Here is a 55,264-nt window from a genome sequence, read left to right on the forward strand (position 1 = left end):
CGTCACGTCGGCCACGTTCGCCGCCGTGCATTCCACGTGGTGCACCAGACCGGACGCGTCATCCACGCCGATGTGCGCCTTCATCCCGAAGAACCACTGGTTGCCCTTCTTCGTCTGGTGCATCTCAGGGTCGCGCTCACGGCGGGCGTTCTTGGTCGAGCTGGGAGCAGCAATGAGCGTGGCATCCACGATGGTGCCGCTCTTGAGCATGAGGCCACGCTCGGTCAGGATGCGATTGACCGTCTCGAGGATACGCTGGCTCAGGCCGTGTTGCTCCAGCAGGTGGCGAAAGCGCAGGATGGTGCTCTCATCCGGCACGACATCCACCCCCAGGTCCAGACCAACAAAGCTCGCCAGCAGCGGCGTGTCGTACAAGGCTTCCTCCACCGCCGGGTCCGACAGACCAAACCACTGCTGCAAAAAATGAATCCTCAGCAGCTTCTCTACCGCAAAGGGTGGCCGCCCACCCTTGGGACCCGCCTTCGGCGCATACGGCTCGATGAGTGCGACCAACTCTGCCCACGGCACCACACGGTCCATCTGCTCCAAAAACGCACGCTTGCGGGTGCGCTTGGCGCGCAGCTCAAAGCCCGTATACATCGGCGCCTCCAGACTCATCTGCTTCATGTCGCTATTGTCCCATCCCGGCAGTCTGGCAGGAAGGTTTTGCAGACCTTCCCTAAGGGGGTCGCCAAGCCACGCCGCATGCGTGGACGGGCAGGCCTGTTGTGACAAGGAAACGGGCAGACGCAGAACTTTGCTCCGGCAAGCACGAAAAACCGGGGCAGGTCAAGCATGTCTGCTAGAATTCGCCTGCAAATTCAAAGGCTTACCATGCTCTATCCCGAATTGTTCAAGTCGTTGGAAGCGGTCCGCTGGAATATGGAAAAGGATATTCCGTGGGACCAGTTCGACGCGTCGCTGCTGACCGACGCGCAAGCGCAGACCATCAAGATGAACGCCATCACCGAGTGGTCTGCACTGCCCGCCACCGAGATGTTCCTGCGCGACAACCGCCACGACTCCGATTTCTCGGCGTTCATGAGCGTGTGGTTCTTTGAGGAGCAGAAGCACTCGCTGGTGCTGATGGAGTACCTGCGCCGCTTCCGCCCCGAACTCGTGCCGACCGAGGAAGAGCTGCACAACGTGCGCTTCGAATTCGACCCGGCCCCGCCGCTGGAAACGCTGATGTTGCACTTCTGCGGCGAGATCCGCCTGAACCACTGGTACCGCCGCGCGTCCGAATGGCACACCGAGCCGGTCATCAAGGCCATCTACAGGACGCTCTCGCAGGATGAGGCTCGCCACGGCGGCGCGTACCTGCGCTACATGAAGAAGTACCTCACGCAATTTGGCGACAACGCGCGCAGCGCATTCGCCAAGATCGGCGTGCTGATGGCCTCGGCCCGCCGCACGGAAAAGCCGCTGCACCCGACCAACCTGCACGTGAACAAGGCGCTGTTCCCGCAGGACACCGTGCAGTCGCGTCTGCCGAACCCCGACTGGCTGGAGCACTGGCTCGACGAGCAGATCAAGTTCGACGCCGGCTGGGAAAAGAAGGTCATCGAGCGCATCCTGCACAACATGGGCCTGCTGTTCGAGCGCACCTTCGAGACCGTGCAGGACCTGAACCGCTACCGCAAGGAACTGAACGCGCGCCTGCTCGGCTCGACCGAACAAGCGGCCTGATCCTTGCCATTGGCAGCCAGCGGCCCATCGATGCGATGGGCCGTTTTGTTTTCCTCTCCGATTTCGCTCTCGCCATGACCGCTCGCCAGCCCGCGCCCGCCTTCGAACAGAAGATCTGCGACCCCGCCGATGTGGAAGCTCGCGTGGCGGGGCTGCCGCGCCCGCTCGTGTTCACCAATGGCGTGTTCGACATCCTGCATCGCGGGCACGCGACGTATCTGGCGCAGGCGCGCGCCCTGGGAGCGTCGCTGGTGGTGGGCGTCAATACCGATGCGTCGGTGCGCATGCTCGGCAAGGGCGACGACCGCCCGCTCAACACGCAGGACGACCGCCTGGCCGTGCTGGCCGCACTCGAATCGGTGAGCCTGGTGGTGCTGTTTGCCGAGCGCACGCCGGTCGAGCTCATCCGCCGCGTACGCCCGGACATCTACGTCAAGGGCGGCGACTACGACATCGATGCGCTGGAAGAAACGCGCGTGGTACGCGGCTGGGGCGGGACGGCGCTGGCGATCCCGTTCGAGCATGATCGCTCCACGACGGCGCTGCTCAAGCGCGTGCGCGCAACGTCCTGAGCCCTCAGCGCGACGCCGTCACCGACGCGCAGGCGCGCAGGTCTTCGGCGCCCAGCGTCTTCTTCAGGTTCGCCAGCTCGGCCGCCACACTGGATGCGGCATCGGCGGTGGCCGTCACGCGCAGCGAGGCCGGTGCGCCAAGCCGCCGGGTTTGCGTCACCACCGCGGTGCGCACGTCCTTGGCGCGCAGTTCGTCCAGCAGTTGCTGCGCCCGCTCCCTGTCGCGGAACAGCCCCAGCGACACCACAAACGTATTGCCTTCCTGCACGATGGCGGAGTCCGTCACGTTGCGGCGCTTGAGCTCGGCGATCTTGCGCTCGGCGTCTTCGCGCGTGTCGCGCGCCGGCATGTGAACCCACCAGCGGTTGTCTTCCTGGCGCGTGATGCGCTCCACCTGCACGCCCGCCATTGGCCTGAGCTGATCGAGGCCGCGCGTGGCCTGTGCGTCGGTCAGGCCGATGAGTTCGGTGCAACTGCCGGCGGTGTCCGCAGCGGCCACGGCCGTACGTTCGATGCTGGCTTGTGCACCCGATGCGGCGGGTGCCGATGCCGCGGGCGCCGATTTGGGTACGCCTGACGACGATGCCGGTGCCGGCTCGAGAATGCGGATGTCTTCGGTGCGGATCTGGCGGCGCATGCGCTCGGGTTCGCGCTCGCTCTCGAACCAGGCCTGCGAGACGTCCGGCCCGAACACGCCGGTGTTGGCTGCCAGCAGAACGCCGTTGACGAGCAGCAGGAGCAGCAGGGCGAGGCGAAGCGTCATGGTGCGTACGGACGGGGATTCAGGCGGTGGTTCGGAATGCAGGAACACGGCGACGGCAACAACGGCAAGACAACGGGGACAGGGCGGCCGTTCATGCCAGCGTTGCCGCGCCCTCCCGGTTCGCGCGCGCCAGCACCTGCAGGCCAAGCAGCACGAGATTATCGTGCATCTGAAACGGCATGCGCAGATGCGGCGCCAGTGCGGCACGGGCGCCGCCGCTCAGCACGCAGCGTGCCGGGCCGGGGTACTGGACCTGCAGCGCCTGCCACGTCTGCGCGATCGCGCCCGCCTGCGCCGTCACGCAGCCCAGCGCGATGGCGTCCTGCGTGTTGTCGGCCCAGGGCGGCGCGACCACGTCGCTGGCGCTCAGATAGCCGACATCGACTTCCGGCAACTGCGCGGTATTGCGCGAGAGCGCGCGCATCATCAGGGTGAGGCCGGGCAAGATCAGGCCACCCGCAAACAGCCCGTCGGGCGTGACGACGTCGAGCGTGGTGGCGGTGCCGGCCGTGACCAGCAGCAAGGCTGTGTCGGGCCACAGGTGGCGCGCCCCGACCGCTCCCACCCAACGATCGGTGCCGAGTTGCGTGGGCTCGCGATAGCCGTTGCGCAAACCGGCGGCGGCATCCTCCGATGCGGCAATGCGTACGCGCGCGCCATCGAAGACGCGGGCGATGCGCGCCGTGAGCGCATCACGCAGCGCCGGGCCGGCCACGGCGCTGATCCATACCTCGGGCGGGGCGACTCCGGAGGTGTGGCAGTCGCGCCAATCCTCCACCAGTTCGGCCAGTTGATCGTGCGCACGCGCGCCGGCGTGCTGCCATGGCGTGCCGCCTGGCTCTTCGGGCAGCGCATCGACGCCGCTGGCGATCCACGCCCACTTGATGCGCGTGTTGCCCGCGTCGATCAGCAGCAACGGACGCGCGGCCGCAGGAGGCGTCTTCAGGCGCGTCATGGCTGCGCGTCCTCGGCGGCGCGCAGCGACACTTCGCCACTATGGATCCATTGCACCCGGCCGCCGGATTCGATGGCGAGCCGCCCATGCGCATCGATCCCATGTGCCACGCCTTCGAGCACGACGGCGCCGTCCTGCCACAGACGCACGCGCTGGCCGGCAAAGGCGTCGCGCGCAGCAAACGGCGCCACGAAGGGCGCCAGCCCCAGCGCGCCAAACCGCTGCAGGTGCTCACCCAGCGACGTGAGCAGCGCCGAGAACACCGCGTTCGGTTCGGGCGCGTCCACCAGTTCTTCGACGCCCGAAAGGCCCCGGCCCAGCTCGGTTTCCAGCACGTGTGGCCGCTCCAGGTTCAGGCCGATGCCGATGACGGCCCAGGTCTGGCCCGGCGAGCAGCGGACGGTCTCGACGAGGATGCCGGCCAGCTTGCGCCCGGCAATCTGCACGTCGTTGGGCCATTTGAGCGCGAGGGCCTGCGCGCTGCCGCCGTGGGCTTCGGCATATGCCGCCACGGCGTCGGCAACGGCCACGCCCACGGCCAGGCTCAGACCGCCGAGCTGCGCCGGCTCGCCGGCAAAGGCGCATGCGACGGAAAAGGTCAGGCCGTGGTTGCCGCTCCACGGACGGCCCTGGCGGCCGCGGCCGGCGGTCTGGTGCTGGGCTGCCAGCACGCGCGCGCCTGCGAGCGGCGCGAGCCCGGCCTGCGCCGCATGCCCGGGCCAGGCCGCATCGCGCACGGCGGCCATCAGGTCGGCGTTGGTCGAACCGGTGGAATCGACCACGTCGATGGGCCAGGCAGCCGCGGGCCCGGTGGGCCGGATGTGTTCGCGTGACAGGCGCCAGCGCGCAGAAGGTTCGGCAAGAGACATGAACAGAGCAGGCGATCAGGTTTTTGCGCAGGAATGCGGGCATTGTACGAGCGCGGCCTCCAAACCGGGGCCCAGCGCTTGCTACAGGCGGCGCGCACGCCGCACAGTGGCCCAGAGTGTGACAGTGCCGGGCGGCGCGTTGGCTACAATTCGACCGATACCCGGCATCACCGCTTACGGAGACCCGTTTGATCACCTGCCGTACACCTCAGATCGAGGTACGTGTCGTCGATGGCCGGTCCGTCGCCTTTCTGTCCGGCGACTGGACCACGCTTGCCCTGGCCGAGCGTGCCGGCGTGCGCGGTGCGCGCCAGCAGATCCGCGCCGGTTTGGACAACGCAAACGCCTGGTGCCTGACCGAGGTGGGCCGCATCGACCACTTTGGCGCCCAGTTGCTCTGGCGTGCCTGGGGCAACCGCTGGCCCGAGCATCTCGACGCCCGCCCCGACCAGCGGCGCATGATCGACCGCGTGGCCAAGCTCGACCCGGGCGGCTGGAAGAAGCGCCTGGCCCCGCGCATCAACCCGGTGGCGATCCTGGGCGCCGGCATGCTCGACTTCTTCAGCCACGCGCGCGACGGCATCGCCATGGTCGGTCAGCTGGTGTTCGATTTCGGCCGCTTGCTGCGGGCGCCGCATCGCGGCCCATGGCGGGAGATTTCCGCCAACATCTACAGCACCGGCTACAAGGCGCTGGGCATCACCGCGCTGGTCGGCTTCCTGATCGGCATCGTGCTGAGCTACCTGTCGGCCAACCAGCTGCGCGTGTTCGGGGCGAGCATCTTCATCGTCAACATCCTTGGGATGGCGATCATCCGCGAGCTTGGCCCGGTGCTGGCGGCCATCCTGGTGGCGGGACGGTCGGGCTCGGCCATCACGGCGCAGATCGGCGTGATGCGCGTGACCGAAGAGCTCGACGCGATGCGCGTGATGGGCATCTCGCATGGTTTTCGGCTCATCCTGCCCAAGGTGATCGCGCTGGCGATCGCCATGCCGCTGCTGGTGGCCTGGACGGACCTGCTGGCCCTGGGTGGCGGCATCCTGGCGGCCAGGTTCCAGCTCGACATCAGCCCCGCCTATTTCATTACGTCGCTGCCCGACGCGGTGCCGGTGGCGAACCTCTGGCTCGGCATCGGCAAGGGCGTGGTGTTCGGCATGCTGATCGCGCTGGTGGCGTGCCACTTCGGCCTGCGCATCGAGCCGAACACGCAGAGCCTGGGCGAGGGCACGACCACCTCGGTGGTGGTGTCGATCACGATCGTGATCCTGGCCGACGCCGTGTTCGCCATCCTCTTCAAGGACGTGGGCTTATGACGCGGCCACGCCATTCGCACGGCGAGCATGCCGGGGCGCCATCGCAGCCGATCACGCCGGCACGCGAACGCGTGATCGAGGTGCGCAACGTCACCAAGCGATACGGCAACGTCACGGTGCTCGACAACATCGACCTGGACGTCTTCCGCGGCGAGGTGCTCTCGATCGTGGGCGGCTCGGGCAGCGGCAAGACCACGCTGCTGCGCCAGGTCGTGGGGCTCGAGAAGCCGACTTCGGGCACGATCCACATCTTTGGCGAGGAGCTGACGTGCCAGGTCGGCAACGACCTGCAGTCGATGCGCAACCGCTGGGGCATGCAGTTCCAGCACGGCGCGCTGTTCTCTGCGCTGTCCGTGATCGACAACGTGGCCCTGCCGATGCGCGAGCTGCGTACGCTGCCCGATGCGTTCGTCACGCGCGTGGCGATGCTCAAGCTGCAGATGGTGGGGCTCAAGGCCAGCGACGCCGACAAGATGCCGTCGGACCTGTCGGGCGGCATGATCAAGCGCGTGGCGCTGGCGCGGGCGCTGTCGCTGGAGCCGGAGCTGGTGTTCCTTGACGAGCCGACTGCCGGGCTGGACCCGCGCGCCTCGGACGATTACGTGGCGCTCATCCGTGAGCTGCGTCGCGAGCTGGGGCTGACGGTGGTGATGGTCACGCACGACCTGGACACGCTGGTGGCGCTGTCCGACCGCATCGCGGTGCTGGCCGACCGCAAGGTGCTGGCCGCCCAGCCCATCGAGCAGATCATTCAGATCGACCATCCGTTCATCAAGGAGTACTTCCTGGGTGAGCGGGGCAAGCGGGCGCTGATGGCGCTGGGCCCGCAGATGACCGAAGCGGTGGCTGCCGCCACGCTTGCCGTGCAGGAGGATTGATGGAAAACAAAGCCCACGCATTTCTGGCCGGGCTGTTCACGATCGGGTTGGCGATCTTCGTGGCGCTGGCCGTGATGTGGTTCAACCGCGACCAGACCGTACGCGTGCCGTATGACCTGGTGACGCGCTCGACCGTCAACGGGCTGAACCCGCAGGCCGCGGTCAAGTATCGCGGCCTGGACGTCGGCAAGGTCGACACCATCCGGTTCGACGACAAGGTCCCCGGGCAGATCGTGGTGCGCGTGCTGGTCGACAAAGATGCGCCCATCACGACCACCACCTATGGCCGCCTGGCCTACCAGGGCGTGACGGGCCTGGCCTACGTGCAGCTCGATGACCGCGGCTACGACAACAGCGGCCACGCACCCAGCCCGACGCATCTGGCAACGTCTGACAAGAACCCCGCGCGCATCCGCATGGAAGCGGGCTTCCTCGATGAACTCGACAAGCGCGGCGACCAGATGCTCTCCAAGCTCGATCAGACGCTGAATTCGCTGTCGATCCTGTTCGACGATGAACATCGGCAGCAGATCACGGCGTCGCTGCAATCGTTCCAGTCCACCATGGACAGCTACAAGGCACTGGCCCAGCGGGCCGAGCCGACGGTGCGCAAGCTGCCGAAGATCGCCGACAACCTCGATGCCACGCTGCTGGCAACGCGCAGGCTGACCCAATCGCTCTCCGATCCGAATGGGCCGCTGATGGGCACGCTGGCCGGCGCGGGTGCGGATCTGTCGGCGGCCACGCAGTCGATGCAGTCTGCCGCCAACGTGCTGACCTACGAAACGCTGCCGCAGCTCAATGGTTTCGCGCGCGAAGCCCGTCAGGCCGTGCGCGGTTTCGATCATGCCGTGTCGGATTTCAATGCCCGGCCGCAAAGCGTGCTGTTCGGCCCTGCGCCCGGCGTGCCGGGGCCGGGTGAGACCGGCTTCACCGCACCGGCCGCCCGCGTTCCGGCCCAGCCCTGAGGAGTGTTCATGCTGACGTTGCCTGCTGTATTGCGCCGTGCGATGCCCGCGGCCGCCCTGATGGCGCTGTCGCTGCTTGGCGCGTGCTCCAGCACGCCCGCGGGCCCGACCGCCCTGTACGACTTCGGGCTCGCCCCCACCGCCTCGGCCGGTGCCCGCCTGCCGAACGCGCTGCGTGTGGCCGAGGTGGCCGGCCCCGGGTGGATGGACGGCAACGCCATCTACTACCGCCTGGCGTATGCCCAAAGCCAGCGCACCGATGCGTACGCCAACAGCCGCTGGCTGGAGTCGCCCGTGAACCTCTTCGACGCCCGCTTGCGCAACGCGGCGGCCGCACGCGGGCAGGTGGTCGGCTATCCGACGCCGGACGTGCCGACGCTGCGTGTCGAGCTGGTCGATTTTTCGCAAGTGTTCGATCGACCCGATGCGAGCCGTGGCGTGGTGCGTCTGCGGGCGACGGTGTCGCTGGCGCGCACGGTGATCGGCCAGCGCGTCGTCCAGGCCGAGGCACCCGCACCGAGCGCCAACGCCGCCGGCGGGGTGGCGGCGCTCACGCAGGCGTCCGACCAGGCCATCGGCGAAGTGCTCGACTGGGTGGCAGGTCTGCCGCTGCCGGCCGGTTCTTCGGCCGCTTCGGGCGGCATGGGCACGCACCGGCGCTAAGCTATCGGCCGGATGGGAACCCTCCGTGATGTGCGGTATCGGACGCTATCATGGGCGGCTTCTCCGGGGCACGTCCGCTTCTCTTCTCCAGACTGCAGCTTCCTTCGGTGACGGACCTCCACGCGCAACCTAACCCTCAGGCCCCGCATCGCCATTCGCCGCTCGCGCGGGCGGGGCTGGGATGGTTCGTGCTGCTGGTGGTCTACGCCAGCCTCTATCCGTTTGCCGGATGGACGGACACCGGCGTGTCGCCATTCGCCTTTCTCAGCGCGCCGCTGCCGCGCTACAACACGGGCTTCGACCTGCTCACCAACGTCTGGGGCTACATGCCGCTGGGCATGCTGACCGTGCTGGCGGTGCATCCGCGCATCACCGGCTGGCGGGCGGTGTTGCTGGCCCTGCTGGCGGGGCTGCTGCTGTCGGCCGCGATGGAGGCCATCCAGACGTATCTGCCCACGCGCATTTCGTCGAACGTCGATCTGGCGACCAACACGGTCGGCGCATGGCTGGGCGGCATGGTCATGGCGCCGTTCTCGGCGCGCCTGATCGACCGGGGCGGGCTGCGGCGCCTGCGCCGGCGCTGGTTTGAGCCGCACGCGACGTTGGCGATCCTGCTGCTGCTCGTGTGGCCGTTCGCGCAGATCTTCCCGCAGGAATTCCTGTTCAGCATGGGCGGCGTGATCCGCAGCATCCTGCTCGACCCGTCGCCGGATGGCTTCATGGTGAGCCTCGTCAACGGCTGGTTTCCCGAGCTCTTCGACTGGCAGGACAGGCTGCAGGCCCACCCGGAAGCCCTGCAGCGGCAGGAATTGCTGGAGGCGCTCATCACGGCGTGCAGCTGGATCGGCACGGGCCTGCTGGCGACGGTGGCCATGCGGCGCGATGCGCCCGTGCTCCGTCTGCTGGCGGCGCTGCTGGGCGCGGCGCTCCTGGTGAAGGCGGGGGCGACCGTGCTCCAGTTCCCGCTGGGCGGGGCCTGGGATTGGCTCTCGTCCGGCGCGCGCTTCGGGCTGGTCGTGGGCTCACTCGTGCTGGTGCTGCTGGTGCGCCTGCCGCGCTGGCTGCGCGGCGCGCTCGCCATGACGCTGCTGATCGCTCTGATTATCCTGTCCAACGTTCTGCCGCCGAGCCCGTATTCGTGGGTCTCCGCGCAGGCGTGGCGGCTCGGGCGCTTCGTCCATTTCAACAGCCTGTCGCAGTGGATCGGCTGGCTGTGGCCGTTCCTGGGGCTCGGCTATCTTGCATGGCGCGCCGAGCAGGCGCAGATCGAGCGGCGTGCCAGTCGGCGTCCCGACTGAGCACTCACTCGTTCGGACGGCGCCTTGGCCGCCGTCATGCAGCCGACACGATTCCTTTCTACCTTAGCGCCTGTTGAGCGACGGGCGTGCGCTGCATGCGCAGACCGTCCCGTGTCATCAGGAGGTCATCCGTGTCTGCCAGCCGCGTTGCCGATCGCCCGTTGCGCCGCACCGCATGCCTGACGGCTGCGGCGCTTGCGCTGAGCGGCTGCGATGCCGATCCGCACGTGCCGGCCATCGTGCGCGCACCGGCCCCAGCGCCGGCACCGCCTGCCGCTTCGGCGCAGGCCATGGCTGCACCGAATGGCCTGGCACCGCCCGTCCTGCACACCGTCGACTGAACGTCGTCCGCGCATTCAGCCGCCGCTGCACCGTGTTGTTCCCCCAACCCCCCCAGCACAGACACCAGGTAGAGAACATGACCTCCAAGAGCCGCCGTGGTTTTCTCCGCTCCGCCGCCCAACTCGCTGCCGCGTCCGCTGCGATGGGAGCCGTACCGCAGGGCATCCGCCAGGCGCTGGCGATACCGGCCCACAACGCGCATCGCAGCATCCAGGACGTGCAGCACATCGTGATCCTGATGCAGGAGAATCGCTCGTTCGACCACTACTTCGGCACGCTGCGCGGCGTGCGCGGGTACGGCGATACGCGCACGATCACGCTGCCCAGCGGCAAGAGCGTATGGCATCAGCCGCTGGCCGGCGGGGCGGGCGAGGTCCTGCCGTTCCGGCCGGGCGCGCCGGATCTCGGCATGCAGTTCCTGCAGGACCTGCCGCACGGCTGGAACGACACGCACGGCGCGGTCAACGGCGGCCGCTACGACGGCTGGGTGCCGCACAAGGGCACGACGACGATGGCGTATCTCACGCGCCAGGACATCCCGTTCCACTACGCGCTGGCCGACGCCTTCACTATCTGCGACGCCTACCACTGCTCCACGCCCACCTCGACCGACCCGAACCGCTACTACATGTGGACGGGCTACGTCGGCAACGACGGCGCGGGCGGCGGCCCCGTGATCGACAACGCGGAAGTCGGCTACGGCTGGTCGACGTATCCGGAGGTGCTCGAAGCTGCCGGCATCTCGTGGAAGATCTACCAGGACATCGGCACGGGTCTCGACGCAGCGGGCTCGTGGGGCTGGACGAGCGACCCCTACATCGGCAACTACGGCGACAACTCGCTGCTGTACTTCAAGCAATACCAGAACGCGCAGCCCGGCAACCCGCTGTACGACAAGGCCCGCACCGGCACCAACGTGTCGGCCGGCGACGGCTACTTCGACATCCTCAAGCGCGACGTGCAGAACGGCACGCTGCCGCAAGTCTCGTGGATTGCCGCGCCGGAGGCGTTCTCCGAGCACCCGAACTGGCCGGCCAACTACGGCGCGTGGTACATCGATCAGGTCCTGCAGATCCTGACGTCCAACCCCGAGGTGTGGAGCAAGACGGCGCTGTTCATCACGTACGACGAGAACGATGGCTTCTTCGACCACCTCGTGCCGCCTTTCGCGGCATCGGGCGGCAACGGTCTGTCGACGGTCGACACCACGGGCGAGTATTTCCCGGGTAATGCCAAGTACGGCGCGGGCAGCTACGGCCTGGGCCAGCGCGTGCCGATGCTCGTCGTGTCGCCGTGGTCCAAGGGCGGCTTCGTCTGCTCGGAAACGTTCGACCATACGTCGATCATCCGCTTCATCGAGCAGCGTTTCGCGCGCACGCACGGTGTCAGGTCACCGAACATCTCGAAGTGGCGCCGTGCGGTCTGCGGCGATCTCACATCGGCGTTCAACTTCGCCACGCCCAATGACGTGGTTCCCGCGCTGCCGAGCACCGCTGCCTATGCCCCCAAGGATCGCCAGCGTCATCCCGATTACGTCCCGCTGCCGCCGCTGGTGCAGGCCGTGCCCAAGCAGGAGCGGGGCGTGCGCCCGTCGCGCGCGCTGCCGTATGAACTCTTCGTGCGCGGCCGCCAGGATGAGGCGGCGGGCAAGTTCCAGCTCGACTTCGTCAACACCGGCGACGTGGGCGCGGCGTTCCTCGTCTACACCGCGGGCAGCGTAGATGCGCCGCGCACGTACACAGTGGAGGCCGGTAAGCGCCTGTCGGACAAGCTGCCCGTGGCGGCGGGCGGCGCGTATGACTTCACGGTGCACGGCCCGAACGGCTTCCTGCGCCGCTTTGTCGGCAGGCTCGCCTTGTCAGGCCTGCTGCGTCCGCACGGTCGCGCACTGGAGGTCAAGGAGGGCTACGACGTGGCCAACGGCAATCTGCAACTGCGCCTCATCAACCACGGCCGCACGTCCACGGTGTTCACGGTGAAGAGCGCCTATACCGGCGAGGCCGTGCAACGTGAAGTGCGCGGCGGCGACGATGCGTCGCTGTACCTGGACCTGCGCAGCCAGCACGCGTGGTACGACGTCACAGTCACGGCCAGCACCGATGCCGGCTTCGAGCGCCGCCTTGCCGGCCACGTCGAGACGGGCCGCGCCAGCGCATCCGACCCGGCACTGGGCGCCTGAGCCGCGCGCAAGGAGACGGCGGGTTCACCGGCCCGGGCATCGAAGCCGCCCAATGGACGCCGCGCCATCGTGCGCGGCTTTTCTTTGCCTGAAAGCGGGGAGCGCCAAAGGACGTCCCAGGCGAGGGGGCTCGGTGTGGCATCGCCAGACCGTCTGTGTGCATGTGACGGCACATTGACGTTGCGGCGATCAATTGTTGGTTCTTGGGGAACAGTCTTTTCTTCGAATGATCATTTATTCGTATCAGACAACGATCTATTCTGGTCTCAAGCGCAACGAACCCAGCGCAACCGAACATCAAGACAAAGGAACCGATCATGAACGCCAATCTCGCAACCGCATTCTCCCGTCGCAGCCTGCTGGCCCTCGTGGCTATGGTGTCTGCCTCTGCCGCGCTGCTGTCGGCTCACCCGGCAGCTGCCGCCGTGCAGGGCAGCGCAGATCCGTACACGCAAGGCGCCGTCGCCAAGTACGACGTCTACACGCAGGGCGCTGACCGGCAGGCCGACACCTATGGCTACCTGTCGTGGAAGAACGACCGCTTCGATCCGTACACCCAGGGCGCCGCTGGTAAGGCCGATGCATACACCGACGGCGCACTGGCCAAGGCAGACCCGTACACCGATGGCGCTGCCGGCAAGTTCGACGTCTACACGCAAGGCGCCGACCGCCAGGCTGACACCTACGGCTACCTCTCGTGGAAGAACGACCGCTTCGACCCCTACACACAAGGTGCCGCAGGCAAGGCTGACCCGTACACCGACGGCGCCATCGCGAAGGCCAACCCGTACACGGACGGTGCCGACCGCCAGGCCGACACCTACGGCTACCTCTCGTGGAACGGCGATGCCTCGTATCCGAAGGACGCCGCTTCGCAAGCCTGATCGGGCCGCGCCAAAGCAAAAGGGCCTTGGGTTCTACCCCAAGGCCCTTTTTGTTTCCACGGCGCTCCGGCTGTAATCAGACCACGCCGGCCTCGTGCGCCTGCTGGTCGGCGTGGTACGAACTGCGCACCATTGCACCGACTGCGGCGTGGGTGAAGCCCATTTCGTACGCCTTCTCTTCGAACATCTTGAAGGTGTCCGGGTGCACGTAGCGCAGCACCGGCAGATGGTGGCCCGACGGCGCCAGATACTGGCCGATGGTCAGCATGTCGATGTCGTGCTCGCGCATGTCGCGCATGACTTCGAGGATTTCCTCATCGGTTTCGCCCAGACCGACCATCAGGCCCGACTTGGTCGGCACATTCGGGTTGCGGGCCTTGAAGTCCTTCAGCAGCTTGAGCGAGTGCGCGTAGTCGGCGCCCGGGCGGGCCTGCTTGTACAGGCGCGGCACGGTTTCGAGGTTGTGGTTCATCACGTCCGGCGGGCAGGTCTGGAGGATGTCCAGCGCCTTCTCCAGGCGGCCGCGGAAGTCCGGCACCAGCACCTCGATGCGCGTGCCCGGCGACAGCTCGCGCGTGCGCGAGATGCAGTCGACGTAATGCTGCGCACCGCCGTCACGCAGGTCGTCGCGGTCGACGCTGGTGATGACGACGTAGTTGAGCTTGAGCTGCGCGATGGTCCTGGCCAGGTTCTCCGGCTCGTTCACATCGAGCGGGTCCGGGCGGCCGTGGCCCACATCGCAGAACGGGCAGCGGCGCGTGCACTTGTCGCCCATGATCATGAACGTGGCGGTGCCCTTGCCGAAGCACTCGCCGATGTTCGGGCAGCTGGCCTCTTCGCACACCGTCACGAGGTTGTTGGCGCGCAGGATGTCCTTGATTTCGTAGAACCGCGAGTTGCCCGTCGCCGCGCGCACGCGAATCCACTCCGGCTTCTTCAGCTTCTCGGCCGGCACGATCTTGATGGGAATGCGCGCGGTCTTGTCGAGAGACTTCTGCTTGGCCGTCGCGTCGTACGGCTTGTTCGTCAGGGCGGGAGCGGCAGCGCTCTCGGTATGGGCGGCGGCTGCGCCGGTGGCGGAATCGGTCATCGTGTTCTCCGCACGAGCCTGGGGCGCGTGCATGTCGGTACGGCGTGCCGGCTGCTAGGCGATAGCGGCTTCGGCGGATTGCGCTTGCGCGCGTTGCTGCAGTTGCGCGACCAGGGCGTTGGCCAGTTCGCGGGAAACGGGTTGCCAGTCGTCCGCACTGAGCGCACGTCCGGATGGGCCACGGGCGCCGGCGGTCACCATGTCGACGGTCTCGAGGCCGGCATAGCCACACGGATTGATCTGCGTGAAGGGCGAGAGGTCCATCGCGAGGTTCAGGCTCACGCCGTGGTAGCTGCAGCCGTTGCGGATCTTCAACCCCAGCGCGGCGATCTTCGCCCCCCGGTGCGGCCCGTCCGACAGGTAGATGCCGGGGGCGCCAGCCTTGCGTTCGGAGGCGACATTATACGTGGCGAGCGTGTCGATGACGGCCGCCTCGATGGCGTCGACGAGCGCCTTCACGAAGAGCCCGCGGCGGCGCAGATCAAGCAGGAGATAGGCGACGACTTGGCCGGGGCCGTGATAAGTGATCTGGCCGCCACGGTCGACTTTCACCAGGGGGATGTTGCCCGGGGCCAACAGATGTGCCGGGTCGCCGGCCAGCCCGAGCGTGAACACCGGCGGGTGCTCGACCAGCCAGATGGTGTCGGGGGTGTCGGGTCCGCGCTGCGCGGTGAACGTCTGCATCGCGTCGAAGCAGGTGGCGTAGTCCTGCAAACCGCGTTCGACGATGTCAATCGGAATCATGTCGCGAAGTGTAGCGCAGGGCCGCCGACGTCGCCCGGCGCCTTTGCCGCAGTCGCTTGCAGGGTCTGGCAAAAAAAAACGATGCCGGCGCGATGGGAGGCATCGGCGCCGGCATCGGGCTTTTGCGGCGCGCCGCAAAAGGAGGCTGAAACAGATTCGCGCTTCTGCGCGCCGGTCAGGCCGCCACGACGGGGGTATCGGCGTGCTCGTTCCAGCCGAGCGCGGCGAGCGTGTGGCGCCAGCCGTCGGCGAGGTGCCACGGTTTGCGCGGCATGTGGCCATCGGCGGCTTCCACGGCCAGCGCCACGGGGCCGCGGGCCTTCGGGTCCACCGAGACGACGATTTCCTCGCCGCGCTTCACGGCGACGCTGCCGCCCGCGTGCAGCCATTCATCGCCGGCCTTGTTCTCGTGTGTGATCCAGACGTCGCGTCCGTGGGCTTGCTCGACGCGCAGGTTCTGGTTGGCAGGCATGCGCAATGCCACCACTTCGCCGGGCTGCAGGGTGAATACAATTTTTGTTAGTACAGCTTTCATGATCGGCTCCTTCACGGCATCGGGATGGGCCTTGCCGTGAAAGGAAGTCTAGGCGCTTGGTTGCCTGGTAACAAACGATATATATTGCGCTTCTTGATAGTGCTGTTCACATAAGACGCCACGAAAAACCGGAGGGAAATGATGACGGAGACCCGCGAACCGATGCGCCTGCCTTCACTCGGGGCGTTAAGGGTGTTCGAGGCGGCGGCCCGCTATGAGAGCTTCTCGCGCGCGGCGACGGAGCTGTTCGTCACGCACGGTGCGGTCAGCCACCAGATGCGCACGCTGGAGGAAGAACTGGGGGTGCCGCTGTTCGAGCGGCGCGGCAAGCGCGTCACGCTCACACATGCCGGCCGCGCCTATGCCGAGCGGGTGCGCGAGGCGCTGGACCAGATTGCCCAGGCGACGCATCAGCTGCGCGCGGGCAACCGCGACAACCGACTGGCGATCAGCACCATGCCGTCGTTCGCCGCGCGGTGGCTGACACCGCACATCGGCACGTTCATCGAGAAGCATCCCGAACTCGAGGTGGAGCTGTTCTCGAGTCCGGCGCTGGTCGACTTTGCCCGCGAAGAGGTGGACGTGGCGCTGCGCATGGGCTCGGGCAACTATCCGGGGCTGTATGTCGAAAAGCTGCTCGACGACGTGTTCTTTCCGGTCTGCAGCCCGTCGTTCAACGGCGGGCGCCTGCCGCGCACGTTGGCCGAGATGGCGGGGATGACGCTGCTGCGCAGCGAGGGCGAGGCGTGGAAGCCATGGTTCGACGCGGCCGGCATGGAAGGCTTCGTGGAGCCGCGCGGCGGCTTGATGTTCCAGGATTCGTCGCTGCTGCTGCAGGCGACGGCTGCCGGCCAGGGCATTGCGCTGATCCGCCCGACGCTGGCCTTCAACGACCTGATGACCGGCCGCGTGGTGCGCCTGTTCGAGACGACGATCCCGTGCCCGTGGAATTACTACTTCGTCTGTCCGCACAGCGCGCTGCAGACACCGAAGATGCAGGCGTTTCGCGCCTGGCTGCTGCCCGAGATCGCGGCGTTCAAGCTCAAGCTCGAGCGGTTGATGGCCGACAACAGCGTTTGCCTCGGGCACGTGGCCAAGGGGTGATGCCGCCTCGGCGCGCCATGCAAAAACGCCCCGGCAGGACCGGGGCGTTTTCCTCGCGATGCGCGAGCGCGCTTCAGAGCACGATCTTGACCATCGGATGGCTCGTCAGTGCCTGGTAGAGCGCGTCGAGCTGTTCGCGGCTGGTCGCGCGCACGATGACGGTCAGGCCCAGGTAGTTGCCGCTCGAGGACGGCCGCTTTTCCAGGCGCCCCTCGTGAAACTCGGGATCATGCTGGCGGACCACCTCGATGATGGTCGCGGCAAAGTCGTCGTGCATGGGCCCCATCACCTTGATGGGGAAGTCGCTCGGGTATTCGATGAGCGATTGTTCGGGCGGGATGTGGCCCGGCGGGGTGGAGTTCGAAGAGGTCATGTCGAAGTAAATGGGGTCGATTACTTCTTTTTAAACCACAGCTTGACCGTGTCGATGGCACGGCCGATGAAGCCGGCCTCGGGCACGCCATCGAGCGCGACCACCGGGAATTCCGACACCACGGTCGAGCCGTCCATCACCTTGACCGTGCCGAGCTGCTGGCCTTGCGCGATCGGGGCGACCAGCGGGTCCTTACGCTCGAGCACCGGCTTGAGGCGGCTGCCGGCGCCCTTGGGTACGGTGATCCACTTGTCTTCCAGCACGCCCAGCTTCACGCTCTTGGCCTGGCCCTTGTACACGTCGGGCGTCTGCAGCGCTTCCTTGGCCGGGTACAGGCGCACGGTGTCGAAGAACTGATAGCCGTAGTTCAGGACCTTCAGGCTTTCCTGCGTGCGGACCGCGTCGCTCTTGGTGCCGATGATGACCGACAGCAGGCGGCGGCTCGCGCCCGGCACATCGGGCAGCGGGCGGTTGGCCGATGTGACGAGGCAGTAGCCGGCCGACTTGGTGTGGCCCGTCTTGCCGCCATCGACGGTCGGGTCCAGCCACAGCAGGCGGTTGCGGTTGGGCTGCTTGATGTTGTTATAGGTGAAATCCTTCTGCGAATAGAACTTGTAGTCCTGCGGGAAGTTCTTGATCAGCGACGCGGTCAGGATCGACAGATCGCGTGCGGTGGAATAGTGGTTCGGGTCGGGCAGGCCCGCGGCATTCATGAAGTGCGTGTTCTTCATGCCCAGGCGTTCGGCTTCGCGATTCATCAGCATCACGAAGTTGGTCTCGGTGCCGCCCACGGCTTCGGCGAGCACGAGCGCGGCGTCGTTGCCCGACTGCACGATCAACCCCTGCGTCAGGTCGCGCACCGACACGGGCTTGCCTGGCTCCAGGAACATGCGCGATTCGTCGGTCTTGACGCTGCGCACGGTCTCGGTGGGCGTGATCATCTGGTCGTACTTGAGCTTGCCGTCGCGCACGGCCTCGAACACGAGATACGCCGTCATCAGCTTGGTGAGCGAGGCGGGCTCGATGCGCTCGTCCATGTTCGCGCCGCCGAGCACCTGGCCGCTCGTCACGTCGGTCAGCATCCATGCGCGCGCGGCGACCTGCGGCGCGGGCACGGGCTGCGCGGCTGCCGGCAGCGCCGTGACGAGCACTGTCGCGGCCACGGCGGTGACAGCGGCGGAGTGGAGGGCGGAAGCGGTGAAACGGGTCTGCATGTCGGGTCCTGCGGTCTGCTTGGGTTCAATGACGCCACGCGCCGGGGGAGGCGCGGCATCCGGAAAATCGAAAAGGGAACGTTACGGCCGTGGCGCCCATGCGCCGGTAATGAGCTGCTTGATCAGATGCAGCTTGCGGTGGAAGAAGTGATCGGCGCCCGGGATGACGATGACCGGCAGCTCTTGCGGCCGCGCCCAGTTCAGCACGTCGATGAGCGGCACGGTGTCGTCCTGTTCGCCGTGGATGATGATGGTGTCGGCCGGCACCGGCGCGACATCCCAGCGGGAAGTGGCGGTGCCCACCAGCGCCAGGCGCTCGGCGGGCGTGCCGGCTTCGGCCAGGCGGCGCGCCACCTGCGAGACGACAAAGCTGCCGAATGAGAAGCCGCCCATCGCGAGCGGCAGCGTGGCCACGTCGGCCGACCATTGCGTTTGCGTGCGCATCCAGTCGAGCACGGCCAGCATGTCGTCCTGTTCGCCGATGCCGTTGTCGTGCGCGCCCTCGGTCTTGCCCACGCCGCGGAAGTTCAGCCGCACCGTCACGTAGCCGAGGCTGACAAAGGTGCGGGCGAGCGTCTGCGCGACCTTGTTGTCCTTGGTGCCGCCAAACAGCGGATGCGGATGGCCCACCAGGGCGAGGCCGCGCGGCGCACCCTCCGGTTGGTCGATGGACAGGTCGATCTGCCCGACCGGACCAGGGATCAGGCGTTCTTGGGTATGCACGTTCATGGGAATGCGGGTCGCGTCAGGCTCAGGCGGGGCGATCGACCATCAGGCGCTCGACCGGTTTGCCTTCGATCAGATGGCTCTGGATGATCTCGTCGATGTCTTCCTTGTCGACAAAGGTGTACCAGACGGCCTCGGGGTAGACCACCATGACCGGACCGAGTTCGCAGCGGTCCAGGCAGCCGGCCTTGTTGATGCGCACGCGGCCTTCGCCGTTGATGCCAAGCTCCTTGCAGCGCTTCTTGGCGTATTCCTGCATGGCCTTGGCGCCGAAGTCGGCGCAGCAGCGCGAGCCATCCTCGCGTTCGTTCAGGCAGAAGAAGACGTGGTGCGTGTAGTGGCTGCTCATGGGCGACTGCGCGGGCGGTGATGATGGCGCGCGGGCAGGGCGTGGAAGAGATCCAGGCGCCGCGCACACATGTGGATTTGCGTAACGAGCCGGCATTATACGGCCCCGGCCCGGCGTCTCCGCGCCATGTGAGCGGGCGGTGCTGCGTCGCAACACGTTATCCGGATGTCTGGACGGGGCTGTGCGCGGATTCCGGGATTGACGACGCATGAGCCGGGTGCCATCGTAGTCACACCCAGCCGGCACAAGGGTTGGCGCGGCGTCGACACGGAAATTTCACATTGGCATAGCCCTTGCAATAAGGAGCGACCTGCCACGGGAGCCGCCGGAAACATCGGCGTAGCGAGGCAGGAGAGAGACCACATCAGGGCGGGTCGGACCGGGCGAGCAACCGAGCGCACGGCCGGTCTGTGACACTCGAGGAAGACATGAAAAAACCGTTCTACAAAATCCTGTACGTACAGGTGCTGGCGGCTATCGTCATCGGCGTTCTGCTCGGCCATTACTCGCCCGCGCTCGCCGTGAAGATGAAGCCGCTGGGCGATGGCTTCATCCAGCTCATCAAGATGGTGATCGGGCCGATCATCTTCTGTACGGTCGTCTCCGGCATTGCCGGCATGCGCGACATGAAGAAGGTGGGCCGCGTGGGCGGCAAGGCGCTGATCTACTTTGAGATCGTCTCGACCTTTGCGCTGGTGATCGGTCTGGCCGCGGGCCACATCTTCAACCCGGGCGCGGGCTTCAACGTCGATGTCAACACCATCGATGCCAAGGCCGTGGCGCAGTACGCCGCCAAGGCGCAATCGGCGAGCACGGTGGACTTCCTGCTCAACATCATCCCGAGCACGGTAGTGGATGCGTTTGCCAAGGGCGACATCCTGCAGATCCTGCTGATCGCGCTGCTGTTCGGCGGTGCGCTGTCCGCCATGGGCGAGCGCGCGCAGATCGTGACCGACTTCATCGACCAGATCGCGCACGTGTTCTTCCGCATCGTGCACGTCATCACCCGCGTGGCCCCGATCGGCGCGTTCGGCGCGATGGCGTTCACCATCGGCAAGTACGGCGTGGTGTCGCTGGTGCCGCTGCTCAAGCTGATCGGCACGTTCTACCTGACGGCCGTCATCTTCGTGGTGGTGGTGCTGGGCATCATCGCGCGGCTCACGGGTTTCAGCATCTTCCGCTTCGTTGCGTACATCAAGGAAGAGCTGCTGATCGTGCTGGGCACGAGCTCGTCGGAATCCGCGCTGCCGCACCTGATGGAAAAGATGGAGAAGCTGGGCTGCTCGAAGTCGGTGGTGGGCCTGGTGGTGCCGACCGGCTATTCGTTCAACCTGGATGGCACGAACATCTACATGACGATGGCGGTGATCTTCATCTCGCAGGCGCTGAACATCGAGCTGACCTGGACGCAGCAACTGACCATCCTGGCGGTGGCGATGCTGACCTCCAAGGGCGCTTCGGGCATCACCGGTGCAGGCTTCATCACGCTGGCCGCCACGCTGGCGGTGGTGCCGACGATTCCGGTGGCGGGCATGGTGCTGATCCTCGGTATCGACCGCTTCATGAGCGAGTGCCGCGCGCTGACCAACATCACCGGCAACGGTGTGGCCTGCGTGGTGATCTCGGCCTGGGAGCGCGAACTCGATCGCGCCAAGCTGGCCCGTGTGCTGTCGGGCGACCGCAGCGACGAAGGCGTGCCGGCCACGCCGGCGGCCTGATCGCTCGCCACGGGCAGTGCCTGCGGGCGCCCCCGACTGAAAGCGTATGATTGCGGGGCCTGTCCTTCCAGACGGCCCCGCTTCCATTTGGAGCGCCTCGTGACACGCACGACGGCCGGCGCGGCAGCGGAAGACATGGCGACAGTGTCCGCCCAGCTCCCGCCGATGTCCGATCCCGATTTCTCGTTCACCAGCGCCCCCGGCTCCCGACGCGGGTTCTGGTGGCTGGTAGCGCTCGCGCTCGTGGTGGTGATGGCGCTGGTGTGCGCGACCACCTTTGTGGTGACGTGGAACCGCGGCCTGGCACAAGCGCAGCAGGCCGCCGGCGGCCGGGTCGACCGCTACGCTGCCAACCTCAAGAGCACGCTCGACCGCTACGAATACCTGCCGGCGCTGGTGGCGCTGCATCCGTTCATCCACGATCTGCTGGCCGATCCGACGCCGGCCAACGTCGACCGCGCGAACCGCTATCTGCGCGAAGTCAACGACCGCGCGCACGCGACCGCCACGTACGTGATCGACCCCAGCGGCAAGGCGCTGGCCGCATCGAACTACAACCAGCCCGACAGCTTCGTGGGCGCCGAATATCTGTTCCGGCCGTATTTCCAGCAGGCGGTGGCGGGCCATGTCGGCCGGTTTTACGGCATTGGCATCACCCGCGAGGAGCCGGGGTATTACATCTCGCAGCCGGTCATGCAGGACGGCCGCGTGATCGGCGTGACCGTGGTCAAGCTCAACCTCGAATGGTTCGGGCGCGCGAGCCACGATGCCTCCGAACCGGTGATGGTGGCTGACGAGAACGGCGTGATCTTCCTGTCGTCCGTGCCGGCGTGGCAGTACCACACCGTCGAGCCGCTCACGCCCACGCTGCAGGCGCAGCTGAAGGCCACGCGCCAGTATTTCCGCAAAGAGATCAAGCCGCTGCCGCTGCAACCTGAGGCGCCGGGTTTCCTGAGGCTGACGGGGCAGTTGCCCGAAGGCGCCGAGCTCATCCGCATCGGGGAGCGCGCGAATGCGACGCGCTATCTGCAGGTCTCGCGCGACCTTGTCGAGCCCGACTGGACGCTGATGTACCTCACGCCCGTGGACCCGGTGATGAGCGCCGCGCGCAGCGCCACCGTGGCCGCTGCCTTCGCCTTCGCGTTTGCGTGCCTGCTGCTGTTCTACTGGCGCCAGCGTCGCCTGCGCATGATGGAAATGCTGCGCAGCCGCCGCCTGCTGGAAGCCGCCTACGACCAGCTCGAGCGTCGCGTCGAAGACCGCACGGCCGATCTGATGGCCACCAACGAGCAGCTGCAGCACGAGATCGTGGACCGTACGCGCGCCGAGGCCGAGCTGCGCGCCACGCAGGATGAGCTCGTGCAGGCCAGCAAGCTCGCGGCCCTCGGCCAGATGGCCGCCGGCATCACGCACGAGCTGAACCAGCCGCTGGCGGCGCTGCGCACGTTCTCCGACAACACGCGCATCCTGCTCGAGCGTGGGCAGCACGCCGCCGCGACCGACAACCTGCAGGCCATTGCCGACCTGACCGAGCGCATGGGCAAGATCACCGCGCAGCTCAAGCTGTTCGCGGGCCGCACGCGCCGCAAGGTGGTGGATGTGCAGGTGCGCGTGGCGCTCGATCACACCCTGGCGCTGCTGCGTCCGCGCCTGAGCGACGTCGCGGTGGAGCTGCATTGGCGCATCCCCGAAGCGCAAGCGGTGGTGCGCGCCGATGAACTGAAGCTCGAGCAAGTGCTCATCAACCTCGTCGGCAACGCGCTCGACGCGATCGGCGCCAACGAACCGGCCTGCCCGGGCCGCATCGACATCGACGTCGGGCCTGCCGAGGGCGCGCCGTCACAGCTGAGTATTGCGGTGCGCGACAACGGCCCGGGCATTCCGCCTGACGCCATGCCGCACCTGTTCGAGCCGTTCTTCACCACCAAGGAGATCGGCCAGGGGCTGGGCCTGGGCCTGGCCATCTCGACGAGCATCGCGCGCGACTTTGGCGGTTCGTTGTCGGCTACGAATGTGCCCGGCGGGGGCGCGCAATTTACGCTGACACTGGTACGCGCCGAGATCGCCTGCGCGGCATCCACCTGATTTTTTCTTGCGAACACGACCCATGTCCGAAGGCTTGACCGTTCTGTTCATCGAAGACGACCCGCCTGTGCGCCAGGCCACCGCGCAGAGCCTGGAGCTGGCCGGCTTCAACGTGCAGGCGTTTGGCAGCGCCGAAGAGGCCGTGGGCAAGATCGACGCGAACTTCCCCGGCGTGGTCGTGAGCGACCTGCGCCTGCCGGGCGCCAGCGGCCTCGATGTGCTTGCGCACTGCCAGTCGTTTGGGACGGGGATCCCCGTGGTGCTCGTCACCGGCCACGGCGACATCACCATGGCCGTGCAGGCCATGCGAGACGGCGCCTTCGACTTCATTGAAAAGCCGTTCCCCGCCGAGCGCCTGACCGAGACCGTGCGCCGCGCCGTCGAGCGCCGTGCGCTGGAGCTGGAAAACCGCGCGCTGCGCCGCGAACTGGCTGGCCCCGCGGCGGGTACGCGCATCATCGGGCGCTCGCCTGCCATGGGCGCGGTGCGCGCGCTGATCGAAAACGTGGCGGCGACCGACGCGCCGGTGCTCATCAACGGCGAGACCGGCACGGGCAAGGAGCTCGTCGCCCGCAGCCTGCACATGCTGTCGCCGCGCCATGACAAGCCCTTCATCGCGCTGAACTGCGGTGCCGTGCCGGAGCAGATTTTCGAAAGCGAGATGTTCGGCCACGAAGCCGGCGCCTTCACCGGCGCGGGCAAGCGGCGCATCGGCAAGCTCGAGCACGCCTCGGGCGGCACGTTGTTCCTCGATGAAATCGAGAGCATGCCGATCGCGCTGCAAGTCAAGCTGCTGCGGGTGTTGCAGGAAGGCGCGCTGGAACGCCTGGGGTCGAACACGTCGGTGCGCATCGACGTACGCATCGTGGCAGCCGCCAAGGGCGACATGGAAGCGCTGATCGAAGCGGGCGGCTTCCGGCGCGACCTGTACTACCGCCTGAACGTGGTGGCCATCGACCTGCCGCCGCTGCGCGAGCGCCGCGAAGACATCATCCCGCTGTTCGAGCACTTCCTTCTCGAAGCCGCGGTGCGCTACCAGCGTCCGCTGCCGATGCTGGCCGAACGCCAGCGCCATGAGCTCATGCAATCGAACTGGCCCGGCAACGTGCGCGAACTGCGCAATGCGGCGGACCGGCTCGTGCTCGGCGTCGGCCGCACACCCGTGGTGACCGATGCATCGGAAGACGGCATGCCGCTCAAGGAGCGCGTCGAGCGCTACGAGCGCACGGTGATTGCCGAGACGCTGGCGCGCACCGGCGGGTCGGTGCACCAGGCGGCGGATATCCTGCAGGTCGGCCGCGCGACGCTGTACGACAAGATCAAGCGCTACGGCCTCTGAACGGCGTCGCAGAAAAGAAAACGCCCCGGGCGTTTTTGCTGTGCGCTGACGGCTCAGGCCTGCTTGGCCAGCGTCTGCTTGAGCAGCGCATCGAACGACGACCATTCCGGCTCGCCGACGTAGCGCTTGAGGATGCGCCCGTCGCGGTCGACGAGGAAGGTAGTCGGCGTGAGCTGCACGTCGCCAAAGGCCTTGGCCGCAGAGCCGTCGGCGTCCATCGCGACCTTGAACGGCAACTGGCGCGTCTGGCTGAAGTTCATCACGTACATCGGCGCGTCGTAGCTCATTGCGACGGCCACGTATTCCAGGCCCTCGCCCTTGTACTTGTTGTACGCCTGGACCATGTTGGGCATTTCCTTGACGCACGTGGCGCAGCTGGTCGCCCAGAAATTGACCAGGTAGACCTTGCCCTTGAGGTCTTGCGTGGACAGCTTCTGCCCATCGAGCAGCGTGAACGTGGCGGCAGGGACCTGCTGCGACGGCGAGAATGCACGCCAGCCGAGCCAGCCGGCGACGGCCAGCGCGAGCAAGGCAACGGGCAGCAGCCAGCGACGGCCACCGGAAGCGGCGGGCGCGGCATGGGCGGAGGAGGTCAGGGGCGAGGCCATGTTGGCAACGGCTCCGGAATCAGTCACAGACGGCTATTGTAGGCCCGGCGCGCGTGCGCCGCATGCCGGCTGCGACAATCCGTGCATTGCGGTTCCTGCGTCACTTTTCTGCAGCGAGCGCTGCCTCATACAGGGCGAGGTCGGCGGCCGAAAAGCAGCAGAACGTGATCGCATCGAGGCCGGCGCCATGCTCCCGCGCGGTGCGCACGGCAATCGGCGCGGCCAATTCGGGGGGAAATCCGTACACGCCCGTGCTGATGCACGGAAATGCCAGGGTGCGCACCTCATGACGGCGGGCGAGTTCGAGGCTGTTGCGATAGCACGCCGCCAGCAGTTCGGCTTCCTGCCGGCTGCCACCGTGCCAGACCGGCCCGACGGTATGAATGACGTATCGCGCGGGCAGGCGAAAGCCTGGCGTGATCTTCGCTTCACCGGTACGGCAGCCGTGCAGCGCGCGGCACGCTTCGAGCAGTTCGGGCCCGGCTGCGCGATGAATGGCCCCGTCGACACCGCCGCCGCCCAGCAATGTGCTGTTGGCGGCGTTCACGATGGCATCGCAGTCCAGGGTCGTGATGTCGGCGCGGACGGCAATGAGGCGGGGACTGGGCATGGCAGGCATCCGGAAGCGGGCGGGCGTCTCTGTCCGATAATAGTCCGCTCCAAAAGACGCAGAACGACGAAGGAGGCGATGTGACCATCACGGCAAAGGCGGTGAGGATGGGTTTGGGTACCGCGCTGTGTGCGCTGCTGATGGCCTGCTCGCCCAAGTACGACTGGCGCACCGTGCATTCCAGCGAGGGCGCCTACGCGGTGGACTACCCCGCCAGGCCCACGACCGACGCCCGCCCCGTTGCCGTCAACGGCCAACGGCTGCCGATGACGATGCAGGCCGCCAGCATCGAGGGCACGCTGTTCGCCATTGGCGTGGTCAAATTGCCAGCGGACGACCCGGTCTGGCGCCAGCACGCCGTGGAGGCGCTGCGCAGTGGGCTCGCAGCCAACCTGAAGGGCCGCGTGGAGGTGCGCGACATCGCCGTGAAGACAGCCGCGCAACCGCCGCTGTCATTGCCGGCGGTCGAGTTGATCGCGCAGGGCGCCGGCGGTGATGACCCCGCCCCGCGCCGCCTGACTGCGCGCGTGGTCGCCACCGGCAAGCGCGCGTACCAGGCCGTGGTGCTCGAATCGGGCGACGCCGCGCGCGATGCGCGCCAACAGGAACAGGTCGACCAGTTCCTGGCGAGCTTCCACCCGTATTAGCGGGCCCAAGCGAGCTGCCGCACGCCGGTGCACAATCGTCGTTCTCGTCCATACCAACATCACGGGGAACCACCATGACGTTGCAAGTCTGGCTGGCCTTTTTCCTGGCCTCCTGGGTGATTGCCATTTCACCGGGCTCGGGCGCGATCCTGAGCATGACCCACGGCTTGACGCATGGCGTGCGCCGGACGTCGGTCACCATTGCCGGGCTCGAGGTCGGCCTCGTGGTGATCCTGTTCATTGCCGGAGCCGGGCTCGGCGCGCTGCTGGTGGCGTCGGAGCATGCCTTTACGGCTATCAAGATCATCGGCGCGCTGTACCTGATTTACCTGGGCATCGTGCAATGGCGCACGCCCATCCACATCGGCAAGCCGGCGGACGGCGAAGCGGTGCGGCGGGCGGGCAGCGGGATGCGGCGCTTCCTGGCGGGGCTGCTGACCAATCTGACGAACCCGAAGGGCATCCTTTTCATGGTGGCGGTGCTGCCGCAGTTCATCGATCCGGCCCGGCCGCTGTTGGCGCAGCTCGGCATCCTGGCGGTGACGATGGTGTTCGTCGACCTGATCGTCATGCACGGTTATGCGCTGCTTGCCTCGCGTGCGCAGCGCCTGTTCCGCAACCCGCGTGCGCTGCGTTGGCAGAGCCGCTTCTTTGGCGGCATGTTGATGAGCATCGGTGCGGCGCTGTTCTTCGTGAAGCGGCAGACGGCCTGACGCGCACCATGACAGCCGGATCGCCTTAGTCTGCCTTCACCCCGCGGCGATACTGGATCGCCTCGCCCACGTGGTCTGCGTCGATCTGCTCGTCGCCTGTGAGATCGGCGATGGTGCGGGCGAGCTTCAGTACCCGGGCGTACGCGCGGGCAGACCACGAAAAGCGTGTCATCGCATGCCGCAGCAGGCCGTCTGCTGCATCGGTGCGAGCGCAGTAGAGGTCGATCTCATGGCCGGCCAGTAGCGCATTGCGTTTGCCCTGCCGCGCAAGCTGCCGGGCATGGGCGGCCGACACGCGCTGGGCCACACTCGCGGTCGGCTCGCCGGGCGGGCCATCGAGCAGTTCTTCCTGCGACGGCGTCGGCACCTCGATCTGCACGTCGATGCGATCGAGCAGCGGCCCGGAAATGCGTGCCTGGTACCGCTCGACCTGATCGGGCGTGCAGCGGCACGCGCGCAACGGATGCCCGCGGTAGCCGCACGGGCACGGGTTCATCGCGGCAATCAGCTGGAAGCTGGCAGGGAAGTCGGTCTGATGCGCCGCGCGCGAGATCGTGATGTGGCCGGTCTCCAGCGGCTCGCGCAGGACTTCGAGCACGCGGCGCTCGAACTCGGGCAGCTCGTCGAGGAACAACACGCCCTGGTGGGCCAGCGAGATCTCGCCCGGCCTCGGCGTGTTGCCGCCGCCGACCATCGCCACCGCCGAGGCGGTGTGATGCGGCGCGCGGAATGGCCGGACCTTCCAGCGTTTGGCGTCGAAGCCGCGCGTGGTCAGGCTCATCACGGCGGCGGCGGAGAGCGCTTCATCGTCGCTCATGTCCGGCAGCAGGCCGGGAAAGCGCTGCGCGAGCATCGACTTGCCCGTGCCCGGCGGGCCGATCATCAGCATCGAATGGCCGCCCGCTGCAGCGACCTCCAGCGCACGGCGGGCCTGCGGCTGGCCGCGTACGTCGGCGAGGTCTGGGTAGCGCACATCGACATCCACAGCGGCCGGCACGGCTGGCACCAGCTTGCGGTCCGGCGCGCTCAGGTGGTCGCACACCTCGATGAGCGTGCGCGCAGGCAGCACCTTGGTGCCGCGCACGAGTGCGGCTTCAGCAGCGTTTTCGGCAGGCAGCACGAAGGCGCGGGCAAGCGGCGCCTCGCCGTCAGCCGCGGCGGGGTGGCGTGACAGCGCATACGCCATCGCCAAGGCGCCTCGGATCGGCCGCAGGTCGCCAGACAGCGACAGCTCGCCCGCAAACTCGTGCGCATCGAGGTGCGTGTGCGGAATCTGCCGGCTCGCGGCGAGGATGCCCAGCGCGATTGCCAGGTCAAGTATTTAGGCGCGTTCCTAACAGTTAGGACTCGGGCCAAGAATTTTTGCGCGCTGGAACCTCATTTCTTGGCACGTCCCATATCCACGACATTGCTACCCTGCAACCTGGCCTTCAGCTCCGCAATCTCATCGAGCAACATGTCATTAATTGTGGCCAACTTCCTGACCTCCTCCTCGCATTCGGTTATCACCCTGCGGGCTTCAACATTCTTTTGGAGCGCATGTTCCAGCTGCGATTGCTTCCGGCCAGCGGCTGCTGAGGTAGCGGAACCGTTCCTGCTCCTTATCTGCTCAGCAATGTCGGGATAGTGGACATGAATAAGGGTGTGCGAGACACCCACCTCTGCGGCAACAGCAGCAATGCTGAGGCCGCGTGGATTTGTTTTCGCTCGCCCGTGTTCTATACGAAGAATGGCAAGCTCAAATTCCTTCCGGCGTACCTGGGCGCTTTTCCTCGTGGTCATTCGCGTCGCCCCCGTCTAAAGCTAGCCAAGCTGGGCTAGTACGTCTTCGCAGCGTGCAACGTCCCTTTGCACTCTAGCGACACCTCCTGGTCCGATGTCAGTTAGTGTTCCCAACTCATTGAGATGAGCCAGGAGACCGGAGTAGAACACTCTATGTTCCTTCCCAACCACGCCGTTTTCGCAACCAGCACCGCACCGCGTTTTGTCGAAATTGTTCCCTACGCATAGATGGTCCGCCGTACACCAGGCGTGACCATTGCTTCGAATCGCTGTGCTTGTTGCGATGGACCGCACCATGTCGGCGCGAGACTTGAACATGGTCACGGCCTCATCACTCTGGCGCCATGCGACCAGGTTTTTGCCGTAGCCACCAGTAAGCGGTTCGGAAGGGTTGAGCCAACTATCGACCACCACGAACTTTATATCGTCCAGCTCGTCTCTTATTTCAAGAAATAGAGACATATCCTGCGATTCGTTCAAGGCATAGCCTAAGGTCATCATTATTGACCAGTGCTTAAAATGCTCACGAAGATAACGAAGGTCGCCAAATTTGCTGTGTGCAACGTAGTTGGCGAACTTTCTGCGGAACTGATGAGTTGTGGGAATCCAACTTAAACCACATGATTCAGCGAATTCACGCAAGTCATTGTTGAAGGCTTGCGTGGCCAGAGTGCGAACCAGGTTACCATTTCGAGTGTCAGCTCCGAGAAATAGCGATTCAGCATGTTCCCTTGCTTCAGCGATGCGAGAGTCCATCTCGTCGAGAGCGTGGTAACTCTGTATCTCAGCACGTATTCTCTCCTGATAGGGTGCAGCCCATTGTTCCAGAACTCGGATTGCCGTGATTGCTGCTTCGGGGACCATCCACTCGGTTAGCCCTTCGTAAGTCTTATTTGATTCGGACCGGAGCCACCAATACCGTTCGCCATCATCCCCGACCGTGGAGTAGTAGGCTCCCGTCTTGAGGTTTGCCAACTCATGTACACGGCAACCGCTTAAGCTCGCGATAATTATGTAGCACGCGATGCGTATATCTTTGAGTTGAAGCTTAAAATCCATAAATGTGCCACTGAATCCCGCATTGCTTAGTGCTGGGGTTTTCAGCATAGTGAGATATTTCTTTGTCGGTTGCTTTTTGTTTTTAGCGTGAACAGTGTCGAGGTTGGACCTAATTCTCAAAAGTCGTGCCGCATCCGTGACGACGCCCCAAGCCTTATTGAAGAGTGCTGTGAACACGTCGTCAGGCATCAGTGGGGTGCGACGGGTTGGCTCACCGATTTTTTTCTTCTTGAGTTTCACGTCAACATTGCTGGAATACGTAGTGAGAGGCGAAGGCGTCGGGTCATCTGTGAATTGAGATAGGTCGCAGATAGCTCTAGCGGTTTTTATCTGCTTATCGACTGTTCGGCGGGAGTATGGTTTGCCGGTAGCCTTATTCTTTTTGGTTTCGATTTTTCGGAAATAATTTGCTAGAGCCAAGTCAGTAACGCTGGACAGGCTTGTAATTTTGATTTTCGCAAGATATTCGAAGAATGATTTTGCGTGGCGGAAAAACTGCACAATGGTGGCGCACGCAGGGGCTCTGCCACTGCCAATTGCGCCGCGTCTTATGTATCTATAGAGGATAGCTTTCGCCGTTTGTCGATACGCTTCGGGGAGGGATGTGAAGTCAATTTTGGTATCTGATTTTCTTGTATTTCTGCGTGCGAGGGTAATCCACCATACATCGTCTCCGTAGCGGCTGATAATTTGCACTAGACCTTCGGTCACCCGTAGGGAGATTATTAATTTATCTCTATCGGATTTCCTGAGTCCCGCCGTTCGATTGGGTTGGGATGCGAAGTCATCAAACACCCCGTTTGGTGTGATGGGTTTCATTGTGTTGATATTTGATTGATGTTTTGGATAACTAAATCGTGCTTCCAGAATGGATGCGGATTTTCCCTGGCTAGATTCTTGGCTTCGTTGACGGCCTTTATGGGGAATAGTTTCTTGGAAATTCCGTGGCTTATTATGTCCCGGTCAATTAGCCGAACTATATGTGAAAGAGACTTTCTCCATTGTCGAGCGTCCATTCGCGCGCGCTCTTCGTAGATACGCCAATAGAAGCTGAAAAGTCTGTGCAAATCATCCGCGGTCACTACGTAATTTTTGCATCGCACACAGTTGAGAAAATTCATGCAGACTTCTTTGCCATTCTTGGGGGCATACTGTCCATCTTTTACGTCGGTGCAGCCACCGATAGGAGTCCGTTTTGTTGAACCTAGGGTATCGGTCGTCAACTCGTGTGTAAGCACAATTCCTAGGAATCGCCAGTTCTTCTTTGCATCCTCTCCAGGCCTAAGATAGTTAATGTCGGTCACTGCAATGCTGCTTCCGGACGCCGTCGCTGTGGCCGCAACATCACCATCCAGGATTTCATATATTCTGTTAATGAAAGTTTTCCGAAGCCGTCCTACGTTCAGTCTTAATGGCTTTCCATCGCTGTTTACTAGCTTGTAGATATTTACTAGGCGGCGGATGGCGATGGCGAGAGTGCTTGGTGTTAAAGCGCTAATATCGCCAGCTCTGACAAAATTGGTTGTTGTTCGCACTCGATAGAGCCAGACTCTATTTCGGAAATGCGCGGGTGATTTGGCCCGCAAGGACGCGGATAGCTCGATTACTCTGCGGACGAGTTTTGCCACTGTTGGCCGCACCGCTGGTAGCGAATCCACGATGTGACCGTCGGTGCTGCCATCCTGGACAACAATCCCCCGTGTGGAATGTCCGCGGCGCTTAAAGAGGGTCAGAAATGACATGCCGGACTTCGGATGCGGTCTTAAGCAATCAGGTGTCATTTCTAACAGTGGCGTGGTGTTTGCCCCTGTGTGCAGCGCGATGATTAGATATGCATAGGCCAATACATCGCTGGTTGGTTCAGCTGAGCTATCGAATATTGGCATAACCGCAGTTCTTAGCGCGACTGCGACAGAGGCTCGTTCAGCCTTTGTTAAAGGTTTTTCGCCCTTATTGCCTTTGTGGCTGCCGGGGAATGGGTTGCGAGGAAAAGTGGATTCGTCGCCGCCAATAACTTCCTTGATGAAGCCACGGCGACATAGTTCCTTCAGAACTGGCTTGGTTGCGGTATATTGGTTTTTTTGGAAAGTTTCAGAGCCACCGTTACTTTTAATGCAACCAATATACCCGTCGATGACATCTCTATTGATGTCATCGAGTGCGAGGTCACGATTCAGCGCAAGGCTCAATGTGCAGAGATAGTCGAGGAAGTGACGTAATCCAGTTTTGCAGTAAGCTATGACGGTTGATGTTTCAACTTCGCTATCTTGGCCAGCAAGGAATCGTTCAATCTGCTTTTGACAAGCGTATGTGATTATATCGATTCCAACGCCATACCAACCGGTGAATGCAAAGGTGCGATAGCGAGAGCCGGCTGGGAACTCAACTATTGTGTTTTGGACCTCCAGTGCTTCCGGAGGTATCTTGATGATTTCATCGGTTATTTCGTACTGTAAAACCGGTATCGATAGGTCTGTTTTTTTGAATTGTTTCCGTCTTATCATGGTGTCATCGACCACGCTTCAGATTCGAGTTCTCTGTCATATTCAATGATTGCCGAGATTGCCAGCTCGTTAGAGCAGTGCAGGTATATCTCTGTGCTTCTGAGCGACTTGTGGCCGAGTTGACTTTTTAGAAAGATTAACGGTTCAATGCCCGATGATTTGCGGGCGCGTTGAAGGCTTGACAGCGTATGGGTTGCGTATGTGTGTCTCAGAATGTGGGGGTGGGCTTGAACGTCAGCACGGCGACCAAGTTCGCAAACTATTGGTCCAATCCCCTTGCCATCGGCGGCGTACGGTTTCCCGTCCTGGTTGAGCAACAGGGGGAGTTGCGGCTCATTGTTGAGAGAGGAGCGTTCACCTCGGTAGTGGATTGCATACCGGTGGAGGTATCTCATCAAGTTTCGCGACACCACTAAATCGCGCGGCGTTGAGCCCTTCGTTCGCATGCCGGAGCCATCTTCGGGGTCAAGGTGGAGCGTAACGTTGGGTTCGGTGGTTCCAAGGTTGTCTGGGTCAACTACGTAAGACAGAGGAAATGTCGCGAGCTCCAGGCGACGTAGACCGGTCCGGAGCGCGAGGTTCACTAATGCGTGATGGTGGGGATTGTCAGCTGCCCGGAGAAGGCGCCGCGCCTGGTCAAGAGTCAAGTAGCGGACAAGTGTCTTGTGCTTCTTAGGCATGACAGACGGAACTTGTACTTCACCGCCTGAGCGGTCAATGTGCGCCAGGAATTCCGCGCTTTTGCCGATGCGTCGGAGTTCGTATGCATAAGGCAAAGCGTCCACCCATTGCTTCCGCACTGCATACTTGTAGAACTCACAGACATACACAAGGCGTTGTCTGACCGTGTTCCGAGCCAGATGGCATTCTTTAAAGGAATAGTCTCGATAGGCAGCGACGAGATTCTTTTGCTCGCCTCGCTTGACGTCATCCCACTGGAGGCCGTTCGCCTCTAAGAAACCGAAGTAGTCGTAGAGCGCTCGAGCTATCGCCTCCCACGACCTCTCTGATTCGATGGTGCCTCTCAGTAGATAGACGCGCAGGAATTCGTTGACAGGCTCGCAACTCCGCATGTCCTTCCAGAGCAATATCGGGAATCCCGGTCGCCTCACGCCCGCAATGGTGAAGTCGCTTGTCGATGAAGTGAGTCGCATCTGTCGGACCTCCGATGTTGTGGCGCCACCGCCAACCATGGCAGACCAGTCGAGTGCATCCGTGGCGACTCTAAGCTCGGTGAGGCTTCTTCGCGAAACGCGAATAAGGTGCTGCTCGTCACACCATGTGTTCTATGGTGCGCTCGGTTACAATTTTTTTTCGTAGTTGGCGGACCCCGAAGGAGGCGCGTCGCTTGTCGTAGGCCGTCCGTCGGAGGTCTGTAGAGCAGGCTAACAATGTCTTTCAAGCGCTGCACCATTCTCTGCCTCAAGTATCTCGGGCCGCTGCGCTTTTCGCCATGGAGCGCTGATAGGTCCATGAGAGCAGGTTGGCGGCAAGCGTGGCATCCCGGAGCTCATATACCGCAAGCATGGCACGCGCATAGTCGTCTCTGGTGACATCCTGAAACGTCAGCGGAGCGCAGTTGTGAAGCAGCAACGGGATATTTGCTGCGAGGCGGCTGGTTAGTTCGTTGCCACTCTCGAACGGCTGCAGGTAGGCCAGTTGAATCCACAGAAACAAGGCAGCTTCGACTGGGTTCTCGATGCGGGCCGCTTTATCCACGATGGAGTCCAGCATCGCCTTGATGACGTCAGGCTCCTGCATTGGCGAGTAGAGCGTGCCGGCAATGCCGAGCGGACCGTTGCGGATGGCGCCAAGTGAGCTGCTATCTGGAACCAAGTCCTGCATGAGAATCGCGTGCAGGTTTTGGACGGCTAGGCTGGAGAGCGGCTCCTTCGGAGGGCAATCGATAAGAAAGTCGACAGCTGCTTTGTGGTTGAGCAACATCACGGTGACTACGTTGCAACGTACGGAGCCGCCATTGAGCAGTTCCTCGGCTGCGTGCAGGCTGTAGCGGTTACCCTGCAAGCGGGATGTGTTCCAAGCCAGGTTGACGAGCGATTGCGCGAAACCATCACGCGCCTCGATGCCCGCAGGCTGCGCCTCGCGCCGGCGGCCTAGACGACAAAGCGCCTGGGCCATGTCGGGTGGCATCAGCCACGACTCATTGGGAACGTAATGGTCGACAAACTCGCGCTGGTACGAGGCGGGGCCTCGTGCTGCCAGCGGAAGGTCGAGTCGGCGAACAAGCTCAATTCCTGTTGGCGACCATGTCGGGTGTTGCGTCGAGCCAGCTTCGGGAGTCCTCATTGTCGGCCTGTATGAACTACTCGTTACGGTGAAATCTTCATTCCGTTCCTTGCTCAGCGTCACCGACAATGGCGCCACGAGCGCTGCTTTTCATCTTCCTGGGCTTACTCGCACGCTGTCTGGGCATCGCTTGGCGCGTAAGCATCAATGGGTTGATGGTGGGGACAGGCGCAATCACGTCGAGCCATCCTTCGCGCCCCAAGGACTTGAGCACGCGGCATAGCGTGTGCAATGACGAACCATTGCCCGTCTCAAGGTTTCGAAGAGCTCGCACGCTGATGCCGGCGCGTTCGGACAGAGTCGCTTGGTCAATATTGCGGTGAATTCGGTAGGTCCTGAGATAGCCGCCTATCTCGGCCTCCATCTCCTTCGGGGTGAGGTGCCTGCGGGCCATGGTCCGTCCTATGCTGACGCTGGCCATGACTGTGCATGTGATGGCGATGGAAAGGCAGCACAGGAAGTCATCGTCGGCTATGGTTGCAAGTCATTTTCCCAATCCTCCAGGTAGCCAGTTACTGACGCCGGATGCGAAAAATCGAGTAAGGTGAAGTACGACCGCCAATGGTTAATGGACTTGAAGAGCTCTGTGCGTACGCGCGTCATAGTTTCCGGCGTTGCCGCTTCATTCATGTCAGCGTCTGTAGTTTGCCAAAGGCGATGGCTGTACAAGAGGTACTCAAGGTCCGCGTCTTCCTCGAGGCCATCCACAGAGTAGGCGTAAACCACCTCACCGTCCTGGTCCTCGGGAGTCTGCTTCAGGGCACAACCCTTCTCGACCCATTGCAAGCCAAGCGCAACCGCATCCTGTAGGTCATTGGAGAAGTACCAGGTCCCTTCGTGGGAAGAGTCTTCGACTGCGTATATTGGATTGCCAAAGCGCGTTCGACTGGTCAGGAGTTCATCCGGAGTGCGGCACGTTGCCTTGCCCAAGGCGTGAACCGTTGGCGGAATGTCTGTGACGACCTTTTGCTGCCAGGCCGCAGGTGTGGATACATGGCCGCAAGGCACAGCGTTGCCTTTCTTCTGACGAGATGACATGTGGCTATCTCCTGATGCGTGGCCCCAAACTAGAGGCCCCACTCCTACCATTGCAGCAGAGCCTTAATTCGAAGGATGAGCCAATCCAGTTCTGCGAGCGACACCCATCCCATACGGGCTATTGCGACCCACACCTGCCCAAGCGCGTCCTCCGCCGAATTACCGGGAAACTTCGCTGCCTCGTCCTGGGCGAACGGAAGTAGCTGCTTAGCTAAAGCCTCGCAGAAGGCCCAGCGGTCATACCTCTCCTCAGTCGTCACCCATGCAACGTAGCCGCGCCAAGACAACGTAGCGTCGAATGGGTGTTGCGCGCTCTGGGTCCCAATCGGAAATGAGGGCTGAGGGAAGTCCTCCGGCACATTGTCCAGACTCATATCTCGTGCCCTAGCGCTCGGAGTAGGTTCGCCAGGTGCCTTTGCATGCGGAAAGTCAGCGTTTCGTTACTCATGGCACTTGAACGGGAGGCCGTCGCAAAAAAATGGGCACTTTGTCAAGTGCTCGTGCAGGCCGAGCTGCAGATTCAATTCTACGAATTTCGTAGAGAAGTGCAATGCGAATTCTGCGATATTCGCACTATGGGAAAAAAAGAGCCGGTTACTGTATTCGGGCTGCGCTTGCGGCAGGCAAGGCTGCGCGCAGGCATTCCCCAGTACGCACTCGGCGTTGCCATCGGCTTGGATGATGCAATTGCGAGCGCGCGCATTAGCAGATATGAGAGCGGGGTGCACGAACCGCCGTTCGAGGTGGCGCAAAAGCTTGCAAGAGTGCTTAAGGTCTCAGCCGCATACCTCTATTGCGAGGACGACGACCTAGCGAAATTTGTTCTTACTTGGCCGTACCTCAATCGGACAGACAAGAAGAAGATTGGGCACGTCGTCGAAAGCAGGCTGGTCTCGAAGGGGCTACTCGAGAAAAGCTCTTGACCAGCAACGACGCTTTGCGGCCGAGATAGCCCTTCAACCAAGGGACTCCGCCACTATGTCTTCTAGAGGCACAGTTCTGCCGTCTAAGCGACGCTATGTCCGTTTGGAGGCAAATTCTTGCCGGTCTTTCCCTGGGGGCATATAGGCGGCAGGTTGGAAGCTGGCGTGCTTGCAGCGTTGCCGGCGACAAGCACGCAAATCGGCGCAAATGAAAGTTGGGTTTTGGGTTAACCCCGTGTGGACAACTCCGCTGCCCACAGCACAGGGCTGTGGACAGCCCCTTCGGGGTACCGGACTTGACCACACTCGCATACTGACGCGCCCCTTCGGGGCTTGCCATATATAGGAAAAAAGCCAAAAAAGAACCATCGTTGTCGCTGGCCCCATAGGTCTGCCGGCCTCCTAACAGTTAGGACGGGGCATAACGAAGCGGCCGGATTCCTTGGGGAGGTCCGCCGGCGCGAGGTTGACGGTGATGCGACGCGCCGGAAACTCGAAGCGACTGTTCTGGATGGCTGCGCGCACCCGATCCTTGCTTTCCTTCACCTCCGTGTCGGGCAGGCCGACGATGGTGAACGACGGCAACCCGTTGGCCAGGTGCACCTCCACCGAAACGGCCGGTGCATCAATGCCCGACAGCGCGCGCGAGCGCAGAACGGCGAGGCTCATCGCGCCGCCCTCCGGCAGAGATCACGGGCGTGGTGCGGGACAGAACATCGAAACATGGCGTGACGGTGTGCGACGTAAGACGAGCCCGTCACTGTGCCAGCCGGCCCGTGCCGCCGTATCGCAATGCATCCAAATTTGACGATCGGGGCGCATAAAAAAACCGGAGCCTCGGCTCCGGTTCGGTTTGTTGGCAGATCGGAATCAGGGGAACGCTGGCATAGCCGTGTCCTCCCCGCTGAAGTGGCCCTCGGGATGCGTCTTCTGCAGCAGCGCGCGCACTTCGGGCACGCGCGAGCGCGGCACATCAACCATCAGCAGGATCTGCCCATCCTCCACCGCTTGCCTGAACGGCTTGAGCCGGCTGTTGGGCACGGAGCTGCCGATCATGCTGGAAGCCCAAGCGCCGAACAGCGCGCCAACCACCGTGGTGATGCCCACCATGCCCCACTGCGGCCCCTCGCCGATGATCGGGAAGAGCGCGGCCACCACGCCCGCCAGCACGCCCGCACCACCGCCCACCACCAGCCCATTCTGGGTGGCGTGGACAATGTCGGAGGTCTGAAGCAGGTTGGCCTCATGCAGGCCGGTGAGGTCGGCGCCTTCGCGGGCGACAAAATGGATGTGGCGCTCGGTGATGCGCGCCAGCAGCAGGTCGTTCATCACGCGCCGGGCGCTGGCCGCGTCCGGCAATAGAAAATAAAGGCGATGCTGCATGATCTTTCTCCTCAAGCGTCAGCCTTACAGGAGTTCTAGATCAGTTCGCCAGCCGCAACAAGGCGGTTTTCGCTGTGCGCCGCAGCAGGGTGAGCCTGCCGGCACAGCGGCGCGCCGCAGGCGCGCTTGGCGCACCACCGGCCGGGCCCCAGCGGTTCACTGGTCGGCAGGCGCGGTCGACTTGAGTTGCGCTTCGAGCGCCGCCACGCGGGTTTCCAGTTCTTCGAGGCGGGCACGTGTGCGTGCCAGCACCTGTGACTGGATGTCGAACTCTTCGCGCGTGACCAGATCGAGCTTGGAAAAGCCCTGCGTCATCATCGCGCGCACGTTCTTTTCGATGTCGGCGGCCGGCGAATTGCGCAGCGCCTCGTTCACGCGGTTCTGAAAGTCGGTAAAGAGGTCGGTGGGTTTCATGTTGGATGCTCCGTGGATCGTGCTGGCTGCGCCAAGCCGGTGCATGCACCGCGACTGTGCGGAAGACATGCTGTGCCGTGGTGCGAAAGCCCCGGTCTGGCGCCTGGTTTTGGGGTCGCCGGCCTGGATGGTACCGGGTGTGCGCCCTGAACGGCACACCGCCCGGCAAATCTCGCTGCGATGCGGCATCGGCGTGGCCGGCCAAACGGGGACAGAGCCAGTCCCTGCCGCCCGGAACCGCGCTTGCGGGCGCGTCGCACAGGACTGAAATCACTCTATCACATGGCTTTTATCGCGCCATGTCCGCAAGCGGCCTGATGGGCTGAACCCGCCTGGGAGGCGCATCGGCGGGGAGCGCTCCCCCCGTCGGCGGACCCGTCCCCGATTTCCCTGCGCCCGCATGTCGCCATTCGTGGTGGCGCTTCGCGCCACCGCTCGGTCCATCCGCCCTGCTCAACATGGCATGACAGTTGCAGAACCGGTGCGATTTTTTTCCATTGCCGTTGCGACTTTCTAAAGGGGGAGAGCCGTCATGAAGACGTTTGCTTATGCAGCCAGTCTGGTGCTGCTGACCGGTGCCGCTGCCGGTGTGTGCCAATCCGCCGTGGCCCAGACCGCTCCGGCGGCCGATGCTCCGGCTGCCGCGCCGGCGCCGGCCGCGCTGACGGCCAACGTCACGCTGGCCAGCCAATACCGCTACCGCGGCATCATGCAGACCAACAACAAGCCTGCCATCCAGGGCGGCTTCGACTACGCGATCCCCGGCGGCGTGCTGCCCGAGGGCTTCTACGTCGGCAACTGGAACTCGTCGATCAGCTGGCTGAGCGATTCGAATTCGAACGTCTCCGCGCCGATCGAGATGGACTTCTACGCCGGCTACAAGACCGAGATCATCAAGGACGTGCCCATCGATGTGGGCGTGCTGCAGTACTACTACCCGGGCAGCTACCCGAGCGACTACACCCGCCCGCACACCACCGAAGGCTACGCGCAGATCGGCTACGGGCCGGTCACGTTCAAGTATTCGCATGCGTTCTCGAACCTGTTCGGTACGCCCGATTCGCACCACAGCCAGTACTTCGATCTGTCGGGCAACTTCGATACCGGCTTCTGGGGCCTGACGCTGAACCTGCACGTCGGCTACCAGCAGGTGCCGCACCAGACCGTGCGCGCTTCGTACGCCGACTGGAAGGTCGGCGTGACGAAGGACTTTGGCGGCGGCTGGGCGGCCTCGCTGGCCTACATCGACACGAATGCGTCGCGCGCGTTCTATACCAACACACGCGGCAACTACATGGGCAAGGCCACGGCCTTGCTGTCGATCACCAAGACTTTCCAATAACGATGCGTGGCGGCGCCTCCGGGTGCCGCTGTCCGAGGAGGAATCCAGCATGAAACTCATCATGGCCATCATCAAGCCGTTCAAGCTCGACGAGGTCCGGGAGGCGCTGTCCGAGGTAGGGGTCTCGGGCATCACCGTGACGGAGGTCAAGGGCTTCGGACGCCAGAAGGGCCACACCGAGCTTTACCGCGGCGCCGAGTACATCGTCGACTTCCTGCCCAAGGTGAAGATCGAAGTGGCCGTACCCGACGACGTGCTGGAGCGCGCCGTCGAGGCCATCGAAAAATCGGCCCGCACCGGCAAGATCGGCGACGGCAAGATCTTCGTGGCCGACGTCGAACAAGTCATCCGCATCCGCACCGGCGAGACCGGTGGCGACGCGCTGTAAGCCCCCATCTGCCAAGGAAGAGGTCAAAACATGAAAACCTGGTTCACTCGATTCCTGACGGCTGGGGCCGTTGTCGCGGTGCTTGCGGGCGCCGTGAGCTCGGCACCGGCCGCTGCGCAGGACAAGCCTGCCGCAGAAGCCTCGGCACCGGCCGCGGCTGCCGCCCCCGCTGCAGCATCCCAGGCCGCAGCGCCGGCGCCCGCCGCCCCCTCTGCCGCTGCCGCACCGGCTGCCGCTTCGGCGCCGGCGGCTGCCGCGCCTGTGCCCAACAAGGGCGATACCGCGTGGCTGCTGGTCTCCACCGCTTTCGTCATCCTCATGACGCTGCCGGGCCTGGCTCTGTTCTACGGCGGCCTGGTGCGCAAGAAGAACATGCTCTCGGTGCTGATGCAGTGCATGGGCATCTTCTCGCTGGTCATCATCCTGTGGGCGCTCTACGGCTACAGCTTTGCCTTCACGGAAGGCAACGCGTTCTTCGGCGGGCTCGATCGCCTGTTCCTGAAGGGGCTGACGCCGGACTCAGTGGCCGCTACCTTCAGCAAGGGCGTGGTGGTGCCGGAGTACGCGTACTTCGCATTCCAGGGTGCCTTTGCGGCGATCACCTGCGCGCTGATCATCGGCGCCTTCGCCGAGCGTGCGAAGTTCTCGGCCGTGCTGCTGTTCGTGGTGCTGTGGTTCACCTTCAGCTACCTGCCGATCGCGCACATGGTGTGGTTCTGGCCGGGCCCGGACGGCTTCACCGATGCCAAGGCGGCTGAGGTGATGACGGCCAAGTCGGGCTGGCTGTTCCAGAAGGGCGCGCTCGATTTTGCCGGCGGTACCGTCGTGCATATCAACGCCGCCGTGGCAGGCCTGGTGGGTGCCTTCCTGTTCGGCAAGCGCATCGGCTTCGGCCGTGAGGCGCTCAAGCCGCACAGCCTGACGCTGACCATGGTGGGTGCCTCGCTGCTGTGGTTCGGCTGGTTCGGATTCAACGCCGGTTCGGCCCTGGAAGCCAACGGCAGCGCCGCCCTGGCTTTCGTCAACACGCTGCTGGCCACCGCCGCTGCCGTGCTGTCGTGGAGCTTCGGCGAATGGTTCGGCAAGAGCAAGCCGTCGATGCTGGGTGCTGCTTCGGGCGCCGTGGCGGGCCTGGTCGCCATCACTCCGGCCGCTGGCTTTGTCGGCCCCATGGGCTCGATCGTGCTGGGCCTCATCGCCGGCCTGCTGTGCCTGTGGGGCGTGAATGGCCTCAAGCGCATGCTGGGCATGGATGACACGCTCGACGTCTTCGGCGTGCACGGGGTGGGCGGCATCCTCGGCGCGCTGCTGACCGGTGTGTTCGCCGCGCCGAGCCTGGGCGGCACCGGCATCTATGACTACGTTGCCAACAAGGTGGCCGATGATTACTCGATCGGCGGCCAGTTGTGGATCCAGCTGCAGGGCGTGCTGACCACCGTCATCTGGTCGGGCGTGGTGGCCTTCATCGCCTACAAGATCGTGGACGTCATCGTCGGCCTGCGCGTGCCGGAAGAGGAAGAGCGCGAAGGCCTGGACATCACGTCTCACGGCGAAACGGCTTACGAAGACTGACCGTCCGCGCATCTCCAGAAGACCCGGCCATGTGCCGGGTCTTCCTCATTGCAGCGCGCTCCACACCACTGGACGGGGGCTTTGAGCCGTTCCCGGGCCGGCGCGTCCTTAATTCCGATGTAAAAAACCTTCAATTGCCTGTCGTTATGCGCGCGCTTACATTGCAGACGTGGTTTCCTCCACCTGCAGAACGCTCCCCGTATCTGTCAGGCTATTCCCCAAGCGCGGCAGCCCCGCGCTTTTTTTTTGTCCGCGTTTTTGTGTGGCTTTGCGCACTGCCGCGGACTGGCTCTTGCGAATCCCCCTCCCGGCCGCATATCGATAGCCCGCTATCGTCTGCAAGCTATTGCCTATTCCTCTACAATCGGAGTGGGCGATAAATAACATCAATAGGAAGGGTATGGTTCCGCACTTGATCACCGCGCTGAACGGGCCGCTGCTGGAGCTCGAGCAGAAGATTCTTGACGCCACGCCCGCCATCGAACGCTGGTTCCGCCTCGAGTGGCAGGAACACACGCCGCCGTTCTACTGTTCCGTCGATTTGCGCAACGCCGGCTTCAAGCTCGCGCCCGTCGACACGAATCTCTTCCCGGGCGGGTTCAACAACCTCGCGCCCGAGATGCTGCCGCTGGCCGTACAGGCCGCCATGGCCGCGATCGAAAAGATCTGCCCCGACGCCAAGAACCTCCTGCTGATCCCCGAGCGCCACACGCGCAACATGTTCTACCTGCAGAACGTGGCGCGCCTGTCGCAGATCATGCGCCAGGCCGGGCTCAATGTGCGCCTCGGTTCGCTGTCGGACGACATCACCGAGCCCACGCCGATCGATCTGCCCGATGGCCAGCGCCTCGTCGTCGAGCCGCTCAAGCGCATCGGGACCAAGGGCCGCCGCCTGGGCATGGACGACTTCGACCCGTGCTCGATCCTGCTGAACAATGACCTGTCGGCCGGCGTGCCGCCCATCCTCGAGAATATCAACGAGCAATACCTGCTGCCGCCGCTGCACGCGGGATGGTCGCAGCGCCGCAAGACGAACCACTTCGGCGCCTACGACGAGGTGGCCAAGAAGTTTGCCAAGCTGATCGACATTGATCCGTGGATGGTCAACCCGTATTTCACCAAGTGCAGCGGGCTGGACTTTCACGAGCGCGCGGGCGAGGAGGAACTCGCCCACGCCGTCGAGACGGTGCTCAAGAAGACGGCCAAGAAGTACAAGGAATACGGCGTGACCGAGACCCCGTACGTGGTGGTCAAGGCCGACGCCGGCACCTATGGCATGGGGGTCATGACCGTGCGCGATCCGTCCGAGGTCAAGGGCCTGAACCGGAAGGAGCGCAACAAGATGAGCGTGGTCAAGGAAGGCCTGGAGGTCTCCGAGGTGATCGTGCAGGAAGGCGTGCACACCTTCGAGAAGATCAACGAGGCCGTGGCCGAACCCGTCGTCTATATGATCGACCGTTATGTGGTGGGCGGCTTTTACCGGGTACACACGGGCCGCGGCGTGGATGAAAATCTGAACGCGCCGGGCATGCATTTCGTGCCGCTGCCGTTCGCGTCGACCTCGCTGCCGGACAGCCACGCCAAGCCAGGCGCCGGTGAGCCGAACCGTTTCTACATGTACGGCGTGGTGGCGCGCCTGGCCTTGCTGGCCGCGTCGCTCGAGCTCGAGAAAACCGATCCGAACCCGCTGATCTGATCAGCGACCACGCTGTAGAAGGAACCGCCATGCGCCTCCTGTTCATCGTCGATCCGCTGTCGACGTTCAAGATCTACAAGGATTCCACCTTCGCGATGATGCGCGAGGCGGCGGCACGCGGCTATGCCATATACACGTGCCTGCAGTCGCAGCTCACGCTGTCGGGCAACGTGGTGGAAACCGTCGCGACGCCCATCGCGCTGACCGGCAATGAAGACGACGGGCACGACTGGTACCGCGCCGGCGATGCGCGCCTGCTGCCGCTCACCGGCTTTGACGCCGTGCTGATGCGCAAGGATCCGCCGTTCGACATGGAGTATGTCACCAGCACGTGGCTGCTGGAGATTGCCGAGCGGCAAGGCGCGCGCATCTTCAACAAGCCGCAGGCGATTCGCGACCATTCCGAAAAGCTCGCGATTGCGCAGTTCCGCGAGTTCACCGTGCCGACGATCGTCTCCCGCGACGCAAAGCGGCTGCGCGACTTCCACGCCGAGCAGGGCGATGTCATCTTCAAGCCGCTGGACGGGATGGGCGGCACGGGCATCTTCCGCGTGGGGCCGGACGGCATGAACCTCGGCGCCGTCATCGAGACGCTCACCCACAACGGCGCCCGCACGATCATGGCGCAGCAGTACATCCCGGCCATCCGCGAGGGCGACAAGCGCATCCTGCTGATTGGCGGATCGCCCGTGCCGCATTCGCTGGCGCGCATTCCGATGGCGGGCGAAGTCCGCGGCAACCTCGCCGCCGGTGGCACGGGCAAGGCACAACCGCTGTCCGAGCGCGACCAAGTGATCGCCCATGCGCTTGCGCCGGTGCTGTGGCAGCGCGGCCTGTTGCTCGTCGGGCTGGATGTCATCGGAGACTATCTGACCGAGGTGAACGTCACGAGCCCGACGTGCTTTCAGGAAATTACGCAGCAGACGGGCTTCAACGTGGCGGGCATGTTCATCGACGCGCTGGAGCGCGCGGTCGGCAAGGCGAGCGGATTGGCGCGCAAGCCGGCCTGAAATCGCTGGCGGGCCGCACGATCGGCTCGAGGGGCCCTGATACAATCGGATTCACACCGATTCGCATTTCCATCATGGCAGGGATTCTGATCATCGCGCACGCGCCGTTGGCTAGCGCCTTGCGTGATTGCGCTGCACACGTCTATTGCGGCCAGCCCGAACGGCTGGGTGCGATCGACGTCCTGCCCGATGCCGAGCCGGCTGCCGTGCTGGCGCAGGCGCGCGAAAAGCTCGCCGAGCTCATCGAAGGCAACGGCGCGCTGGTGCTGACCGACATCTTCGGGGCGACGCCCGCCAACATCGCCTCGCGCCTGGCCGATCCGGGCCGCGTCCGCGTGCTGGCCGGCGTGAACCTGCCGATGCTCGTGCGCGCCATCTGCTACCGCTCCGAAAAACTCGAACAACTTGCCGCCAAGGCTCTGGCCGGCGGCGCGCAAGGCGTACTGCAGGTCGGCTCGACAGCCGTCCAGAACCAGGTTGCCAACCATCCGGACAAATATGCTGCAGAGGGATATCACCATCATCAATAAGCTGGGGCTGCACGCTCGCGCCTCCGCCAAGCTCACGCAGCTCGCCAGCAAGTTCGACAGTCAGATCAAGATGTCGCGCAACGGCCGCCAGGTCGACGCCAAGAGCATCATGGGCGTGATGATGCTGGCCGCAGGCATCGGCTCCACCGTCACGCTGGAGATCGAGGGCCCCGACGAGCAAGCCGCCATGGACGGCCTCGTCGCCCTGATCAACGATCGCTTCGGCGAAGGCGAATAGCCCGCCGGTCCAACTCCACGCCGCCATCCGGCCAGCGCTCTATGCCCTTTACCCTGCACGGCATCCCGGTCTCGCGCGGCATCGCCATCGGCCGTGCCCACATGCTGGCGCGTGCGGCGCTGGACGTGTCGCACTACCTTGTCGATGAAGACAAGCTCGACGCAGAGGTCGAGCGCCTGCGCAGTGCCCGCGCGACGGTGCGCGCCGAACTGATCGCGCTCAAGCGCGACCTGCCCGCCGATGCGCCCGAAGAGATGGGCGCCTTCCTCGACGTGCACGCGATGATCCTGGATGACGCGCTGCTCTCCCAGGTGCCGGAGACGCTGATCCGCCAGCGCCGCTACAACGCCGAGTGGGCGCTCACCACACAGCTCGAAGAGTTGATCCGCCAGTTTGGTGAAATCGAAGACGAGTACCTGCGCGAGCGCAAGGCCGACATCGAGCAGGTCGTCGAGCGGATTCTCAAGGTGTTGGCCGGTGCGCCCGCGCTGGCGCCGGCGCCGGTGGCAGCCGGCTGCGATCCGGATGCCGGCATGATCGTCGTCGCGCATGACATTGCGCCGGCCGATATGCTGCAGTTTCGCGGCCAGACCTTCGCGGGCTTTGTCACCGATCTCGGCGGACGTACGTCGCACACGGCCATCGTCGCCCGCAGCCTTGACATCCCCGCGGCCGTCGGCGTGCACAACGCGAGCACGCTGATCCGGCAGGACGACATCGTCGTCATCGACGGCGACAACGGCATCGTCATCGTCGATCCGAACGCCTCCATCCTCGAGGAGTACCGGCACCGCCGCAGCGAAGGCGAGCTGCAGAAGAAGCGCCTGGAGCGCCTGCGCCACACGCCCACCGTCACGCTCGACGGCACGCAGATCGACCTGCTGGCCAATATCGAGATGCCCGAAGATGCCGCCGCGGCCGTGAAGGCGGGTGCCGTCGGCGTCGGGCTGTTCCGCTCCGAATTCCTCTTCATGAACCGCCGCGGCGCGCTGCCCGACGAGGAAGAGCAGTTCCTCGCGTACCGCACGGCGGTCGAATCGATGAAGGGTTTGCCTGTCACGATCCGCACGATCGACATTGGCGCCGACAAGCCGCTGGACATCCGCGACGACCTGTTCGAGACGGCGCCCAACCCCGCGTTGGGTTTGCGCGCGATCCGGTGGTCGCTGTCGGAGCCGGCGATGTTCCTCACGCAGTTGCGCGCGCTGTTGCGTGCCTCGGCGTTCGGGCCGGTGAAGATTCTCGTGCCGATGCTCGCGCACGCCCGCGAGATCGACCAGACGCTGGAGCTCCTGGCGCGCGCGAAGGCCTCGCTCGACGCCGAGGGCCTCGCCTACGATCCGACCGTCAAGGTTGGCGCCATGATTGAAATTCCGGCGGCGGTGCTGATCCTGCCGGTGTTCCTGCGGCGCATGGATTTCCTCTCGATCGGCACGAACGATCTGATCCAGTACACGCTCGCCATCGATCGCGCCGACAACGCGGTCGCGCATCTGTATGACCCGCTGCACCCCGCCGTGCTGCAGCTGATCGCGCGCACGATCCGCGAAGGGCATCAGGCCGGCAAGCCCGTATCGGTGTGCGGCGAGATGGCCGGCGATGCCGCCATGACGCGCCTGCTGCTCGGCATGGGGCTCACCGAGTTTTCGATGCATCCGTCGCAGCTCCTGAGCGTCAAGCAGCAGATCCTGCGCGCCGACCGCCCGCGACTCATGCGCGAGGTCGACCGCCTGCTGTGCACGTGCGAACCCGCCGAAATCCAAGACGCGCTGGGCGCCCTGGCGCGGGCCTGAACGGCCAGGGCCAGCGGCGGCGGCCGTTGTGCCGCCGCATCGCCTGTCCTGCGGTCATTGTTCCCTAAGTGATTGAAATTCCACGTCTTTCATCGAAAAGACGGCTTGCGCGCACCCCCAAGACCCCGCCTGCCGAATGGGGTCGAACAAGAATTGTTCTCATTACCATTCTCTGTTATTCTGGCCTGACAGCGCGTTGTGAGCGCTGCGGAGGAGCCCCGTGTACGTCTGCATCTGCAACCAAGTGACCGACCGCGAAATCCATGGCGCCGCCCGTCTGGGCGTATCGACCCTGGACGAACTCGCCGAGACGCTCGGCGTGGGCACGTGCTGCGGACAATGCCGGGACTGCGCCAAGCAGGTGCTCGCCGAAGCGGTGAGCTGCATCCCCGTCGATCAGGTGTTGGGCCGTGCCAGCACGCATGCCATAATCGAGCGTCGCGACGAGCCCGTCGCCAATGACCAGGCCATTGCGGCCAAGGCGTTGGCTGCCTGATCCCTTGCCTTTTTACCGCCGCGAACTGCCGCCCGGGCCTGAGCCTCGGCGGCATTTGTTGCTTGCTGGATCAGAACGCGGGCTCGTCTTGAACGGACGCCGGCGCGCGTCCCTCACCAGCAGGAGCCCCGAGAATGAAAGGCGATAAGAAGGTCATCCAATATCTGAACGCCCAGCTCAAGAATGAGCTGACCGCAATCAACCAGTACTTCCTCCACGCGCGCATGTATGGCCACTGGGGGCTCAAGCGCATCGGGGACCACGAATACAAGGAATCGATCGGCGAGATGAAGCATGCCGACCGCCTGATCGAGCGCATCCTGATGCTCGACGGCCTGCCCAACCTGCAGGACCTCGGCAAGATCTTCATCGGCCAGGACACGAAGGAAATCATCGAGTGCGACCTGAAGCTCGAGCGTGCCGCGCACGGCACGGTGGTCGAAGGCATCGCCTACTGCGAATCGGTCAAGGATTACGTCAGCCGCGAGATCCTGGTCGACATCCTGGACGACACGGAGGAGCACATCGACTGGCTCGAAACGCAGCTGGAGCTGATCGACAAGGTTGGCATTCAGAACTATCTGCAATCGCAGATGGAGCCCGAGGGCGAGTAAGACTCGACGGACGGCGAAAAGAAGGAGGCCTCAGCCTCCTTTTTTTATTGCGCGTGCTCGGCGCATCAGTGCGCGTCGCCGCAGACCGGACACGACGACTGCCGCCCGATGCGCATCGTCGTCCATTCCATCGATAGACCGTCGAGCATCAGCAGACGGCCAGCAAGCGAACGGCCGATGCCGGCGACGAGCTTGAGCGCCTCGGCCGCCTGCACCGTGCCCACCATCCCGACCAGCGGCGAGAACACGCCCATCGTCGCGCACGCCACCTCGGGTGCCGGCTCGTCGGGCGGGAACAGGCAGGCGTAGCACGGTCCGCCTGCGCGGCTGTCGAAGACGCTGATCTGCCCGTCGAAGCGGATGGCGGCTCCCGACACAAGCGGCACGCCTGCCCGTACGCAAGCGAGGTTGGCGGCCTGGCGCGTGGCAAAGTTGTCCGAACAGTCCAGCACCACGCTGACGCCGCCGAGAAGCGCGCCGATGGCATCCGCATCGAGCCGGCGCTGCACGGCATTCACGCGCACGTCCGGGTTCAGCCGCGCGATGGCTGCCTGCGCCGACGCCACCTTGGGCTGCCCGACCGACTCGGTGGTGTGCAGGATCTGGCGCTGCAGATTGGTCAGGTCGACCGTGTCGTCGTCGACGATGGTCAGCGTTCCAACCCCGGCCGCCGCCAGGTAGGGCAGGGCTGCGGCGCCGAGCCCGCCCGCCCCGATGACCAGCGCGTGCGCCTGCAGCAGGCGCGTTTGCCCTTCGATGCCGATTTCGTCGAGCAGGATATGGCGCGAATAGCGCAGCAGTTGATCGTCGTTCATGGCGGTGCAATGAAAAAGGCCGTGCAGTGCACGGCCTCGTAAGTTTGCCAGTGTTCGCCGGGTTGCGTGTCAGCGGGCGCCGGTGGGTTCCGGGGCCGGCTGCACGCTGCTTGCCGGGCCGCTGGGCTTGGGCGCAGCCGGCTCGGAAGCCGGCGCCGCCTTGCCCTTGGGCAGCTTGGCGGGCTGGCTCGATTCCTTGGCGGCCGGCGATTTCACGGCCTTGTCCGGCACGGTCGCGGCTGCGCTTTCCAGCACCGACTTCGAACGCTTGACCGGCTGGCCCTTCAGGTCGGCAATGGCCTGCTGCAGCATGAAGTCGTCGGCCGAGCCGAACTCGATCGGCTTCTTGTTGCGTTCCTTCTCGCGCTGCTCCGGCGTCTTCTTGGCGTTTTCTTCTTCCAGGCGGCGCAGCTCTTCGACGCGGCGCTTTTCGCGCTCCGTCATCTCCGCTTCTTCCGACTCTTGCTTGTTGTGCAGGTGGCGCTCGGTATCGATCTCGCGGGTGATGAGCGCGTCGTCCGGATCGCCTTCCGGATTCTGGTCGACCGGGATATCCGGGCGGATGCCCTTTGCCTGGATCGACTTGCCCGATGGCGTGTAGTAGTACGCGATGGTCAGCTTGATGCCGGTGTCGTTCGACAGCGGGCGCACCGTCTGCACCGAGCCCTTGCCGAAGGTCGTCTTGCCCATCGTCTTGGCGCGGTGGTGATCCTGCAGCGCGCCGGCCACGATTTCCGAAGCGGAGGCCGTGTACGCGTTGGTCAGCACGATGATCGGCACGGTCTTGAACTCGGGGTCCAGGTTGGCGAGCGGATCGGAATCGAAGTTGCTCAGGCGGTAGTTGGCGAACGTCGTCTTGTACGTGCGCTTCGCGTCCGGCACCTGGCCGTTCGTCGAGACCACCGTCACGTCCGGCGGCAGGAACGCGGCCGACACACCCACAGCGGCCTGCAGCACACCGCCGCCGTTGTTGCGCAGATCCAGGATCAGGCCCTTGAGGTGGCCGTCCTGCTTGGCCAGGTCGTTCAGCTTCTTGGCCAGGTCCGGCACGGTGCGTTCCTGGAAGCTCGTGATGCGCACCCAGGCAATGCCGTCGCCGAGCAGCTTGGCCTTGACCGACTGCACCTGAATTTCAGCGCGGGTGATGGTGAGCGGGAACGTGCGCTCTTCCTTCTTGCGGTAGATGGTCAGCGTGACCTTGGTGCCCGGCGCGCCGCGCATGCGCTTGACGGCTTGCTCGAGCGGCATGCCGCGCACCGGCTTGTCGTCGATGCGGGTGATCAGGTCGCCCGGCTGCACGCCGGCGCGGAAGGCCGGGGTGTCTTCGATCGGGTTGATGACCTTGACAAGACCTTCCTCCTGCGAGATCTCGATGCCCAGGCCGGCAAAGCGTCCCTGGGTGCCCTCCTGCAGCTCCTGGAAGTCCTTCTTGTCGAGGTAGGCCGAATGGGGGTCGAGGCTGGCGACCATGCCCTTGATGGCTTCGGTCAGCAGCTTGTCGTCGTCCACCGGCTCGACATACTCGCGCTTGATCTGGCCAAAGATGTCGGCCATGAGCCTGAGCTTCTCCAGCGGAAGCGGCCCGACCGTCGCATTCTGCGCGGTGGCGGAGAGCTGAAGCGTCGCCAGTACCCCGGTAACGAGGCCGATGGCGATCAAGCTGATGTTCTTGAGCGAAGTTCGCATGTGTCGGGAGCGGACGGTGGGACGGTAGATAAACATGACCCGGGACGGCTTGCGCACATCCCGGGTGTCAGGCTTTGACAGTATAAAGGCGTTGAGGTGCCGCAGCGCCCGTTACGGATTATTTGGACTTGCCCTGGCTGGCCACCGCCGCGAGCGACGCGGCAATTGCTTCCTGGTCGCCCAGGTAGTAATGGCGGATCGGCTTGAGGTTGGCGTCCAGCTCATACACCAGCGGCGTGCCGTTGGGGATGTTCAGGCCGACGATGTCGGCGTCGGAAATGCCGTCGAGGTACTTCACCAGCGCGCGGATGCTGTTGCCATGCGCTGCAATGACGACACGCTTGCCGCTCCGGATGGCCGGCGCAATCGACTCTTCCCACAGCGGCAGCACGCGCGCCACGGTGTCTTTCAGGCATTCGGTCAGGGGCACCTGCTCGCGCGTGAGGCCGGCATAGCGCGGGTTGCCGAAGGCGTCGTTCTCGGCCCCGGGCTCGAGGGCGGGCGGCGGCGTGTCGTAGCTGCGGCGCCAGATCAATACCTGCTCGTCGCCGAACTTGGCGGCCGTCTCCGCCTTGTTCAGGCCCGACAGCGCGCCGTAGTGGCGTTCGTTCAGGCGCCATTCGTTGCGGGTCGGGATCCACATCAGATCCATTTCGTCCTGCACATGCCAAAGCGTGCGTATCGCGCGCTTGAGCACCGAGGTGTAGGCGAGGTCGAAGGTGAAGCCGGCTTCGCGCAGCAGTTTGCCGCCTTGGCGGGCCTGGGCGACGCCCGTATCGGTGAGGTCGACGTCGACCCAGCCGGTGAAGCGGTTCTCGAGATTCCACGTCGATTCGCCGTGGCGGATGAGGACGAGCTTGTGCATGACTGCCATGATGAGAAGTGAGAAAACCTGCGCGCGCGGCCTGCGGCGATCTGTCGACGCCTTGACGTGCGACCGCTGAAACCGGCTATTTTATAATGCCGCCGGCATTGGCTCTCCGAACCGTTCGGACGAGGCCCGACCGACCCATCCCAGGAAACCGATACCGTGAAGTTTTTCGCCGATTACAACAACCTCGCCCTGCTTGCCATCGCCATCGTTTCGGGCGGGCTGCTGGTCTGGTCGTCCGTCCAGCGCCGCATTGCCGGCGGGGGCGGCGCCAAGGTCAGTGCCTCGACGGCCACGCAGCTCATCAACCGCCGCAACGCCGTGGTGGTTGACGTGCGCGAGAGCAGCGAGTACGCCGCCGGCCATCTCCCGCAAGCCAAGCATGCGCCGCTTGGCGAACTCGAAGGCAAGGCGGCCGGCCTTGCAAAGAACAAAGAGACCCCCATCATCCTCGTATGCCAGACCGGCCAGCGCGCCGGGCGGGCGCAAGCAGTGTTGAAGCAGGCCGGTTACAGTGAGGTCTATTCGCTCGAGGGCGGATTGGCCGCCTGGCAGCAGGCAGGCCTTCCGGTCGTGAAGTAACGAAAAGACAACGAGGTTTGATGTTATGGCGCACGTGGTCATGTACAGCACCACCGTCTGCCCCTATTGCGTGGCAGCGGAACGACTCCTGAAGCAGCGCGGCGTCGAGCAGATCGAAAAGATCCTGATCGACCGCGAACCCGGCAAGCGCGAAGAGATGATGGCGCGCACGAACCGCCGCACCGTGCCGCAGATCTACATCGACGATCGACACATCGGCGGCTTTGATGATCTGTCCGCGCTGGACCGCGAAGGCGGCCTGGTGCCGCTGCTGGCCGCCTGACTTGGCGACGCGCTCGCCACACAGAACGCCCGGCCTTGACCGGGCGTTGTATTTTTAGGTGTCCTCGCAATGGCCTGCACCATTGCCTCATGTACCATACGCGTCTTGCACGGCGGACGCGTTCCGCCAAGCACTGACCACATCCATTTTGAAGGCGAGTCATGAGCGACCAGCAACAACAGCAACCGGGCCAGGATGGCCAGCCGTTCTTCAACATTCAGCGCGTCTACCTGAAGGATCTGTCGCTGGAGCAGCCCAACTCGCCGCACATCTTCCTCGAGCAGGAACAGCCGACCGTGGAAGTGCAGGTGGACGTGTCCGCTTCGCAACTGGCCGAGGGCGTGTTTGAAGTGGTCGTCATCGGCACGGTCACGACCAAGGTCAAGGAAAAGGTCGCCTTCCTGGTGGAAGCCAAGCAAGCCGGTATCTTCGACATCCGCAACGTGCCGGCCGAGCAGATGGACCCGCTGCTGGGCATCGCCTGTCCGACCATCGTGTACCCGTACCTGCGCTCGAACATTGCCGACACCATTGGCCGCGCCGGCTTCCAGCCGATCCACTTGGCCGAGATCAACTTCCAGGCGCTGTACGAGCAACGCCTGGCTGCCGCGATGGAAGAGGCGCAGGCCCAGGGCGGCGGCGCCGGTCTGGTGATGCCGGACGGCTCGAAGGCCACGCACTGAACACGGGCCGCACCGCGCCTGAAGCCCGCGCCGGCCACACGCTCGCGCGGGTATTTTTTTTGCCTGACCGATGTTGAATACGCGCATGCGAATTTCCGTTCTGGGTGCCGGCGCCTGGGGCACCGCCCTCGCCAGCCATGCCGCGCAATCGCACGATGTCGTGCTGTGGGGCCGCGATGCCAGCCTCGTTGCGCAGATGGCCGCCACGCACGTCAATGCAACGTATCTGCCGGGCATCGCGCTGCAGGCAATGCTGCGGTTTTCCGATGACCTGCAAGCGGCGCTCGACCACGCAGCGGGTGACGACGCACTCGCCGTCATTGCATCGCCCGTGGCGGGCTTGGCCGATCTGACGCGTGCCGTTGCCGAGCATGGCGGCGTGAGCAACGTCATCTGGCTGTGCAAGGGCTTCGACCCCGAGACGGGAGCATTGCCCCACGCCATCGTTGCAGAGGTCCTTCGCCAGACCGGGCGCAGCGATCTGGCAACCGGTGTGCTGTCCGGCCCCAGCTTCGCCAAGGAAGTCGCACAGGGCCTGCCGTGCGCGATGACCGTCGCATCGACCAACGACACGCTGTGCGGGTTCACGCAGCGCGGCTTTCACCATCACGCCATGCGCGTGTATGCAAGCGACGACCTGGTCGGCGTGGAGGTGGGCGGCGCGGTCAAGAACGTGCTCGCGATCGCCACTGGTGCCGCGGACGGCCTCGGCCTGGGCCTGAACGCGCGCGCCGCGCTGGTCACGCGCGGGCTGGCCGAGATGACGCGCCTTGGGCTTGCGCTTGGCGGCCGGCCGGAGACTTTCATGGGACTCACCGGCATGGGCGATCTGCTGCTCACCGCCACCGGTGATCTGTCACGCAACCGGACAGTCGGGATGCAGCTTGCGCAAGGCCGCACGCTCGACGACATCCTGCACAGCCTCGGTCATGTTGCCGAGGGCGTGCGTTGCGCACGCGCGGTCGCGGCACTGGCTCGTGACCGGGGCGTCGATATGCCGATCACGTTTACCGTCTGCGAAGTCCTGTTCGAAGGGCTGGCGCCCGCGCGCGCGGTGGAGCGCCTCTTGCAACGCGACGCCAAGTCGGAGTCCGCGCGCTAGGACGGGGTGCGGCGCTGTGTGTTCAGGCGCCGCCCGCGAATCCGTTCTGCCGCCACGCCTCGAAGACGACCACCGCCACGGTGTTCGACAGATTCAGGCTGCGGTTGTTGGGGCGCATCGGCAGGCGGATGCGCTGTGACGCCGGAAACCACTCGCGTCGTTCTTCGGATAATCCGCGCGTTTCGGATCCGAACACGAACCAGTCTCCGGGTTGGAAGGCCATGCTGGCAAACGGCGTCGAGCCGCGCGTGGTGAGCGCGAACATGCGGCTGGGGTCAGGTTGCGCATCGCGCAGGAAGGCGCCCCAATCAGCATGCACGCGCATCGTCGCGTACTCGTGGTAGTCCAGGCCTGCGCGCCGCATGCGCGCGTCTTCAAGCGGAAAGCCCAGCGGTTCGATCAGGTGCAACTGCGCGCCCGTGTTGGCGCACAGGCGGATCACGTTGCCCGTGTTGGGCGGGATTTCGGGCTCGACGAGGACGACGTTGAACATGGCTGCGGTGGCGGGAAAACTCCGGCGGCGAGCTTATCCACATTGGGAAGGGTTGTCACGCCGCCACAGCGTTCGGTGGCGGGCGCGACAGAATGTCGCATAAGCACGCCGTCACGGCGTGCGCAAGGCCACGACATTCGTGACGCGCAGCGCGCCCGCGCGTTTGAGTTGCGTGGCGATCTCGCCGAGCGTGGTGCCGGTGGTCATCACATCGTCCACGACGCCGACATGGCGCCCGGCGATGCGGGCCGGCTCGGCGACGACAAACGCACCGTGCAGGTTGGCGAGCCGCTCGGCGCGGTCCAGCGTGGCCTGAGCGGGATTGTCGCGCACGCGCTGCAAGGCGGTGGGCAGGGCGGCGATCTGCAACTGCCCCTCCAGCCGCCGCGCGATCTCCCACGCCTGGTTGTAGCCGCGCAAGCGCAGGCGTGC

General features: G+C 64.4%; 58 protein-coding genes and 2 pseudogenes (1 of these 60 cut by a window edge). 31 read left to right on the top strand and 29 right to left on the bottom strand.

Annotated features, from left to right (window positions below; genetic code table 11):
* The coding region (locus KHN96_RS20815; RefSeq protein WP_211888733.1) for an IS5 family transposase at nt 1-627 on the bottom strand (627 nt) is incomplete at its 3' end.
* Between the two features lie 207 nt (nt 628-834).
* Between KHN96_RS20815 and KHN96_RS20820 the strand changes: the two genes are divergently transcribed.
* Together KHN96_RS20820 and rfaE2 are read left to right on the top strand one after the other, a co-directional pair.
* The gene (locus tag KHN96_RS20820; protein WP_045785646.1) at nt 835-1,689 is read left to right on the top strand and encodes a ferritin family protein; all 855 of its coding nucleotides are present in this window, start codon (nt 835-837) and stop codon (nt 1,687-1,689) included.
* Between the two features lie 74 nt (nt 1,690-1,763).
* Nucleotides 1,764-2,261, top strand: coding sequence for a D-glycero-beta-D-manno-heptose 1-phosphate adenylyltransferase (gene rfaE2 / locus KHN96_RS20825; protein ID WP_045787746.1), 498 nt, complete (start codon nt 1,764-1,766; stop codon nt 2,259-2,261).
* Between the two features lie 4 nt (nt 2,262-2,265).
* On the opposite strand, the gene KHN96_RS20830 is transcribed toward rfaE2, so the two are convergent.
* The 3 genes from KHN96_RS20830 to KHN96_RS20840 form a co-directional block, all read right to left on the bottom strand.
* Complete coding sequence (locus KHN96_RS20830) at nt 2,266-3,024, bottom strand: SPOR domain-containing protein (protein ID WP_062738672.1); 759 nt, start codon at nt 3,022-3,024, stop codon at nt 2,266-2,268.
* Nucleotides 3,025-3,115: 91 nt separating this feature from the next.
* The gene (locus KHN96_RS20835; RefSeq protein ID WP_062738671.1) at nt 3,116-3,979 is read right to left on the bottom strand and encodes a type III pantothenate kinase; all 864 of its coding nucleotides are present in this window, start codon (nt 3,977-3,979) and stop codon (nt 3,116-3,118) included.
* On the bottom strand, nt 3,976-4,848 hold the full coding sequence (locus tag KHN96_RS20840; protein ID WP_062738670.1) for a biotin--[acetyl-CoA-carboxylase] ligase: 873 nt from the start codon (nt 4,846-4,848) through the stop codon (nt 3,976-3,978). The genes KHN96_RS20835 and KHN96_RS20840 overlap by 4 nt, the downstream gene beginning before the upstream one ends.
* Before the next feature lie 188 nt (nt 4,849-5,036).
* Here KHN96_RS20840 and KHN96_RS20845 point away from each other — a divergent pair, with 188 nt between their 5' ends.
* The 8 genes from KHN96_RS20845 to KHN96_RS23020 all read left to right on the top strand — a co-directional run bounded on the left by KHN96_RS20845 (nt 5,037) and on the right by KHN96_RS23020 (nt 13,373).
* Entirely contained in the window at nt 5,037-6,161 is a 1,125-nt protein-coding gene (locus tag KHN96_RS20845) for an MlaE family ABC transporter permease (RefSeq protein WP_045785650.1), read from the top strand.
* Complete coding sequence (locus KHN96_RS20850; RefSeq protein ID WP_045785651.1) at nt 6,158-7,039, top strand: ABC transporter ATP-binding protein; 882 nt, start codon at nt 6,158-6,160, stop codon at nt 7,037-7,039. Before KHN96_RS20845 ends, KHN96_RS20850 begins: the two co-directional genes overlap by 4 nt.
* Nucleotides 7,039-8,007 carry an MlaD family protein gene (locus KHN96_RS20855; protein ID WP_062738669.1) on the top strand — a complete coding sequence of 323 codons (969 nt, stop codon included), beginning with the start codon at nt 7,039-7,041 and terminating at the stop codon, nt 8,005-8,007. The genes KHN96_RS20850 and KHN96_RS20855 overlap by 1 nt, the downstream gene beginning before the upstream one ends.
* Before the next feature lie 9 nt (nt 8,008-8,016).
* Nucleotides 8,017-8,670 (top strand): ABC-type transport auxiliary lipoprotein family protein, encoded by a 654-nt coding sequence (locus tag KHN96_RS20860; protein WP_062738668.1) that lies wholly within the window; start codon nt 8,017-8,019, stop codon nt 8,668-8,670.
* 50 nt (nt 8,671-8,720) lie between these two features.
* On the top strand, nt 8,721-9,968 hold the full coding sequence (locus KHN96_RS20865; protein ID WP_045785654.1) for a VanZ family protein: 1,248 nt from the start codon (nt 8,721-8,723) through the stop codon (nt 9,966-9,968).
* A gap of 131 nt (nt 9,969-10,099) precedes the next feature.
* A complete protein-coding gene (locus KHN96_RS20870; RefSeq protein WP_062738667.1) occupies nt 10,100-10,309 on the top strand; it encodes a hypothetical protein in 210 nt (69 codons plus the stop codon).
* Nucleotides 10,310-10,386: 77 nt separating this feature from the next.
* The gene (locus tag KHN96_RS20875; RefSeq protein ID WP_062738666.1) at nt 10,387-12,489 is read left to right on the top strand and encodes a phosphocholine-specific phospholipase C; all 2,103 of its coding nucleotides are present in this window, start codon (nt 10,387-10,389) and stop codon (nt 12,487-12,489) included.
* Between the two features lie 599 nt (nt 12,490-13,088).
* Nucleotides 13,089-13,373 (top strand): hypothetical protein, encoded by a 285-nt coding sequence (locus KHN96_RS23020; RefSeq protein WP_373995177.1) that lies wholly within the window; start codon nt 13,089-13,091, stop codon nt 13,371-13,373.
* A 76-nt stretch (nt 13,374-13,449) separates the two neighbouring features.
* On the opposite strand, the gene lipA is transcribed toward KHN96_RS23020, so the two are convergent.
* From lipA to KHN96_RS20895, 3 genes are all read right to left on the bottom strand, one after another.
* Nucleotides 13,450-14,463 (bottom strand): lipoyl synthase, encoded by a 1,014-nt coding sequence (gene lipA, locus KHN96_RS20885; protein ID WP_045785658.1) that lies wholly within the window; start codon nt 14,461-14,463, stop codon nt 13,450-13,452.
* Nucleotides 14,464-14,517: 54 nt separating this feature from the next.
* The gene (lipB, locus tag KHN96_RS20890) at nt 14,518-15,207 is read right to left on the bottom strand and encodes a lipoyl(octanoyl) transferase LipB (protein WP_062738665.1); all 690 of its coding nucleotides are present in this window, start codon (nt 15,205-15,207) and stop codon (nt 14,518-14,520) included.
* 175 nt (nt 15,208-15,382) lie between these two features.
* Nucleotides 15,383-15,742 (bottom strand): DUF2917 domain-containing protein, encoded by a 360-nt coding sequence (locus KHN96_RS20895; protein WP_045785660.1) that lies wholly within the window; start codon nt 15,740-15,742, stop codon nt 15,383-15,385.
* 141 nt (nt 15,743-15,883) lie between these two features.
* Here KHN96_RS20895 and KHN96_RS20900 point away from each other — a divergent pair, with 141 nt between their 5' ends.
* Entirely contained in the window at nt 15,884-16,846 is a 963-nt protein-coding gene (locus tag KHN96_RS20900; protein WP_045787747.1) for a transcriptional regulator GcvA, read from the top strand.
* Between the two features lie 73 nt (nt 16,847-16,919).
* Here KHN96_RS20900 and KHN96_RS20905 read toward each other — a convergent pair whose 3' ends face one another.
* The 4 genes from KHN96_RS20905 to KHN96_RS20920 all read right to left on the bottom strand — a co-directional run bounded on the left by KHN96_RS20905 (nt 16,920) and on the right by KHN96_RS20920 (nt 19,508).
* Complete coding sequence (locus KHN96_RS20905; protein ID WP_045785661.1) at nt 16,920-17,219, bottom strand: YbeD family protein; 300 nt, start codon at nt 17,217-17,219, stop codon at nt 16,920-16,922.
* Between the two features lie 20 nt (nt 17,220-17,239).
* Entirely contained in the window at nt 17,240-18,433 is a 1,194-nt protein-coding gene (locus KHN96_RS20910) for a D-alanyl-D-alanine carboxypeptidase family protein (protein WP_062738664.1), read from the bottom strand.
* An 81-nt stretch (nt 18,434-18,514) separates the two neighbouring features.
* Nucleotides 18,515-19,162: an alpha/beta hydrolase gene (locus KHN96_RS20915; RefSeq protein ID WP_045785663.1), complete on the bottom strand. Its 648-nt coding sequence runs from the start codon at nt 19,160-19,162 to the stop codon at nt 18,515-18,517.
* A gap of 22 nt (nt 19,163-19,184) precedes the next feature.
* Nucleotides 19,185-19,508 (bottom strand): (2Fe-2S) ferredoxin domain-containing protein, encoded by a 324-nt coding sequence (locus KHN96_RS20920; RefSeq protein WP_062738663.1) that lies wholly within the window; start codon nt 19,506-19,508, stop codon nt 19,185-19,187.
* 428 nt (nt 19,509-19,936) lie between these two features.
* On the opposite strand from KHN96_RS20920, the gene KHN96_RS20925 reads away from it, so the two are divergent.
* The 3 genes from KHN96_RS20925 (at nt 19,937) to KHN96_RS20935 (ending at nt 24,650) form a co-directional block, all read left to right on the top strand.
* On the top strand, nt 19,937-21,226 hold the full coding sequence (locus KHN96_RS20925) for a dicarboxylate/amino acid:cation symporter (RefSeq protein ID WP_045785665.1): 1,290 nt from the start codon (nt 19,937-19,939) through the stop codon (nt 21,224-21,226).
* Between the two features lie 135 nt (nt 21,227-21,361).
* Entirely contained in the window at nt 21,362-23,311 is a 1,950-nt protein-coding gene (locus KHN96_RS20930) for a sensor histidine kinase (protein ID WP_045787748.1), read from the top strand.
* Between the two features lie 22 nt (nt 23,312-23,333).
* On the top strand, nt 23,334-24,650 hold the full coding sequence (locus tag KHN96_RS20935; protein ID WP_045785666.1) for a sigma-54-dependent transcriptional regulator: 1,317 nt from the start codon (nt 23,334-23,336) through the stop codon (nt 24,648-24,650).
* Nucleotides 24,651-24,703: 53 nt separating this feature from the next.
* On the opposite strand, the gene KHN96_RS20940 is transcribed toward KHN96_RS20935, so the two are convergent.
* Both KHN96_RS20940 and KHN96_RS20945 read right to left on the bottom strand, forming a co-directional pair.
* Nucleotides 24,704-25,258 carry a TlpA disulfide reductase family protein gene (locus tag KHN96_RS20940; RefSeq protein ID WP_062738662.1) on the bottom strand — a complete coding sequence of 185 codons (555 nt, stop codon included), beginning with the start codon at nt 25,256-25,258 and terminating at the stop codon, nt 24,704-24,706.
* Between the two features lie 100 nt (nt 25,259-25,358).
* Complete coding sequence (locus KHN96_RS20945; protein ID WP_373271742.1) at nt 25,359-25,868, bottom strand: O-acetyl-ADP-ribose deacetylase; 510 nt, start codon at nt 25,866-25,868, stop codon at nt 25,359-25,361.
* Between the two features lie 107 nt (nt 25,869-25,975).
* On the opposite strand from KHN96_RS20945, the gene KHN96_RS20950 reads away from it, so the two are divergent.
* On the top strand, nt 25,976-26,515 hold the full coding sequence (locus KHN96_RS20950) for a hypothetical protein (RefSeq protein WP_062738660.1): 540 nt from the start codon (nt 25,976-25,978) through the stop codon (nt 26,513-26,515).
* Nucleotides 26,516-26,589: 74 nt separating this feature from the next.
* On the top strand, nt 26,590-27,228 hold the full coding sequence (locus KHN96_RS20955; protein WP_062738659.1) for a LysE family transporter: 639 nt from the start codon (nt 26,590-26,592) through the stop codon (nt 27,226-27,228).
* A gap of 25 nt (nt 27,229-27,253) precedes the next feature.
* Here the strand turns inward: KHN96_RS20955 and KHN96_RS20960 are convergent.
* The 8 genes and pseudogenes from KHN96_RS20960 to KHN96_RS20995 all read right to left on the bottom strand — a co-directional run.
* Nucleotides 27,254-28,543 (bottom strand): annotated as a pseudogene (locus KHN96_RS20960) (YifB family Mg chelatase-like AAA ATPase); the annotation flags it as partial.
* Between the two features lie 62 nt (nt 28,544-28,605).
* Nucleotides 28,606-29,010, bottom strand: a complete 405-nt coding sequence (locus KHN96_RS20965) for a hypothetical protein (protein ID WP_062738658.1) — start codon at nt 29,008-29,010, stop codon at nt 28,606-28,608.
* A 21-nt stretch (nt 29,011-29,031) separates the two neighbouring features.
* On the bottom strand, nt 29,032-30,888 hold the full coding sequence (locus KHN96_RS20970) for a site-specific integrase (protein ID WP_115043809.1): 1,857 nt from the start codon (nt 30,886-30,888) through the stop codon (nt 29,032-29,034).
* Entirely contained in the window at nt 30,885-32,588 is a 1,704-nt protein-coding gene (locus KHN96_RS20975; RefSeq protein ID WP_244855917.1) for a hypothetical protein, read from the bottom strand. Before KHN96_RS20975 ends, KHN96_RS20970 begins: the two co-directional genes overlap by 4 nt.
* A complete protein-coding gene (locus tag KHN96_RS20980; RefSeq protein WP_082062907.1) occupies nt 32,570-33,727 on the bottom strand; it encodes a tyrosine-type recombinase/integrase in 1,158 nt (385 codons plus the stop codon). Before KHN96_RS20980 ends, KHN96_RS20975 begins: the two co-directional genes overlap by 19 nt.
* A 268-nt stretch (nt 33,728-33,995) precedes the next feature.
* A complete protein-coding gene (locus tag KHN96_RS20985) occupies nt 33,996-34,724 on the bottom strand; it encodes a Fic family protein (RefSeq protein WP_181817637.1) in 729 nt (242 codons plus the stop codon).
* Nucleotides 34,725-34,917: 193 nt separating this feature from the next.
* The gene (locus KHN96_RS20990) at nt 34,918-35,274 is read right to left on the bottom strand and encodes a helix-turn-helix domain-containing protein (RefSeq protein WP_211888734.1); all 357 of its coding nucleotides are present in this window, start codon (nt 35,272-35,274) and stop codon (nt 34,918-34,920) included.
* A 77-nt stretch (nt 35,275-35,351) separates the two neighbouring features.
* Nucleotides 35,352-35,918, bottom strand: a complete 567-nt coding sequence (locus KHN96_RS20995) for a transposase (protein WP_244855920.1) — start codon at nt 35,916-35,918, stop codon at nt 35,352-35,354.
* 419 nt (nt 35,919-36,337) lie between these two features.
* On the opposite strand from KHN96_RS20995, the gene KHN96_RS21000 reads away from it, so the two are divergent.
* Nucleotides 36,338-36,841 carry a helix-turn-helix domain-containing protein gene (locus KHN96_RS21000; RefSeq protein ID WP_309473627.1) on the top strand — a complete coding sequence of 168 codons (504 nt, stop codon included), beginning with the start codon at nt 36,338-36,340 and terminating at the stop codon, nt 36,839-36,841.
* A gap of 417 nt (nt 36,842-37,258) precedes the next feature.
* On the opposite strand, the pseudogene KHN96_RS21005 reads toward KHN96_RS21000, so the two are convergent.
* The 3 genes and pseudogenes from KHN96_RS21005 to KHN96_RS21015 form a co-directional block, all read right to left on the bottom strand.
* Nucleotides 37,259-37,510, bottom strand: a pseudogene (locus tag KHN96_RS21005) (magnesium chelatase domain-containing protein); the annotation flags it as partial.
* 201 nt (nt 37,511-37,711) lie between these two features.
* Nucleotides 37,712-38,224 (bottom strand): hypothetical protein, encoded by a 513-nt coding sequence (locus KHN96_RS21010; RefSeq protein ID WP_062739450.1) that lies wholly within the window; start codon nt 38,222-38,224, stop codon nt 37,712-37,714.
* A 156-nt stretch (nt 38,225-38,380) separates the two neighbouring features.
* Nucleotides 38,381-38,638 (bottom strand): accessory factor UbiK family protein, encoded by a 258-nt coding sequence (locus KHN96_RS21015; protein WP_045785673.1) that lies wholly within the window; start codon nt 38,636-38,638, stop codon nt 38,381-38,383.
* Nucleotides 38,639-39,170: 532 nt separating this feature from the next.
* Here KHN96_RS21015 and KHN96_RS21020 point away from each other — a divergent pair.
* The 10 genes from KHN96_RS21020 to bfr all read left to right on the top strand — a co-directional run bounded on the left by KHN96_RS21020 (nt 39,171) and on the right by bfr (nt 48,317).
* A complete protein-coding gene (locus tag KHN96_RS21020) occupies nt 39,171-39,980 on the top strand; it encodes a TorF family putative porin (RefSeq protein WP_045785674.1) in 810 nt (269 codons plus the stop codon).
* A 49-nt stretch (nt 39,981-40,029) separates the two neighbouring features.
* Nucleotides 40,030-40,368 (top strand): P-II family nitrogen regulator, encoded by a 339-nt coding sequence (locus tag KHN96_RS21025; protein ID WP_045785675.1) that lies wholly within the window; start codon nt 40,030-40,032, stop codon nt 40,366-40,368.
* A 30-nt stretch (nt 40,369-40,398) separates the two neighbouring features.
* Nucleotides 40,399-41,940 carry an ammonium transporter gene (locus tag KHN96_RS21030; RefSeq protein WP_045785676.1) on the top strand — a complete coding sequence of 514 codons (1,542 nt, stop codon included), beginning with the start codon at nt 40,399-40,401 and terminating at the stop codon, nt 41,938-41,940.
* Nucleotides 41,941-42,340: 400 nt separating this feature from the next.
* On the top strand, nt 42,341-43,636 hold the full coding sequence (gshA, locus tag KHN96_RS21035) for a glutamate--cysteine ligase (protein ID WP_045785677.1): 1,296 nt from the start codon (nt 42,341-42,343) through the stop codon (nt 43,634-43,636).
* A 29-nt stretch (nt 43,637-43,665) separates the two neighbouring features.
* Nucleotides 43,666-44,646 carry a glutathione synthase gene (gshB, locus tag KHN96_RS21040; protein WP_045785678.1) on the top strand — a complete coding sequence of 327 codons (981 nt, stop codon included), beginning with the start codon at nt 43,666-43,668 and terminating at the stop codon, nt 44,644-44,646.
* Nucleotides 44,647-44,720: 74 nt separating this feature from the next.
* On the top strand, nt 44,721-45,176 hold the full coding sequence (locus tag KHN96_RS21045; protein WP_045785679.1) for a PTS sugar transporter subunit IIA: 456 nt from the start codon (nt 44,721-44,723) through the stop codon (nt 45,174-45,176).
* Nucleotides 45,145-45,414 (top strand): HPr family phosphocarrier protein, encoded by a 270-nt coding sequence (locus KHN96_RS21050; RefSeq protein WP_045785680.1) that lies wholly within the window; start codon nt 45,145-45,147, stop codon nt 45,412-45,414. Before KHN96_RS21045 ends, KHN96_RS21050 begins: the two co-directional genes overlap by 32 nt.
* Before the next feature lie 41 nt (nt 45,415-45,455).
* Complete coding sequence (gene ptsP, locus KHN96_RS21055; protein ID WP_045785681.1) at nt 45,456-47,207, top strand: phosphoenolpyruvate--protein phosphotransferase; 1,752 nt, start codon at nt 45,456-45,458, stop codon at nt 47,205-47,207.
* Nucleotides 47,208-47,427: 220 nt separating this feature from the next.
* Nucleotides 47,428-47,703, top strand: a complete 276-nt coding sequence (locus KHN96_RS21060) for a (2Fe-2S)-binding protein (RefSeq protein WP_045785682.1) — start codon at nt 47,428-47,430, stop codon at nt 47,701-47,703.
* Nucleotides 47,704-47,837: 134 nt separating this feature from the next.
* Nucleotides 47,838-48,317, top strand: coding sequence for a bacterioferritin (bfr, locus tag KHN96_RS21065; protein ID WP_004637092.1), 480 nt, complete (start codon nt 47,838-47,840; stop codon nt 48,315-48,317).
* A 65-nt stretch (nt 48,318-48,382) separates the two neighbouring features.
* Here bfr and KHN96_RS21070 read toward each other — a convergent pair whose 3' ends face one another.
* The 3 genes from KHN96_RS21070 to gpmA form a co-directional block, all read right to left on the bottom strand.
* Nucleotides 48,383-49,132, bottom strand: a complete 750-nt coding sequence (locus tag KHN96_RS21070) for a HesA/MoeB/ThiF family protein (RefSeq protein WP_045785683.1) — start codon at nt 49,130-49,132, stop codon at nt 48,383-48,385.
* Nucleotides 49,133-49,201: 69 nt separating this feature from the next.
* Complete coding sequence (locus KHN96_RS21075) at nt 49,202-50,818, bottom strand: S41 family peptidase (RefSeq protein WP_045785684.1); 1,617 nt, start codon at nt 50,816-50,818, stop codon at nt 49,202-49,204.
* 118 nt (nt 50,819-50,936) lie between these two features.
* Nucleotides 50,937-51,683: a 2,3-diphosphoglycerate-dependent phosphoglycerate mutase gene (gene gpmA / locus KHN96_RS21080; RefSeq protein ID WP_045787749.1), complete on the bottom strand. Its 747-nt coding sequence runs from the start codon at nt 51,681-51,683 to the stop codon at nt 50,937-50,939.
* A gap of 165 nt (nt 51,684-51,848) precedes the next feature.
* Here gpmA and KHN96_RS21085 point away from each other — a divergent pair, with 165 nt between their 5' ends.
* The 4 genes from KHN96_RS21085 (at nt 51,849) to KHN96_RS21100 (ending at nt 54,339) form a co-directional block, all read left to right on the top strand.
* Entirely contained in the window at nt 51,849-52,271 is a 423-nt protein-coding gene (locus KHN96_RS21085) for a rhodanese-like domain-containing protein (protein ID WP_045785685.1), read from the top strand.
* Between the two features lie 25 nt (nt 52,272-52,296).
* A complete protein-coding gene (gene grxC, locus KHN96_RS21090) occupies nt 52,297-52,554 on the top strand; it encodes a glutaredoxin 3 (RefSeq protein ID WP_045785686.1) in 258 nt (85 codons plus the stop codon).
* Nucleotides 52,555-52,715: 161 nt separating this feature from the next.
* A complete protein-coding gene (gene secB / locus KHN96_RS21095; protein ID WP_045785687.1) occupies nt 52,716-53,237 on the top strand; it encodes a protein-export chaperone SecB in 522 nt (173 codons plus the stop codon).
* A gap of 85 nt (nt 53,238-53,322) precedes the next feature.
* The gene (locus KHN96_RS21100) at nt 53,323-54,339 is read left to right on the top strand and encodes an NAD(P)H-dependent glycerol-3-phosphate dehydrogenase (protein ID WP_062739448.1); all 1,017 of its coding nucleotides are present in this window, start codon (nt 53,323-53,325) and stop codon (nt 54,337-54,339) included.
* Between the two features lie 22 nt (nt 54,340-54,361).
* Here the strand turns inward: KHN96_RS21100 and trmL are convergent, their stop codons facing one another.
* Together trmL and KHN96_RS21110 are read right to left on the bottom strand one after the other, a co-directional pair.
* Nucleotides 54,362-54,832 (bottom strand): tRNA (uridine(34)/cytosine(34)/5-carboxymethylaminomethyluridine(34)-2'-O)-methyltransferase TrmL, encoded by a 471-nt coding sequence (trmL, locus tag KHN96_RS21105; RefSeq protein ID WP_045785689.1) that lies wholly within the window; start codon nt 54,830-54,832, stop codon nt 54,362-54,364.
* 111 nt (nt 54,833-54,943) lie between these two features.
* On the bottom strand, nt 54,944-55,264 hold the 3' portion of the coding sequence (locus KHN96_RS21110; protein ID WP_062739452.1) for a ComF family protein. It continues 402 nt past the right edge of the window; only the last 321 of its 723 coding nucleotides appear in the window; its start codon lies off the right edge, out of view; it ends in the stop codon at nt 54,944-54,946.

Source organism: Ralstonia mannitolilytica, from assembly GCF_905397375.1.
GTDB lineage: Bacteria > Pseudomonadota > Gammaproteobacteria > Burkholderiales > Burkholderiaceae > Ralstonia > Ralstonia mannitolilytica.

Bases quoted from the DNA above. Each gene is read 5' to 3' on its own strand.
- KHN96_RS20820 (WP_045785646.1), top strand. From the start codon at position 835: ATGCTCTATCCCGAATTGTTCAAGTCGTTGGAAGCGGTCCGCTGGAAT.
- rfaE2 (WP_045787746.1), top strand. From the start codon at position 1,764: ATGACCGCTCGCCAGCCCGCGCCCGCCTTCGAACAGAAGATCTGCGAC.
- KHN96_RS20830 (WP_062738672.1), bottom strand. From the start codon at position 3,024: ATGACGCTTCGCCTCGCCCTGCTGCTCCTGCTGCTCGTCAACGGCGTT.
- KHN96_RS20835 (WP_062738671.1), bottom strand. From the start codon at position 3,979: ATGACGCGCCTGAAGACGCCTCCTGCGGCCGCGCGTCCGTTGCTGCTG.
- KHN96_RS20840 (WP_062738670.1), bottom strand. From the start codon at position 4,848: ATGTCTCTTGCCGAACCTTCTGCGCGCTGGCGCCTGTCACGCGAACAC.
- KHN96_RS20850 (WP_045785651.1), top strand. From the start codon at position 6,158: ATGACGCGGCCACGCCATTCGCACGGCGAGCATGCCGGGGCGCCATCG.
- KHN96_RS20855 (WP_062738669.1), top strand. From the start codon at position 7,039: ATGGAAAACAAAGCCCACGCATTTCTGGCCGGGCTGTTCACGATCGGG.
- KHN96_RS20860 (WP_062738668.1), top strand. From the start codon at position 8,017: ATGCTGACGTTGCCTGCTGTATTGCGCCGTGCGATGCCCGCGGCCGCC.
- KHN96_RS20865 (WP_045785654.1), top strand. From the start codon at position 8,721: ATGGGCGGCTTCTCCGGGGCACGTCCGCTTCTCTTCTCCAGACTGCAG.
- KHN96_RS20875 (WP_062738666.1), top strand. From the start codon at position 10,387: ATGACCTCCAAGAGCCGCCGTGGTTTTCTCCGCTCCGCCGCCCAACTC.
- lipA (WP_045785658.1), bottom strand. From the start codon at position 14,463: ATGACCGATTCCGCCACCGGCGCAGCCGCCGCCCATACCGAGAGCGCT.
- lipB (WP_062738665.1), bottom strand. From the start codon at position 15,207: ATGATTCCGATTGACATCGTCGAACGCGGTTTGCAGGACTACGCCACC.
- KHN96_RS20895 (WP_045785660.1), bottom strand. From the start codon at position 15,742: ATGAAAGCTGTACTAACAAAAATTGTATTCACCCTGCAGCCCGGCGAA.
- KHN96_RS20900 (WP_045787747.1), top strand. From the start codon at position 15,884: ATGACGGAGACCCGCGAACCGATGCGCCTGCCTTCACTCGGGGCGTTA.
- KHN96_RS20905 (WP_045785661.1), bottom strand. From the start codon at position 17,219: ATGACCTCTTCGAACTCCACCCCGCCGGGCCACATCCCGCCCGAACAA.
- KHN96_RS20910 (WP_062738664.1), bottom strand. From the start codon at position 18,433: ATGCAGACCCGTTTCACCGCTTCCGCCCTCCACTCCGCCGCTGTCACC.
- KHN96_RS20915 (WP_045785663.1), bottom strand. From the start codon at position 19,162: ATGAACGTGCATACCCAAGAACGCCTGATCCCTGGTCCGGTCGGGCAG.
- KHN96_RS20920 (WP_062738663.1), bottom strand. From the start codon at position 19,508: ATGAGCAGCCACTACACGCACCACGTCTTCTTCTGCCTGAACGAACGC.
- KHN96_RS20925 (WP_045785665.1), top strand. From the start codon at position 19,937: ATGAAAAAACCGTTCTACAAAATCCTGTACGTACAGGTGCTGGCGGCT.
- KHN96_RS20930 (WP_045787748.1), top strand. From the start codon at position 21,362: ATGGCGACAGTGTCCGCCCAGCTCCCGCCGATGTCCGATCCCGATTTC.
- KHN96_RS20935 (WP_045785666.1), top strand. From the start codon at position 23,334: ATGTCCGAAGGCTTGACCGTTCTGTTCATCGAAGACGACCCGCCTGTG.
- KHN96_RS20940 (WP_062738662.1), bottom strand. From the start codon at position 25,258: ATGGCCTCGCCCCTGACCTCCTCCGCCCATGCCGCGCCCGCCGCTTCC.
- KHN96_RS20945 (WP_373271742.1), bottom strand. From the start codon at position 25,868: ATGCCCAGTCCCCGCCTCATTGCCGTCCGCGCCGACATCACGACCCTG.
- KHN96_RS20950 (WP_062738660.1), top strand. From the start codon at position 25,976: ATGGGTTTGGGTACCGCGCTGTGTGCGCTGCTGATGGCCTGCTCGCCC.
- KHN96_RS20955 (WP_062738659.1), top strand. From the start codon at position 26,590: ATGACGTTGCAAGTCTGGCTGGCCTTTTTCCTGGCCTCCTGGGTGATT.
- KHN96_RS20965 (WP_062738658.1), bottom strand. From the start codon at position 29,010: ATGACCACGAGGAAAAGCGCCCAGGTACGCCGGAAGGAATTTGAGCTT.
- KHN96_RS20970 (WP_115043809.1), bottom strand. From the start codon at position 30,888: ATGAAACCCATCACACCAAACGGGGTGTTTGATGACTTCGCATCCCAA.
- KHN96_RS20980 (WP_082062907.1), bottom strand. From the start codon at position 33,727: ATGCGACTCACTTCATCGACAAGCGACTTCACCATTGCGGGCGTGAGG.
- KHN96_RS20985 (WP_181817637.1), bottom strand. From the start codon at position 34,724: ATGCCACCCGACATGGCCCAGGCGCTTTGTCGTCTAGGCCGCCGGCGC.
- KHN96_RS20990 (WP_211888734.1), bottom strand. From the start codon at position 35,274: ATGGCCCGCAGGCACCTCACCCCGAAGGAGATGGAGGCCGAGATAGGC.
- KHN96_RS20995 (WP_244855920.1), bottom strand. From the start codon at position 35,918: ATGTCATCTCGTCAGAAGAAAGGCAACGCTGTGCCTTGCGGCCATGTA.
- KHN96_RS21000 (WP_309473627.1), top strand. From the start codon at position 36,338: ATGCGGAAAGTCAGCGTTTCGTTACTCATGGCACTTGAACGGGAGGCC.
- KHN96_RS21010 (WP_062739450.1), bottom strand. From the start codon at position 38,224: ATGCAGCATCGCCTTTATTTTCTATTGCCGGACGCGGCCAGCGCCCGG.
- KHN96_RS21015 (WP_045785673.1), bottom strand. From the start codon at position 38,638: ATGAAACCCACCGACCTCTTTACCGACTTTCAGAACCGCGTGAACGAG.
- KHN96_RS21020 (WP_045785674.1), top strand. From the start codon at position 39,171: ATGAAGACGTTTGCTTATGCAGCCAGTCTGGTGCTGCTGACCGGTGCC.
- KHN96_RS21025 (WP_045785675.1), top strand. From the start codon at position 40,030: ATGAAACTCATCATGGCCATCATCAAGCCGTTCAAGCTCGACGAGGTC.
- KHN96_RS21030 (WP_045785676.1), top strand. From the start codon at position 40,399: ATGAAAACCTGGTTCACTCGATTCCTGACGGCTGGGGCCGTTGTCGCG.
- gshA (WP_045785677.1), top strand. From the start codon at position 42,341: ATGGTTCCGCACTTGATCACCGCGCTGAACGGGCCGCTGCTGGAGCTC.
- gshB (WP_045785678.1), top strand. From the start codon at position 43,666: ATGCGCCTCCTGTTCATCGTCGATCCGCTGTCGACGTTCAAGATCTAC.
- KHN96_RS21045 (WP_045785679.1), top strand. From the start codon at position 44,721: ATGGCAGGGATTCTGATCATCGCGCACGCGCCGTTGGCTAGCGCCTTG.
- KHN96_RS21050 (WP_045785680.1), top strand. From the start codon at position 45,145: ATGCTGCAGAGGGATATCACCATCATCAATAAGCTGGGGCTGCACGCT.
- ptsP (WP_045785681.1), top strand. From the start codon at position 45,456: ATGCCCTTTACCCTGCACGGCATCCCGGTCTCGCGCGGCATCGCCATC.
- bfr (WP_004637092.1), top strand. From the start codon at position 47,838: ATGAAAGGCGATAAGAAGGTCATCCAATATCTGAACGCCCAGCTCAAG.
- KHN96_RS21070 (WP_045785683.1), bottom strand. From the start codon at position 49,132: ATGAACGACGATCAACTGCTGCGCTATTCGCGCCATATCCTGCTCGAC.
- KHN96_RS21075 (WP_045785684.1), bottom strand. From the start codon at position 50,818: ATGCGAACTTCGCTCAAGAACATCAGCTTGATCGCCATCGGCCTCGTT.
- gpmA (WP_045787749.1), bottom strand. From the start codon at position 51,683: ATGCACAAGCTCGTCCTCATCCGCCACGGCGAATCGACGTGGAATCTC.
- grxC (WP_045785686.1), top strand. From the start codon at position 52,297: ATGGCGCACGTGGTCATGTACAGCACCACCGTCTGCCCCTATTGCGTG.
- secB (WP_045785687.1), top strand. From the start codon at position 52,716: ATGAGCGACCAGCAACAACAGCAACCGGGCCAGGATGGCCAGCCGTTC.
- KHN96_RS21100 (WP_062739448.1), top strand. From the start codon at position 53,323: ATGCGAATTTCCGTTCTGGGTGCCGGCGCCTGGGGCACCGCCCTCGCC.
- trmL (WP_045785689.1), bottom strand. From the start codon at position 54,832: ATGTTCAACGTCGTCCTCGTCGAGCCCGAAATCCCGCCCAACACGGGC.